Genomic DNA, 56,614 nt, shown 5'->3' with positions numbered 1-56,614 from the left:
GACCCCAACCCCCGCGGCGGCGGCCACCGTGCCCCAGACCCGCGCGCAGACCTCTCGCACCCGCGAGGGGTTTTTTCGTTTTCCGGCCCCACCTCCGCCGGAAGCGGACAGCGCGTGAGAATGGGGGCAAGTGGATCCAGACCTTCCGGAGCCACATCCGACAGGAGCCAACACAGTCATGACCACGGAGAACGCCGAGAGCGGGCGCCCCGGCGCCGGGCGCGTCGACGACAGCTTCCATGTCTTCGACACCACGCTGCGCGACGGAGCCCAGCGCGAGGGCATCAACCTGACGGTCGCGGACAAGCTGACCATCGCACGGCACCTCGACGACTTCGGCGTCGGCTTCATCGAGGGCGGCTGGCCCGGTGCCAACCCGCGCGACACCGAGTTCTTCGCGCGCGCACGCCAGGAGATCGCGTTCAAGAACGCGCAGCTCGTCGCCTTCGGCGCCACCCGCCGGGCCGGCGGCAGCGCCGCCGAGGACCCGCAGGTCAAGGCGCTGCTCGACTCCGGCGCCCCGGTGATCACCCTCGTCGCCAAGTCGCACGACCGGCACGTCGAGCTGGCGCTGCGCACCACCCTCGACGAGAACCTGGAGATGGTCCGCGACACCGTCGCCCACCTGCGCTCCCAGGGCCGCCGCGTCTTCGTCGACTGCGAGCACTTCTTCGACGGCTACAAGGAGAACCCCGGCTACGCCAAGGCCGTGGTGCGCACCGCGCACGAGGCCGGCGCCGACGTCGTGATCCTCTGCGACACCAACGGCGGCATGCTCCCCGCCCAGGTCCAGGCCGTCGTCTCCACCGTCCTCGCCGACACCGGGGCCCGCCTCGGCATCCACGCCCAGGACGACACCGGCTGCGCCGTGGCCAACACCCTCGCCGCCGTGGACGCCGGGGCCACCCACGTCCAGTGCACCGCCAACGGTTACGGCGAGCGGGTCGGCAACGCCAACCTCTTTCCGGTCGTCGCGGCCCTGGAGCTCAAGTACGGCAAGAAGGTGCTGCCCGAGGGCGCGCTCGCCGAGATGACCCGGATCTCGCACGCCATCGCCGAGGTCGTCAACCTCACCCCCTCCACCCACCAGCCGTACGTCGGCGTGTCCGCCTTCGCGCACAAGGCGGGCCTGCACGCCTCGGCCATCAAGGTGGACCCCGACCTCTACCAGCACATCGACCCCGAGCTGGTCGGCAACACCATGCGGATGCTGGTCTCCGACATGGCGGGCCGTGCCTCCATCGAGCTGAAGGGCAAGGAGCTCGGCGTCGACCTGGGCGGCGACCGCGCGCTGGTCTCCCGGGTCGTCGAGCGGGTCAAGGAGCGCGAGCTCCAGGGCTACACGTACGAGGCCGCCGACGCCTCCTTCGAGCTGCTGCTCCGCGAGGAGGCGGAGGGCCGCCCGCGCCGCTACTTCCGCACGGAGTCCTGGCGCGCGATCGTCGAGGACCGCCCGGACGGCACCCACGCCAACGAGGCCACCGTGAAGCTGTGGGCCAAGGGCGAGCGGATCGTCGCCACCGCCGAGGGCAACGGCCCCGTCAACGCCCTCGACCGGGCGATGCGGGTCGCGCTGGAGCGGATCTACCCGCAGCTCGCCAAGTTCGAGCTGGTCGACTACAAGGTCCGCATCCTCGAAGGCCGGCACGGCACCGAGTCCACGACCCGGGTCCTGGTCACCACCAGCGACGGCAACGGCGAGTGGGCGACCGTCGGCGTCGGCGAGAACGTCATCGCGGCCTCCTGGCAGGCCCTGGAGGACGCCTTCACGTACGGACTGCTGCGGGTGGGCATCGACCCGGCCGAGTAGGAGGGGCCGACTGTCCTTATATGTCTCGTTCTGCCCCATTCGGGGTAGCGTCAAGACATGAGGACCAGGCCGTTCCCCCTCGTGTCGGCGCTCGCCGGCCTCGCGCTGCTGCTGCTCCTGGTCCTGGCCCCGTCCGCGGGGGCCAGGGCCACGGGCCTGTCCGACGCGGCCGCGGCCCTGAAACAGGGTCCGGTCTACGTCGATCCCGGCGCCGCGGACCAGCTGTCGACGGCCGACGCGGCCGCCCTCGCCCAGAAGATCAGGGACGCGGACAAGCCGCTCTTCGTGGCCGTGCTGCCCGCGAGCGCGCAGTTCCCGCCGGAGAACCTGCTGCGCAACCTGCGCACCGAGACCGGTGTGACCGGGCTCTACGCCGTACGGCTGGGTGACGGGTTCAACGCCGCCGCGGACTCCTCGGTGATGTCCCGCGACGCCGTGGCCAACCTCGTGACGGCCGTACGCCAGCCCGGCGTGGACGCCGAGACCGAGCTGAACAACTTCGTCGACCAGGCGCTGCCCACCCTGCGCGGCTCCGCCCCCGCCTCCTGGGGCACGGCGGGCGAGGACTCCGGCGTGCCGGTGGCCGGTCTGGTCACCCTCGGCGCGGTCGTCGTGGCCGGCGGCGCCGGCGCCTACGCGGTCGTCCGGCAGAAGAGGCGCCGCAAGGAGGCCGAGGAGCGCGCCGCCCTCGACAAGCTGCGGGTCGTCGTGGACGAGGACATCACCGCCTTCGGCGAGGAGCTGGAACGGCTCGACTTCCACCCGGCCGAGGCCGGCGCCGACGACGCCATGCGCGGCGACTACGAGCGGGCCCTGGACGCGTACGACAAGGCCAAGTCCCTCATGGGCTCGGTCACCCGCCCGCACGAGGTGCGCGGGGTCACCCGGGCCCTGGAGGACGGCCGCTTCTCGCTCGCCGTCCTCGCCGCCCGCCGCGAGGGCCGGGCGCTGCCCGAGCGGCGCCCGCCGTGCTTCTTCGACCCGCGCCACGGCCCCGCCGCCGAGGACCGGACCTGGGCCCCGGCGGGCGGCTCGGCCCGCCAGGTGCCGGTCTGCGCCGCCGACGCGGCCCGCCTCGACGACGGACTCGACCCGCGGGCCCGCACCGTCGACACCGACGACGGCCGCCGCCCCTACTGGGAGGCCGGCCCCGCCTACGGCCCCTGGGCGGGCGGCTACTTCGGCGGCGGCATGCTCCCCGGCCTCCTGGTCGGCACCATGCTCGGCTCGATGCTCTCCACCCCGGCCTACGCGGGCGAGTACGGCGGCGGCGACTTCCAGGACTTCCAGGGCGGCGACTTCTCCGGCGCCGACTTCAGCAGCGGCGACTTCGGCTCGGGCGACTTCGGCGGCGGAGGCGGCTTCGACGGCGGCGGGGGCTTCGACGGAGGCGGCGGGTTCTGAGCCCGCCCCGGCCCGCGGAGGCCCGCCCCGCCCCGCCGAGGCCCGCCCCGGCCCGCGGAGGCCCGCGGGGCTCAGACCAGGGGCTTCACCGACATCAGCAGATGGCGATGGGTCCCGGCCCCGTCGTCGGTGGCATCGGTGATCAGCGCCCGCTGTCCGGGACCGAGCAGCCGCAGCCCGATCTCCGGCGCGTCGAACGAGCCCAGCGCGTCCAGCAGGTAGCCGGGGTTGAAGGCCACCGTCATCGCGTGGCCGCCCCTCAGGGCGGCGGGCAGCCGCTGTGAGGCCACGTCGTCCTCGTACCCCGCCTGGAGGTGGACCGTCGCACCGTCGAAGGCCAGCCGGACGGGGCTGTCGCCCTCCGCGACCACCGCCACCCGCTTCACCGCCTCGACCAGCGGGGCCCGCTCCATGACGGCCACCGCGTGCTCCCCGAGCGCGAAGAGCTTGTCGTGCCGGGGCAGCCGCCCGTCGATGAGCCGGGTGGTGGTCCGGCGCGCCAGGCTCTCGAAGCCGACGGAGCCGCCGTCGAGGGCCAGCCGGACCGTCCCCGCGCCCGCGTGCGAGCGGGCGATCTCGGTCAGCCGCCGGGCGGGCACCACCACGTCGACGGTGCCTTCGAAGGGGCCCTCCGGCCGCCACTGGAGGGTCCGCACCGCGTACCGGTAGCGGTCGGTCGCGGCCAGCGTCATCGTCGTGCCGTCCAGGCCGAGCCGTATCCCGGTGAGCACCGGCAGCGAGTCGTCACGGCCGGCCGCTACTGCCACGTGCCCGACGGCCGCCGCGAAGGCGTCCGCGTCCACCTCGCCGCGCCGCTCGGGCAGCGCCGGCCGGTCCGGGTAGTCGTCCAGGGGCAGCAGCGAGAGCCCGAAGCGGGCCTCGCCGCCGGTCACCGCGAGCCGGGCCCCGTCGGTCGCGCAGGCGACCGGGCCGTGCGGCAGCACCTTGCAGATGTCGAGCAGCCGCCGCCCGAGGACCAGCGCCCTGCCGTCCCGCAGGACGTCGGCGTCCACCTCGATCCGCGCCGAGGCCTCGTGGTCCAGGCCGGACACGGCGAGCCGGCCGTCCGCCGCCTCCAGGAGCAGGCCGCCGAGCACGGGTACGGGGGAGCGGGCGGGCAGCACGCGGGCGGCCCAGGCCACGGCCTCGGCCAACGCCCCGCTGTCGATACGGAATTCCATGCCGGCGACGCTAGCGACCACCACTGACAACCGCGGGGAATCCCGGCGGGCCCGTGATCGTTACGCCCTGTCGGAGGCATCGCGTGAAGACGAGGGGGGAGTGCGCGATGAGCGAGGTGCGGGGCACGGTGGCGCCCGGTTTCGAGTCCGTACGGGAGGAGTTCGCCGGGGTCGCCGCGGCCGAGGCGCGTGACGGCGGCGCCCAGCTCGTGGTCTACCACCGGGGCAGGCGCGTGGTCGACCTGTGGGGCGGTGACGGGGTCGAAGGCGACTCGCTGCTCGCGCTCTATTCCTCCGCCAAGGGCGCCACCGCGCTGGTCGCCGCGCTCCTCGTGCAGGACGGCGCGCTCGACCTCGACCGTGAAGTGGCCTTCTGGTGGCCCGAGTTCGCGGCTGAGGGCAAGGGCGGGGTCACCCTGCGGCAGTTGCTCGCCCACCGCTCCGGTGCGATCGGCACCGCCGACGGCTTCACGCCCGACGAGCTCGCCGACGACCGCCGGGTCGCCGCGCGGGTCGCCGCCCACCGGCCGTACTGGGAGCCGGACACGGGCCACGGCTACCACGCCCTGACCTTCGGCGCGCTGGTCGGTGAAGTGGTGCTGCGGGCCACCGGCCGGACGGTCCAGGAGCACCACGAGGAGCGGATCAGGGAGCCGTACGGGCTCGACTACCACCTCGGCCTGCCCGAGGAGCTCGAGTCCCGCTTCCGTCCGGCGCTTCCGGTGCTGCCCACGCCCGCCCAGCAGGCACTCCAGGCGGCGAACCCGGTCGCGCCCGACAGCCTCCTGGCCGTCGCGTTCGGCCTGCACGCCGAGCAGCCCTTCGACGCCGTGGCCTACGGGAACTCCCGGGCCGTGCACGCCGCGGCCCCGCTCTCCGGCGGTGGCGTGGGCAGCGCGCGCGGCTTGGCCCGGATGTACGCGGCGGTGGCGGGCGAGCTCGACGGCCGGCCGCCGCTGTTGAAGCCCGAAATCCTCGCCGAGGTCTCCCGGGTGCACTCCTCCGGCACGGACCTGGTGACCGGCGAGCGGAACGCCTTCGGCCTCGGATTCGTGCCGCTCGCCACCCGCCATCCCGAGCTCGGTCCGACCGCCGTCGGTCACAGCGGCGTCCCGGGCTCCCAGTCCTTCGCCGACCCGGGCCGCGGCCTCGCCTACAGCTACGCCCGTCGCCGCTTCGCCTTCGCCGCCGGTCCCGGCGCCCGGGAGAACGACCGGCTGATACGCGCGGTGGCGGCCGCCGCCGACCGGGCCGCGGCCTGAGGGGCCGGGCCGGGGTGCGCGTGGCCGGGGCCTGAGGAAACACCACCGCCCGGCAGCCCTGGGGGCTGCCGGGTCCGGAGTGGGTGCCGCGGAGGCCGTCGGGCTCAGGCGGCGTTCTTGATGGCGGAGATGTCGAAGTTCAGCTTCACCTTGTCGCTGACCATGACGCCGCCGGTCTCCAGGGCCGCGTTCCAGGTCAGGCCCCAGTCGGAGCGCAGGATCTCGGCGGAGCCCTCGAAGCCGACCCGCTCGTTGCCGTAGACGTCGGTCGCGGTGCCGTTGAACTCCAGGTCGATGGCGAGCGGCTTGGTGACGTCCTTGATCGTCAGGTCGCCCTTGACGCGGTACTTGTCGCCGCCGAGGTGCGCGGCCTCCGTGGAGCGGAAGGTCATCAGCGGGAAGGCGTCGGCGTCGAAGAAGTCGGCGCTGCGCAGGTGGTTGTCGCGGTCGCCGATGCCGGTGTCGATCGAGGCGATCCGGACGTCGATGGCGGCGCTGGAGGCGGCCGGGTCCGAGCCGTTCAGCTGCAGCGTGCCCTCGTGCTCGGCGAAGGTGCCGCGGACGTTGGTGACCATGGCGTGACGGACGGTGAAGCCGATGCTGCTGTGCGCCGGGTCGATGGTGTAGTCGCCGGTCAGGGCGGCCAGCGCCGGGTCGACGGGGAGGGTGGCGACGGCGGTGGCGGCGGACTCGGTGGTGTTCTTGCGGCCGAAGAGACCCATGACGTGCTCCTTGGGGACGGTGCGCGGGGGGCGCTGGTCGTGCATTCGTTGAACCTTCAACGACATCGACCATAGACCTATTCCGTTCAACTTTCAACATCTATGGAAAAGGTTCACCCGGACGGCGCCAGCCGGTCTCCCGCGCCCTCTGGCGGACGCGCGTAGAACTGCGGCACCATCTCCCTGCGCGACCAGCACCACCTGCACCGCCGTCCCCACCGCCACGGTCATCCGCAGGAGGCACCTGTGAAGCTCCGCTCCGTCCTCACCGCCCTCGCCCTCGTCCTCGGCGCCCTCTTCGCGCCGGGCTTCGGCGTCCTCTCCAGCGCCACCGACGCCCACGCCGTCACCAAGATCAGTCACGCCACCGCGACCTCGATGTTCCGCGAGGTCGGCATCACCTGGTCCTCGTCCGGCGGCTGCTCGGACCGCTACAACTCCACCTGCACGTCCTTCGAGCAGCTCAACCTCGCCACCGCGCAGGGAGCCCAGACCCTCAAGCGTGCCAGCGGCTGCGCCCTCAACATCACCGGCGGCACCGAGGTCGGCCACGCCAGCGGCACGTACTCGCACTGGAACGGCTACAAGCTCGACTACAGCAAGTACACCTGCGTCGGGAACTACATCAAGAACACCTTCACCTACATCGGCCTGCGCGGTGACGGCGCCCCGCAGTGGAAGTCCGGCTCCGGCAACATCTACGCCGACGAGGGCAACCACTGGGACGTCACCTACTACAACTGCGGTGGCTGCTGAGCGACTTGGACTAACCGCAGGAGGTTGTTGGACTGGAGGGCCCCTCGGGGCGCGATCTCGTTGACGGTGATCCGTCACGCGGGCCAACTAGTGCCCATGTCGCACCCCTACCCTCCCTCCGCCGCGCGGCGGCTGCGCACGGCCTGTGCGCTGGCCGCCGCCACCTCCGCCGTGCTCGCCCTGGCCGGCCCGGCCCGCGCCGGCGCCCCCGGCCCCGACCCCGCGACGCGAGCGGCCGCCGAAGCCGTCATCGGCTCCGACCGGCTCTCCGTCGCCGTCGCCGAGGACTTCCCCCGCGTCCTGTCGTACACCGACCGCGCCACCGGCGCCCGGCTCCTCGGCTCCACCGCCCCCGTCACCCAGGTCGTCCTCAACGGCACCGGCCACGCCGTCCGGACCGCGGCCGCCCCCGTCGTGACCGCCGACTCCGCCGCCTACACCCTCGTCTTCCCCGACCTGCCCGGGGTCGAGATCGACGCCCGCCTGAGCGTCAGCGGCCGGGCCACCATCTTCCGGGTGACCGCCGTCCGCGACACCGAGGCCTTCCGCGTCGGCACCATCGACATCCCCGGCCACGACCTGGTCTCCGTCGGCTCCGCCGAACCCGGCGCGGCCACCGCCTTCACCCGGCTCGACCCCGACTCCACCCGGACCGCCGACGTCTTCGCCCGGGTCACCGACGCCACCCCGGCCGACACCGCCGCCGTCGGCGCCAGCTACGCGATCGTCAACACCGGGCAGCTCGCCGCCGCCGTCGAGTCCAACTCCTCCTACGACAAGCCGTCCGGACCGAGCGCCCGCGACGGCGCGCGCTTCTGGCACCAGGCCCGCAAGGGCGGTGACGGGACCCGCGTCGGCGTCTGGTCCGGCCAGTGGACCTACCGCGGCGCCGGCGCGCCCGCCCCCGAGAGCGGCGACGACCTGCCCTGGGCCAAGGTCGTCGTCACGCCGGACGCCAACGCCGACGGCACCGTCGACTGGCAGGACGGCGCCGTCGCCTTCCGCACCATCGGCGTCAAGGCGCCCGGCAGCGAGCAGACCCCGGACCGGGTGATCGCCCACATCCCGTTCAACTTCGCCTCCAACGCCACCCACCCCTTCCTGCGCACCCTCGACGACGTCAAGCGGATCTCGCTCGCCACCGACGGACTCGGCCAGTTCGCGTTGCTCAAGGGGTACGGCTCCGAGGGCCACGACTCCGCCCACCCCGACTACGGCGGCAACTACAACAAGCGCGCCGGCGGCCTCGCCGACCTCAACACCCTGCTGCGCGAGGGAAGGAAGTGGGGCGCCGGCTTCGGCGTCCACGTCAACGCCACCGAGTCGTACCCCGAGGCGAAGAACTTCAGCGAGACACTGGTCGACAAGTCCAGGCCCGGCTGGAACTGGCTCAACCAGAGCTACTACATCGACCAGCGCCGCGACGTGAACAGCGGCGACCTCGCCCGCCGCTTCCAGCAGCTGCGCGACGAGACCGACCCCAACCTGTCGATGCTCTACATCGACGTCTACTACACGCACGGCTGGATCGCCGACAAGACGACGCGGGCCGTCCAGGCCCAGGGCTGGAACGTCGCCACCGAGTGGTCGGAGAAGTTCGAGCGCGCCTCCCTCTGGTCGCACTGGGCCAACGACCTCGACTACGGCGGCGCCACCAACAAGGGCCTCAACTCGCGGATCATCCGCTTCATCCGCAACGACGAGAAGGACGTCTGGAACGACCACCCGGTCCTCGGCCAGACCGCCCTCGTCGACTTCGAGGGCTGGACCGGCGAGACCGACCACACCGCGTTCACCGCCAACATCTGGCAGCGCAACCTGCCCGCCAAGTACCTCCAGCAGCAGAAGATCACCCGCTGGGACGGCGACGACATCACCTTCACCGGCGGTGTCCGCGGCACGCTCGAGAACGGCCGCCGCACCTTCTACGAGAACGGCCGCAAGGTCCTCGACGGCGACACCTACCTGCTGCCCTGGGCGGGCGCGGGCGGCGCGGACAAGCTGTACCACTACAACAAGACCGGCGGCCGGACCAGCTGGGAGGTGCGCGGCACCGGCTCGTACACCGTCTACGAGCTCACCGACAACGGCCGGGTGAAGACCGGCACCGTGCGGCCCGCCGGCGGCCGGATCACCCTCGACGCCGTCGCCGGACGGCCCTACGTCCTCTACCCGGACCGGGCACCCGAGCCGCCGAACCCGCACTGGGGCCAGGGCACCCCGGTCAAGGACCCCGGCTTCAACGACGCCGGCCTGAACTCCTGGACCAGGAGCGGCACCGTCACCCGCCACACCGACGACCAGGGCCGCAACAGCGCGAAGCTCTCGGGGTCCGCCACCGCCGCCGTCACCCAGCGGATCACCGGACTGAAGCCCGGCGCGCGCTACACCGCCTCCGCCCTCATCGAGGTCGAGCCCGGCCGGACCCGGCCCACCACCCTCCTCGCCGGCGGCCGTTCCGTCACCGTCGAGCGCTCCGCCCTCCGGGACCGGGTCGCCGCGTCCGACTGGAACGACACCTTCTTCCAGCGCGCCAAGGTCACCTTCACCGCCCCGGCCGGCGGCAGCACCCCGCTGACCGTCCGGGCCGCCGAGGGCTCCTCCGCCACCGTCCGGATCGACGACGTCCGGATCGTCGCCAACGACCCGGCGAGCAGGGCCGGAGCGCTGGTGTACGAGGACTTCGAGGCCGTCGACCAGGGCTGGGGCCCCTTCCTCAAGGGCGACGCGGGCGGCACCACCGACCCGCGCACCCACATCGCCCAGCTCCACGCCCCCTACACGCAGGCCGGCTGGAACGGCAAGGCGATCGACGACGTCCTCGACGGCGCCGAGTCCCTCAAGTCCCACGACGAGAACAGCGGCCTGGTCTACCGCACCGCGCCCTGGACCGTCCCCATGAAGGACGGCCACCGCTACCGGGTCGACTTCGCCTACCAGTCCAGCCACGCCGGCGCCTACGAGTGGGTCACCGGCTACGACCGCACCCACGGGAACGGCGCCCCCGTCGAGACCCGCCGCACCCCGATCGGACAGCAGCGGACCACCGGGCAGTTCACCGAGACGGTCACCGCGGGCTGCGGCGACACCTGGACCGGGCTGCGCAAGCGCGCCGACGCCCCCGACGGCGCCGACTTCGTGCTCGACCGCTTCACCGTCACCGACCTCGGCCCGGCCACCGAGCGCGCAGCCTGCGGCACCCTCGCCGTGACCGCGCCGGAGACCCTGGAGCCCGGCCGGGCCAACACCGTGACCGCCACCTTCGGCAACGACGAGACCGCCCAGGTCACCGGCGCGCGGGCCGCGCTCGCGCTGCCCGAGGGCTGGACCGCCGAGCCGGCCGGACCCGTCGGCCTCGACGCGGTCGCCCCCGGCGGCACCGCCACCGCCACCTGGCGGGTCACCCCGCCCGTGGACGCCGCCTACCGGCCGTACGAGCTGGGCGCCACCGTGACGTACGCCGTCGGCGGCGAGCCCCGTCAGCTCACCGCGGCGACCACCGTGCGCACCCTGCCCCCGCCGCCCACCGCCGACGCCTGGGCGAGCGACCTCGACTGGACCTCGGCGTCCAACGGCTGGGGCCCCGTGGAGAAGGACGGCTCCAACGGCGAGACGGGCACCGGGGACGGCGGCCCGCTGCGGATCGGGGGAGTGACCTACGCCAAGGGCCTCGGCACCCACGCGCCCGCGAAGATCCGCTACTACCTGGGCGGGCGCTGCACCTCCTTCACCGCCGAGGTCGGCGTGGACGACGTCCAGACCACCCGGGGCAGCGTCCGGTTCGGCGTCCTCGCCGACGGCACGGAGAAGGTGACGAGCCCGGTCCTCCGGGCCGCCGACGGCGCCTGGTCGCTCACCGCCGACGTCACCGGCGCCTCGTACGTCGAGCTCGTCGTGGGCGACGGCGGCGACGGGAACGGCAACGACCACGCGGACTGGGGCGACGCCCGCTTCCACTGCGGCACGCCGTCCTAGCGGGTCCCCCCTACCGCTGCGGCATGCTCGTGTAGAAAACCTACAATCAGCTGGGGTGTCTGGCTGTCGACTCGAGCTGGTGGGGCAGATGGTTCTGTCATGCCCCACCAGGATTCGACACGCGAGACTGTACGGAGTCGACGGCGGGGTTTTCTTGTGTGAGTTCGTAGGGTCGGTACATGACCGTTGTGGACCAGATCCCGAGCGAGCCCGCTGACGCCCGTGGCCGTGTGGCCGAGCTGCACGAGCTGCGCGAGCAGGCTCGGCGAGGCCCCAGTGACCGAGCGACCGAGGCCCAGCACGCCAAGGGCAAGCTGACCGCTCGCGAGCGCATCGAGCTGCTGCTCGACCCTGGTTCCTTCAGCGAGGTCGAGCAGCTGCGCCGGCACCGCGCGCAGGGCTTCGGCCTGGAGGCCAAGAAGCCGTACACCGACGGCGTCATCACCGGCTGGGGCACCGTCGAGGGCCGCACGGTCTTCGTCTACGCCCACGACTTCCGGATCTTCGGCGGCGCCCTGGGCGAGGCCCACGCCACCAAGATCCACAAGATCATGGACATGGCCATCGCGGCCGGTGCCCCGCTGGTCTCCCTGAACGACGGCGCCGGTGCCCGCATCCAGGAGGGCGTCTCCGCCCTCGCCGGCTACGGCGGCATCTTCCAGCGCAACACCAGGGCGTCCGGCGTCATCCCGCAGATCTCGGTGATGCTCGGCCCGTGCGCCGGCGGCGCGGCCTACAGCCCCGCGCTGACCGACTTCGTCTTCATGGTCCGCGAGACCTCGCAGATGTTCATCACCGGCCCGGACGTCGTCAAGGCGGTCACCGGCGAGGAGATCACCCAGAACGGCCTCGGCGGCGCCGACGTCCACGCCGAGACCTCCGGCGTCGCGCACTTCGCGTACGACGACGAGGAGACCTGCATCGCCGAGGTCCGCTACCTCCTGTCGATGCTCCCGCAGAACAACCGCGAGAACCCGCCGACCGTCTCCTCCGAGGACCCGGCCGACCGCCGCTCGGACGTGCTGCTCGACCTCGTGCCCGCCGACGGCAACCGCCCGTACGACATGCACAAGGTCATCGAGGAGCTCGTCGACGACGGCGACTACCTGGAGATCCACGAGCGCTGGGCCCGCAACATCATCTGCGCCCTCGCCCGCCTGGACGGCCAGGTCGTCGGCATCGTCGCCAACCAGCCGCAGACGCTGGCCGGCGTGCTCGACATCGAGGCCTCCGAGAAGGCCGCGCGCTTCGTCCAGATGTGCGACGCCTTCAACATCCCGATCATCACCCTTCTGGACGTACCCGGCTTCCTGCCGGGCGTCGACCAGGAGCACGGTGGAATCATCCGCCACGGCGCGAAGCTGCTGTACGCGTACTGCAACGCGACCGTGCCCCGGATCTCGCTGATCCTGCGCAAGGCGTACGGCGGCGCCTACATCGTCATGGACTCCCAGTCCATCGGAGCCGACCTGACCTACGCCTGGCCCACCAACGAAATCGCGGTGATGGGTGCCGAAGGCGCCGCCAACGTCATCTTCCGCAAGCAGATCGCGGACGCCGAGGACCCCGAGGCCATGCGCGCGCGCATGGTCAAGGAGTACAAGGCCGAGCTCATGCACCCGTACTACGCCGCGGAGCGCGGCCTGGTCGACGACGTCATCGACCCCGCCGAGACCCGCGAGGTGCTGATCAAGTCCCTCGCGATGCTCCGCACCAAGCACGCCGACCTGCCGTCCCGCAAGCACGGCAACCCGCCTCAGTAAGAGGAGCCCACCGAAGTGACCACGCCTGCCACAGCCAACCTTCTCCGCGTCGAGAAGGGCAACGCCGAGCCCGAGGAGCTGGCCGCGATCACCGCGGTCCTGCTCGCCCGCGCCGCCGCCCAGCCCAGCGAGCCCGCCCACCGCGGCCGTTCCACGGCCGGCTGGCGCCGCCTCGAGCGCGAGAACGGCTTCCGCGCGCCGCACAGCTGGCGCTGACGCCACGCACCGACGCCACCCACGGCACTGGTCGGCGGAGGGCCGGAACCCAACGGGAGGGGAGGTGACCCCACTCACCCCCCCCCCCCGTGCGTGTTGGGGGGGGGAGGAAAAACCCCCGTGTCTCCCCCCCCCCCCCCCGCGTCACGGGTCAGGAGACCAGCGCCCGTACCAGCGCGACGACGCCCCAGATCACCCCGACCACCGCGCCGAGCGCGACCGCGAGGAAGGCCACGCCCAGGGCGATGTCGGCCTTGGTGAGGGGCGGCGGCTTCTCCTGGGCGGCTGCCGCCTTGGAGGAACCGGCGGAGGCGGTCCCGGCCGGTTTCGCCGTCGAGGACGCCGTCGTCGTCTTGGACGTCGTCGTCTTCGGTTTCTTCGTCTTCGGCGTCGTCGTGTTCGACGTCGTGTTCGACGTCGTGCTCGCCGTCGGCTTGGCGGAGGACTTCGCGGACGCCTTGGGGGACGGCTTGGACGACGCACCGGACGCCGACGGCGGCGGGGACGCCGAGAACGCCGATGCCGATGAGGACGCGGACCGGGACGCCGACGCCGACGCCTGGCCCGACGAAGACGGCGAGCCCGAAGAAGACGACGAAGAGGCCGAGGCCGCCGATGCCGACGACGCCGACGAGGACGCCGAGGACGACGAGGACGCGGTGCGTGAGGGGCCGGCTCCCCGGCCGCCCCTTCCCGCCCCGGCCGGGCCCGGGACGAACGGGTCGTGGTGACCGTGCGCCGCGTGTGCGCACCACGGGCAGGACGTGAGGTGCCCGCCGTAGTGGTGGTCCGGCACCGCGCGGCACTCGACGACCGACTCCTTCGCGTCGTCGAGGGCCTGCAGCCACTCGGCCGACGAGGGCCGGCGGGCGGGCTCGCGCCAGCCCGGGCCGAAGGCCTGCCGGGCGAGCCGTACCACCTCGGGCGGCAGCATCCCGGGCGGCAGCTGCCGGCCCGGCACGCGCATCCGGTCCGGATGGACCAGGAAGGAGCTGCCCGCGAGGATGTTGTCCTTGCGGGTGGACTCGCCGGGGCCCTGCAGCGGAGTGCCGTCGTACGGGTGGTTCCCCGCGGTCAGCAGCTGGTAGACGAGGACCGCGAGCGCGAAGTCGTCCGAGTGCCGGGTGGGCGGCTCGCCCGAGTGCCGCTCGGGCCCCGCGCAGTCGTCCGTGAACACGTCGCTGCCGAAGAACTCGCCGGTCAGCGGGTCGGTGAAGGCGAAGGAGTCGCAGTCGAGCAGGGTGACGTAACCCCGCTGGTCGGCGACCGCGTTCGCGCTGGAGAGATCGCCCACCACGAAGCTCCGCTGGTGGAGCTGCGCCGTCATGTACGCGAGGTTCGACGCCACGCCCAGCAGGAACCGCCAGTGTGCCCGGCCCTCGTACCGGCGCAGCCGCTCGCGCTTCTGGAGCAGTCCGCTCAGCTGGACGTGCTCCGCCGGGTCCAGGAACGGCATGCCGTAGCCGACCGGCCGCCCGCCCGCCTCGATCAGCTGCACCGGCCAGACCAGCATGGGCGGCTGCCCGGGGGCGAGCCGCTCGCCGGCCAGCGGGTCGGCCCGCAGCATCGCGGTGAGCCGGCGCAACTGGGCCGCGTCGGGCGGCCGGTTGTAGATCTTGCCCGCCAGATCGGCCCGTTCCTCGAAGGCCCACACGCTGCCCTGGCCGCCGGTGCCGAGGGGCCGGGGTCTGCGGCTGATCCGGGTGCCGTCGCCGAGCGTCAGGTCGGCGTGGTCCGTGACGGGGTCGTCGCCGTCGTCGGACGGGCCGTCACGGGTGTCGTCAGTGGTCGTCATGTCGTATCGCCCACAGGAGAGTCTTGTCGTCCCCGGTCACTCGGGAGATCTGGTCGGAGGCGAGGAAGTCCTGGAGCCGGTGGTCCTCCTCGTCGTGGTCGTAGTCGGCCCTCCCGAGCCGGTCGAAGAGATGGCCGACGAACGCGTCGTGCGGCAGCGGATGCCCGCCGGGGGAGCGGCGCAGCAGGGCGTGGGTGAGCCCGTCCGTGGACAGCAGCACGCCGTCGATCCGGTCGTCGCGGACACAGTCCACCCGCAGCCGGCCGAGCGCCGTCGGCGAGCCGAGGAAGACCGTCTCGTTGGCGTACTCGCTGCCGGAGTGGGTCTGGGGCAGCAGGTGGTACGAGGCCGGGGCCGGGGAAGCCCCGGAACCCGTCCCTTCCGCCGGGGCGGCGGTCTCCGCCCGTACGAGCACCAGACCGTCGCCGACCGACACCTGACCGAGCCAGCCCTCGGCGGCCACCACCACGGTCAGGGTCGTGGCATACGGGCCCGGAGGCCCCGCGCACCAGTTCAGGAACTCGGCGCGGACCTCGCGGAACGCCTCGGTCATCAACTCCTTGCGCTCCCGCGGGTCGTCGCCGTGCCGCCACGGCGCGGCGACCGGAGCGAAGGCGTCGACCGCGAGCCGCACCGCCTCCCGCGCGCCCTCGCCCGAGAGCTCCGCGCTGCCCGCGCCGTCCGCCACCGCGAGCACCAGACCGCCGGGGGTCTCCCGGTGCAGCCACGCGTCCTGGCAGGGCTTGCTGTCCCGCAGGTGCCGGTAGCCGACCGCGCTGATCCCGTGCACCCGCCAGCGGCGGGCCGGCCGGCCCCGCGGCCTCACGCGGGGACCTGCCCGCCGCCGCGCCGGCGCTTGAGCCGGGCGAAGATCTCCTGGAACTCGGCCTCGTCGGCGCCGCCCTGGGTGGCGCGGGCGCTGTGCGACATCGCGGTGAGCAGCTCGGCGAACGGGAAGCCGTCCAGCCAGGCGTGATAGTGCGGCGCCAGCTCCTTGAGCACCTCCTCGGCCCCGGAGTGCCGCTCGCCGACGCCGACCGCGAAGAGCCGGAAGCGGCGCTCCTCCTCGGCCTTGCGCAGCTCCGGCAGCAGGTCGCGGTACGCGTGCGAGAACCGGCCCTGCTCGTCGCTCGGCGCGCCGTCCGTGACCACGCAGATCTGCGGGCGGTAGTACGTGAGGCCCTCCTCGCGCAGCCCCGCCTTGTAGTCGGCGACGACCTCCATGGCGAGCCGCAGCGCCCGGTCCATGAGCGTCACCCCATGGGCGCGCAGCTGCGGCGGCCGGAACTCGTGCGCCGGTACGAACGGGCTGTGCGGCCAGCGCGGGGCGACCGCGCCGAGCGGCGTGGCGCCCTGCCACACGGTGATGCCCTCGACGCCGCCGAAGGTGATGAGCGCGACGTCGACGGCGGCGCTGAGCGCGGTGTCCTCGGCGAGGCTCTCCGCCCAGGAGGCGAGGGCCTCGTTGAGCGCGTGGATGGCGTTGCTCTGGCTGAGGGAGGAGGAGGTGTCCAGACAGAGCAGCAGCGGCAGCCGCTGTGCGCTGTCGAACTCGAAGCCCATGTACGGCACGGGGAGGGGGGCTTCGTCAGGACTTGCGGTCGTGTACACGGCTACTCCGTCGAGCGAAGGATGGGGACGTGGTGCTGGTGAAGGCGCGGTGCGGTCAGTGGAGCGGACCGGCGATGAGCAGCGGCGGGTCGGTGTCCGGCGTCACGGTGACCTTGACCGGCTCGCCGGGCCGGGGATAGGAGTCGGCGGGGCCCCGCCAGCGGGCCCGGTACAGGCCGCCGTCCCACTCGACGTACCCCTCGGGCCGCAGCCAGGTCACGGCGGTGACGACGGCGCGGTAGCCGGTGCCGAGGGGCATCGTGTCGGACTCGCGCGCGGCCGCGGCCGCGGGCTCGACCGCCGGTCCGGGGTCCGGCGCCGTCCTGGCCCCGGGCCCCGCGGCCTCCGGCCCCGCGGCCTCGGGCTCGGGTCCGGGCGGGGCCTGGGCCTGCGGCCGTGCCGGCGGCTCGGGCCGGGCCGGCGGCCGGGCGGCCCGCGGAAGGGCCCGGGGTTCGGGTATCGGCTCCGGCAGGGCACGGCGGCGCGGTGCGGGCTCCTCGCCGCGGACGTACCAGCCGTGCGGCAGCTCGGGCGGCCGTGACTGCTCCGCCTCCGTCTCCGGGTCCGGCTCCGGGGCGGACGAGGCCGACGGAGCGGCCGGAGGCCGCCCGGTCCCGCCGTCCTCCGGGCGCGGGCCCGGCGCGGTCCTGAACGGCAGCAGGGCGGAGGCGGCGTCGATGGCGCTGCCGAGCAGACTGCGCCCGGTGGACACGGCCCACAGGACGTCGTCCTGGAGCCGGGGCGGCCTCCCGGGCCGGGTCCGCGGCCGCGGAACCCTGCGCGCCTCGGGCCCGCGCCCGGACGCCTCCGACCCGTACTCCGGTCCGTGGGTCTCCGGTCCGTGAGACCCCGACCCGTGCGACTCCGGTCCGTGCGGCTCCGCTCCCTGCGTCTCCGGCACGTACGACCCGGCTCCGGCCGACCCGGCTCCCGCCGACCCGGCTCCGGACGGCTCGTGCCCGTACGACTCCGGCCGGTCCGGCCCGGGCCGCTCCGAGCGGCGTCGTCCCGGCCCGCGTTCGCCGGACCGGAGCTCCTCCGCCCGCCGTTCGTCCGCCCGCCGTTCGTCCGCCCGCCGTTCGTCCGCCTGCCGTTCCTCCGCCCGCCGTTCGTCCGGGCGGCGTTCCCCCGAGCGGCGCCGCTCGGACCCGAGCTCCTCGGCCCGGCGCTTCTCCCGGCGCCGTTCCTCCCGGCGCCGTTCCTCGTGCCGCCGCGCCTCCTCCCGCCGTTCCTCTTCCCGCCGTCCCCCGGGTTCCTCGTACTCTCGCGAACCGGGGAACCACGAGCCCGTGCTCGCCCACAGCGCGACGAGCAGGGTCACCAGGGGCAGCACCGTGAAGGTGAGGATCCAGGCCGGCGAGTCCACGGGATCACTCCGGTCCGGCGAGGTCATCGGTGCTCCGCAGCACGAATCCGAGGTCGTGGCACTCCCGCAGCAGCCGGACCGAGCGGTCGAGCAGCGCGTCGAGGGTCGTGGCGAAGCCGGTGGCGGTCAGATGGCAGACCAGCGGCAGGGTGAGGACGGCGGACAGCAGCGGCTCGTCGCTCCGGGCGTCCCCGAGCACCGCCGTCGGGGTCACCTCGCGCGCGTTCCACGCGGTGGCGGCCGCCGCGGTCGGCGCGAGCCGGTCCGCCGGGACGAGCGTCCCGTCGGTCACGGCGACCACGAGCGAGCCGGCGGCCCGGCTGACGTCCACGGTGAGCCGGGGCCCGGACGGGCCGCCGGCCTTGGTCTCCAGGTACAGCGCGCCGTCCTCGGTGTGGACGGGCTCGCCGCGCCGGCGCGCCCACTCCCACATCAACGACTCCCAGCCGTCGAGGAGTTCGACCACGGGCTCATCGGGCATGCTGCAGAACCGCCTTCCGGATCAGCGGACGGGTGAGCCCCGACGCGAGCAGCCGGGCGGCGACCGGGCGCAGGGCGCAGCCCTCGCCGGCGGCCGGCGGCTCGGGCACATGGCAGTGGTGCGGGGGATCGGCCACGGGGACGGTGGGCTGGCGGGGCGGCCGGGCGGGCGGCCGTCCGGCGGCGGGCGGCGGCTTCAGGAGGGCGCCGAGATCCGCCATCAGGCTTTCGGGCAGCGGCCGTTCGGCCGGTGCGGGGGACAGACAGGCGCGGATGACGGAGGCGAGCGCGGGCGGCACGCCGGTGAGCCGCGGCGGCACGCCCTGGTAGATCCGCAGGGTGGCGGGCAGCCCGTGGCCGAAGGGCAGCAGTCCGGTCGCGGCGAACGCCAGCACCACCCCGAGGGCGAACACGTCGACGGCGGGCGTCGGTTCGCCGCCGCGCAGGCTCTCCGCCGGGACGAAACCGTGGGTGCCGGGTGGCGACTGGGGGTCCGTCAGGCCCTTGGTGGCGCTGTCGGAGCGGACGATGCCGAAGTCGATGATCCTGGGCTCGCCGTCCTCCAGGATGATGTTGCTCGGCTTGAGGTCCCGGTGGATGAGCCCGTGGGCGTGCACGCCGGCCAGTGCCTCGGCCAGCATCGCGCCGAGCTCGGCCACCCTCCGCTCGCCCAACGGGCCTCTCCTGCGGACGTGTTCGTCCAGGGTGGGTCCCTCCACGTAGCGGGAGGCGAGCCAGAAGGGCGGCGTGGCCGTCTGGGCGTCGTACAGCGGGAGCGTGTACGGGCTGCGCACGTCACGTAACGCCTCGACCTCGCGGTGGAACCGCACCCGCCCGGTGTGCGAGTGGGACAGCTCCGTGCTGATCACCTTGACGGCCAGCCGCAGTCCGGCGGGCGTGCGGCACAGGTAGACCTTGCCCATCCCGCCGTTGCCCAGCGTGCGTTCGACCGTGAAGCGCCCGATCCGGTGCGTACCGTCCAGCGAACCCATGTCTCCCCCCGAGGTCCCCGTACAACGTACTGGGACGCCGGAGGCGGCGGGGCCGGTTTCACGACGAAGGCCGCGTCCCCCTTCCGGGGAGACGCGGCCTCCGGGCGTGCGGCGGCGGGACGACTACCGCAGGCGGGCCATCAGGGCGTGCTCGACGAGGGTGATGAGCGCGCTCTTCGCGTCCGCGCGGTGGCGGGCGTCGGTGGTGATGATCGGGGTGTCGGGGCCGATCTGCAGGGCCTCGCGGACCTCGTCCGGGGTGTACGGCTGGTGCCCGTCGAAGCCGTTGAGGGCGATGACGAAGGGGAGGCCCGAGTTCTCGAAGTAGTCGACCGCGGGGAAGCAGTCGGCGAGGCGCCGGGTGTCCACGAGCACGACGGCGCCGATGGCGCCGCGGACCAGGTCGTCCCACATGAACCAGAAGCGGTCCTGACCGGGCGTACCGAACAGGTACAGGATCAGGTCCTGGTCCAGGGTGATGCGGCCGAAGTCCATGGCGACAGTCGTCGTCGTCTTGTCGCCCGTGTGGGTGAGGTCGTCGATGCCCGCGGAAGCGGACGTCATCACGGCCTCGGTTCGCAGCGGGTTGATCTCCGAGACCGCGCCGACGAACGTGGTCTTGCCCACGCCGAAGCCACCCGCCACCACGATCTTCGCGCTGGTGGTTGAACGGGCCGCGCCGCCGCTAGAGCTTGCGAAGTCCACTGAGCACCCTTTCGAGCAGTGTCACGTCTGGCTGACCGCCGGCGGCCTCGTCGCCGCCGGGCTGGTGGATGGCGACGAGTCCGGCCTCGGCCAGGTCGGCGACGAGAATCCGGGCAACGCCGAGGGGGATGGAGAGAAGGGCCGAGATCTCCGCGACCGACTTGATCTCGAAGCACAGCCGGCAGATCCGCTGGTGCTCGGGCAACTGGCCCTGCAGCCGCGCCGGATCGGCGGTCGTGCTGACCAGCGCCTCGATGGCGAGCTGGTAGCGCGGCCGGGTCCGGCCGCCGGTCATCGCGTACGGACGCACCAGCGGGTTGTTCCCGCCCGAGCCGCCCGCGCCGCCGGGACCGCCCCGGCGGGCGGCCGGAGCGGCGGGCGCGCCCGGCGCCCCGACGGGCGCGGGCTGGGACTGCGGCTGCTGGTAGGGCTGTGCCGTGCCCGGTCTGCTCGGCGTGGAGGGAAAGTTGTACCGGTTCTGCGCGGTGTCGCCGAGCGGCGCCTGATGCGCGTCAAAACCGTTGTAAGGGCTTGCGCCCGGGGGTGTACCCACGTCTCCTCCTCCGACTGCCTCGCGGCCCCATGTCCCTTGGAACCGCGCCACCGCACCCTACGGTGCGGTGACGAGAAACGCACTGTCTGTCTGTTAGTTGAGAAGACTTCCCTGAAGTTCCGCCCGGAGGTCGGGCGTCAGGACGCTTCCCGCGCGGTCGACGAGCAGTGCCATCTCGTAGCCCACGAGGCCGATGTCGGACTCCGGGTGGGCGAGCACGGCCAGCGAGGAGCCGTCCGAGATCGACATGATGAAGAGGAAGCCGCGCTCCATCTCCACGACCGTCTGGTTGACCGCGCCGCCCTCGAAGATCCGGGACGCGCCCGCGGTCAGCGAGGTCAGCCCGGACGCGACCGCCGCAAGCTGGTCGGCGCGGTCCCGGGGGAATCCCTCGGACATCGCCAGCAGGAGGCCGTCGGCGGAGACCACCACCGTGTGGGACACCCCGGGGGTGTTGTCCACGAAGTTGGTGATCAACCAGTTCAGATTCTGCGCCGCCTGGCTCATCGCGCTCACACTAACGCTCCTGGTTGTAGGTGTTGCCCGGGCCGAGGCCCGATCCGTTCGTGTCCGTTCCCACGCTGCGTCCCTGCTGGACACCGCGGCGCAGGTTGCTCAGCCTGCCCCGGACGTCCTCGGGTGCGCGGGAGACCTGGGGGCCGCCCTGCGGGGTCTGCTCCGCGGAGCCCTCGACCAGGTTGGCCTTGGGAACCCGTCGCGGAAGGCCGGAGGGGGTCACCCCGCCCGCCTTCGGGTCGCGGAGCTTCTCGGCCCGGGTCCAGCGCTCGTCGTTGGCGGAGCGCCATTCCCCGGAGCCGTCGGCTTCCGTGCCGGCCGGCCCAGCGGTCTGGGCCGGCGGCGCGGGCTGCGCCGCCTGCGGGCTCTGCGGCGCCTGCGGGGCGACGCTGCCGCGGCGGGGCAGACCGGCGTCGGTCAGCGCGTGGCCGGCGTCCGGGCTGGTACCCGGCGTGGCACCCGGACGGTCGAAGCCTACGCGGTCGCGGTCCTGTTCGGGAGCGGCCGGAGCAGATTCCGGTTCCGTTCCGAACGCCTGCCCGAAGCCCTCGCCGTAGCCGGTCTGCTGCTGCCACTCACCCTGGTGGGTCTGGGGTTCGTAGCCGTTGTCGTATGCCTGGTGGCCGTTCACGCCGCCGTCGTACGAGGCTTCCGCATACGCCTGGTCCCGGTAGGGGGCGGCGGGCTGCCCGTAGCCGTCGTAGCCCTGCTCGGCGTAGCCGTAGGCGTCCTGGCCGTGACCCTGCTGCGGGTCCTGCTGACCCTGCTGGGCGTAGTCCTGCGCGTAGTCCTGCTGGTACTCCTGCGCGTACTCGCCGGTGTACTCCGGTGCGTAGCCCTGCTCGCTCCCCTGGGGGGCGTACGTCTGCTGCGCGGGCTCGGCGGGCTCGCCCGCGGCGTCCTGGTACGGCGCGTGGTCGGGGCCCTGGTGGTGCACCTGGGCCTCCAGCGCCGCCCGGCGCTCCTCGCGCATCAGGGAGCGGTTCACCGGGTCGAGCTGGCGGTCGTCGCCCTGCTGCTCGTAGCGCGAGTCGTCGAAGCCGAGCTCGGCGGCGGTGCGCATCGGCTGCGCCTGCGGCTCGAAGGCGGAGAGCGACTGCTGCGGGATCATCTGCGAGACGGTGAAGTCGTCCTGCAGCGGCGCCTCGCCACCGCCACCGTGCGTGATCGCGTCCGGCAGCATGACCAGCGACGTGGTGCCGGCCTGCTCGCCCGACGGGCGCAGCTGGACGCGGACGCCGTGCCGGTCGGCCAGCCGGCCGACCACGAACAGGCCCATGCGCTGCGAGACGGCGGCGTCCACGGTCGGCGGGTTGGCCAGCTTGTGGTTGATGTCCGCGAAGTCCTCGGCGGTCAGGCCGATGCCCTTGTCGTGGATCTCGACCATGACGCGGCCGTCGGGGAGACGGGTCGCGGTGACGCGGACCTTGGTCTGCGGGGAGGAGAACGTGGTGGCGTTCTCCAGGAGCTCGGCGAGCAGGTGCACGAGGTCGGTCACGGCCTGGCCGTGGATGTCGGCCTCCGGCACGCCCTCGATGTCGATGCGCTCGTACTGCTCCACCTCGGAGGCGGCGGCGCGCATGACGTCGACCAGCGGGACCGGCTGGTCCCAGCGGCGGCCGGGCTCCTGGCCGGCGAGGACCAGGAGGTTTTCGCCGTTGCGGCGCATACGGGTGGCCAGGTGGTCCAGGCGGAAGAGGTTCTCCAGCTGGTCCGGGTCGGCCTCGTTGTTCTCCAGGTCGGTGATGAGGGTCAGCTGGCCCTCGATGAGCGACTGGTTGCGCTGCGAGAGGTTGGTGAAGATCGCGTTGATGTTGCCGCGGAGCAGGGCCTGCTCGGCGGCGAGCCGGACGGCCTCGCGGTGCACCTGGTCGAAGGCGCGGGCGACCTCGCCGATCTCGTCCGTGGAGTCGATCGGGATGGGCTGCACGCGGGTGTCGACCCGGCCGGGCTCGGTCCGGGAGAGCTGGTCGACCAGCATCGGCAGACGCTGCTCGGCGATGCCGAAGGCGGCGGTGCGCAGCTCGCGCATCGAGCGGCTCATCTGGCGGGCCATCAGACCGGCCAGGATGAAGGCGGCGAGCAGGGCGATGACGGTGATGCCACCGGTGACGTAGGCGTCCGTCTGGGCGTCCGAGGAGATCTCGGCGGCCTCGGTGGTGGCCTTGTCGACGAGCTCCTTCTCGACCTCGGTGTAGCCGTCGAACTTGGCGGTGGCGACGGCCATCCAGGTGTCGGCGGTGATGCCCTGCTTCTTCAGGTCCCCGATGGCGTCGGCGTCCTTGGCGGAGCCGATGGCCTGGGCGACGCCGGCGTAGACGGAGGTGTCCTTGCCGCTGCCCTTGGGCAGCTCGATGCCCAGCGCCGCCATCTTCTTGGAGCCTTCGGCGGCCTTGCCGGCCATGACCTGCTTGAGCCGCTCGACGTCGGCCTCGGTGCCGCCGGACTGGTACTCGCCGAGGGCGATCTGCTCCAGGTAGTTGTACGAGTTGAAGGCGACCGACTGCTGGGCGAAGACCTCGTCCTTCTGGCTGGGCCGGACGAGGAGCTGGGTGCCGATGGAGCGCTGGAGGGACTCGGCGGCCTTCGCCAGCTGGATCGCGTAGACGGTGCGGCCGTAGCTGGTGATGTTGCCGGTGCCCAGACCGAGCTCGTTGGAGAACTCCATCAGGTAGTGCTGGCACTCGGTGTAGCCGAGCTGGGTGTTCACCGGGTCGAGCGAGCGGGTGTAGGCGACCTTGCGCAGCTCCTGGAGGCGCGGCTCGGCGTCCCGGAAGAGCCGGAGACGGCGCTCGAGGCCCTGGCCGCTCGGCATGTTCTTGACGGCCTCGTCGAACTTGACCTTGGCGGCGTCGGTGGCGGCGTAGGCCTGGGTGACCTCGTCGCTCTGGCGGTCCTGGGCGGTCTTGGCCTTGAGCAGCGGTGCGGCGGTGAGGTCACGCTCGTTGAGCAGCGCCTGGCCGTAGTCCGAGGCGGCGCGCACGATGAGCGCCGTCTTCTCGGCGTCCTGCGCCTCCTGCCAGGTGTCGATGGCCCCCTTCACCTGGAAGCCGCCCATGACGAGGCCGACGAGCACGGGTATGAGGAGGATCGCGTTCAGCCTGGTGGGCACGCGCCAGTTGCGCGGGGACAGCTTGCTGGTGCTGCCCTTGCGGCTCGGAGCCGGCGGCGCCACGGGCTCGTCCACGGGCGACATCGGCCCGCGGGACGGCGGCGTGAAGTTGCCCCGCGTCTGCTGCTCCGCGGAGCTTTCCTTGCTTCGCCTCACTCGACCAACAACCTCTCGGCGCCGGCACCTACGTTGTGCCGGGTTTTTCGTTCAGGGCCGTACTACTCGGGAGTTCATGAATTCCAGCACGTGAAGGGGGTCCCCTCCAAACAGTGCGAAGCAGCCGGTTTTTACGCCCTACGGCAGAGATAAAACGGGCATAAAGAGCGAGCCCCGCCAAAAGGCGGAGCTCATGTGAGCGCAGCGGCACCAAGTGGATGCGTCGGGTGTCCGAGGCGTCCCAATTCTCTGTCGAAACGTTATGAACCGGTGGAACCGTTGGGGGCGGTCGTGTCGAACGACACAGACCGCCCCCAAAATCTCTACGACAACTGACGTATATCGACTTCTACTTGAGGTGTACTACTTCAGCCGCGCCATGAGGGCGTGCTCGACGAGGGTGATGAGCGCGCTCTTCGCGTCCGCGCGGTGGCGGGCGTCGGTGGTGATGATCGGCGTGTCCGGACCGATCTGGAGCGCCTCGCGCACCTCGTCCGGGGCGTACGGCTGGTGCCCGTCGAAACCGTTCAGGGCGATGACGAAGGGGAGGCCCGAGTTCTCGAAGTAGTCCACGGCCGGGAAGCAGTCGGCGAGCCGACGGGTGTCCACGAGCACGACGGCGCCGATGGCGCCGCGGACCAGGTCGTCCCACATGAACCAGAAGCGGTCCTGACCGGGCGTACCGAACAGGTACAGGATCAGGTCCTGGTCCAGGGTGATGCGGCCGAAGTCCATCGCCACCGTGGTGGTCGTCTTCCCACCGGTGTGCGTCAGGTCGTCGATGCCCGCGGAAGCGGACGTCATCACGGCCTCGGTACGCAGCGGGTTGATCTCGGAGACGGCGCCGACGAACGTGGTCTTGCCCACGCCGAAGCCACCCGCCACCACGATCTTCGCGCTGGTGGTCGAGCGGCTCTGGGGAACGGAACCGCTAGAGCTTGCGAAGTCCACTGAGCACCCTTTCGAGCAGTGTCACGTCCGGCGTGCCGCCGGCCTCTCCGTTGCCCGGCTGGTGGATGGCCACCATGCCGGCCTCGGCCAGGTCGGCCACGAGGATGCGGGCCACACCGAGCGGCATCGACAGGAGCGCCGACACCTCGGCCACCGACTTCACCTCACGGCAGAGGTGGCAGATGCGCTGGTGCTCCGGAAGCAGCGTGGCCAGGTGCGCCGGGTCGGCCGTGGTGCTGACCAGCGCCTCGATGGCGAGCTGGTAGCGCGGCCTGGTCCGGCCGCCGGTCATCGCATACGGACGTACCAGCGGCTGGTCGCCCTCAGCTCCGTAGCCGTCGTCTATCGACGCGCCGTACGGATCGTGAGAGGCGGGGGGCGGGGTCATGAATCCTCCGGGCGTGACAGCAGAACCTTCTGCCGTCTGATGGGGCCGGTGGGGGGCCGGGTGGGGCGGCCGGACGGTGAACGGGTCCAGGGCGGTGCGGAGGGGCGCACCGCCCCGGGCATGTCGTTGACGGGTGGGGATACGAGGACGGACAGGGAGAGAGGGGACGGTCGGAAGGCTGCCGGACGGAAGCCCGGCCCGGACCGGTGCGGCTAGCGGAGCAGGCTGCCCTGCAGCTCGGCACGCAGGTCCGGGGTGAGCACGCTGCCCGCACGGTCGACGAGCAGCGCCATCTCGTAGCCCACGAGGCCGATGTCGCACTCGGGGTGCGCGAGTACGGCCATCGAGGAACCGTCCGAGATCGACATGATGAAGAGGAAGCCGCGCTCCATCTCCACCACGGTCTGGGCGACGGGCCCGCCCTCGAAGATCCGGGACGCCCCCGCGGTCAGCGAGGTCAGCCCGGACGCGACCGCCGCAAGCTGGTCGGCGCGGTCGCGGGGGAACCCTTCGGACATGGCAAGGAGCAGTCCGTCGGCGGAGACCACAACCGTGTGGGACACCCCGGGGGTGTTGTCCACGAAGTTGGTGATCAACCAGTTCAGATTCTGCGCCGCCTGGCTCATCGCGCTCAACTAACGCTCCTGCTGGTGGGTCGGACCGAGATTGAAGGAACCCGTGGTGGAGTTGCCCGCCTGTCGGCCCTGCTGGATACCGCGGCGCAGATTCGTGAGCCGGCCGCGGACGTCGTCGGGTGCACGGGAGACCTGGGGGCCGGCCGTCTGGGCCTGCTCCTGGGCGGTCCCGGGCACGAGGTTGGCCCGCGGCACGCGCCGCGGGAGCCCGGAGGTGGTGACACCGCCGGCGGCGGGCTTGCGCACCCGCTCGGCCTGACGCACCAGCTCGTCGTTGGGCGAGGTCCGCCACGAGGCCTGGCCGTTGGGCCGGCCCGCCTCGGGACGCTGGTCGATCACGGGCGTCTGCATCGTCCGCTCGACGTCCGGCACGCCCTGGCCGGGGGCCTGGCGCTGCGCCTGCTGCTGCGGCGCGGCCGGAGCGGGCCCGCGGCCCTGGGCCGGCTGCTGCTGACCCGGGTACGGGCCGGCGTACTGCCCCTGCCCCTGAGCCTGGCCCTGGCCCTGCCCCTGGCCGTTCTGCTCCTGCTCCTGGCGGAACCAGTTGGTCTCCAGGGTGTCGTACAGCGGCGTACGGCCGTCACCTGCGTGCGACGCCGGCGGCAGGGCCTCCGGCTGACGCGGCTGCTGTAGCTGCGGCTGGCGGGGCTGCTGCGGCTGCTGCGGCTCGTTGCCGGTGCGCTGGCGCGGGGCGGGAGCCGGCGCCTGCGGGGCCTGCCGGGGCGCCTGGGCCTGCGGGACGAACGGCTGGTGGCCGAACTGCTGCTGGGGAGCCTGCTGCGGGGCCTGCTGGGGAGCCTGCTGCGGGGTCCCGAAGTCCGGGCGCGGGAACTGCGCCGTGGACGCCGGGTCCTGGGCACCGCCCTGGTAGCCCTGCGGGGTCTGGTGCGGGGCCTGCTGGGGCTCCTCGTGACCGCGCGGCGCGTCCAGCGGCGTCATGTCCTGCTGCGGCCTGCGGACCGGCTGCGCCGGGTCGTTGCCCCAGCTCGTGGCCTGCGGCCGGGCGGGCTGCTGCTGCGGGCTGCCGCCGGGCAGCTCGGCGCGCGGGTAGCCGTTCTGGACCGGGCGCGGCTCCTGCGGGGCCTGCGGCTGCGGAGACTGCGGGGCCTGCGGGCCGCGCGCGGCCTGGCTGTTCTGGCCGCCGCCCCACACGTCCGTACGGGACGGGATGGCGCTCTGCGCGCCGCCCACGAAACCGCCGGGCGCGCCGGCACCGGGGCGCTGCTGCTCCTGCGGCACGGGCGGCATCTGCTCGGTCTGCGGGCCCTGCGCCTGCGCCGGCGCGGGAGTCTGCGCGCTGCGCTCCTGGAAGAAGTTCTGGCCGCTCGGGCCGTTCTGGCCCTGCGGGCCGCCGTCACGGCCGGGCAGCGCCGTACGGCTCGCGGCCGCACCGAGCCGGCCGCCGGGCGCGGACGGGGCACCGCCCGGACGCCCGCCGGGAGCACCGGGGCCGCCGGCCGCGCCGGGACCGCCGGTGAGCCGGCCGGCCGGGGCGCCCTGGCCCTGCGGCACGGCGCCCTGGCCGCCCGCACCGGGCTTCGGCGCGGGCTTCTTGCCGCCGTGGGCGACGTCGACCGGGAGCATGACGAGCGCGGTGGTGCCGCCCGAGTCGGACGGACGCAGCTGGATCCGGATGCCGTGCCGCAGGGACAGGCGGCCGACCACGAACAGACCCATGCGGCGGGAGACCGAGACGTCCACGGTGGGCGGCGAGGCGAGCCGCTCGTTGATCGCGGCGAGGTCCTCGGGGGAGAGGCCGATGCCGGTGTCGTGGATCTCGACGAGCACACGGCCGTCGGGCAGGGCGTGACCGGTGACGCGGACCTTGGTCTGCGGCGAGGAGAACGAGGTGGCGTTCTCCAGGAGCTCGGCGAGCAGGTGCACGAGGTCGTTGACGACGCGGCCGGCGACCTCGGTCGCCGGGACCGCGGCCAGCTCGATGCGCTCGTACTGCTCCACCTCGGAGGCGGCGGCACGCAGGACGTCGACCAGCGGGACCGGGCGGGTCCAGCGGCGGCCGGGCTCCTCACCCGCGAGGACGAGGAGGTTCTCACCGTTACGGCGCATGCGCGTCGCGAGGTGGTCGAGCTTGAAGAGCGAGGACAGCTGGTCCGGGTCGGCCTCGCGGGACTCCAGCTCGGAGATGAGCGAGAGCTGACGCTGGATGAGGCCCTGGGAACGGCGCGAGAGGTTGGTGAACATCGCGTTGACGTTGCCCCGGAGGAGGGCCTGCTCGGCGGCGAGGCGGACCGCCTCGCGGTGCACGTCGTCGAAGGCCGCGGCCACCTGGCCGATCTCGTCGCGGGAGTGCACACCGACGGACTCGACGGAGGTGTCGACGTCCTGCGGGTCGGACTCGGAGAGCTGCTTGACCAGCTCGGGCAGGCGTTCCTGGGCGACCTTGGTCGCGGTGTCCTGAAGGCGGCGCAGCGACCGGATCATGGACCGGGCCACGACGAAGGCACCGACCAGCGAGACGCCGAGGACGAGGAGGATCAGGGCACCGTTGATGATGGCGTCGCGCTGCGACTCCTGGCGCAGCTCACGGGCCTTGGTCTCCATCTCGCCCAGCAGCGTGGCCTCGATGGTGTTCATGGCCCGGATCTTGGTGCCGTACTCGTCGGTGAAGTTGAGGTGACCGCGCTTGACGTCGGGCAGGCCGCGGTCCGACTTCAGCATCCGCTGGGCGTAGTTGTCGGCGGCCTCGATCGACGGGTTGCCGTTGGTCAGCGAGGCGGTGAGCTCCTCGGCGTCGCCGCCGGTCGACTCGTAGATCGACTTGAAGGACTTGAGCTCGACGGCCTCACTGGTGAGGGCGGCGTCGCCGTAGAGGCGGTCGCCCTGCTCGATCTTGGCCGGCTTGCTGTCGTTCGGGGGCAGCGCGGAGGCGATGATCGCCTGCTGGATGGAGGCGTACTCCTTGGCGGACGAGAACGCGGCGAGCGCGCGGGTCCGCTTGATCATCTCCGGGTTGCTGGTCGCCTGCGCCATGTCCTGGGACAGGCTGAGCAGCGAGCGGATGAGGCGGCTGTAGGCCTCGACCGTCACGGAGTGGGCGACGCCGTCCTCGTACGCGGTGGTGCGGATCGAACCGAGCTGGCTGACCTGCGAGGCGATCTGGCTGACGTTCTGCCGGATGCTGCGCAGCGACTCGTCGTCCTCGGTCGCCGGGATGTCGTTGGTCGCCTCGAGGAAGGCCTTGTAGGCGCGGTCGGTCGCCTTGCGCGGGTTGGAGACCTGGTAGTCGCTGACCGACTTCTTGTTCGCGAGCGGACCGGCGGAGAGGTCACGCTCGGTCTGCAGCGCCTCGGCGAAGTTGGTGGCCTCCTTGGTCAGCTTGGTGAGCAGCTGCATGTGATCCAGCTGCTCCATGTCCTTCAAGGACTCGCTGATGCGGATGCCGCCGAGGCTGGTCGCGGCGACCACGGGGAGGGTCAGCAGCGCGACGAGGCGGGTGGAGATGCGCCAGTTGCGCAGGGCTATTCGGGGCCCGACCTGGCTCTCGGACTGCAGCTTGGGCAGCGGGGCGTGCTCGGTCGCGGCGTCCGCGGCGGTACCGCGCGCGGCACCGTCAGCGCCTTCGCCCTTCCTGGGGTTCTGGGGCTGCGGGGCCGGGGAACCGTGCTGGGTCCCGGCACGCGGCTCCTGCTCCGCCGAAGCTTCTCCTCGGCCCTTGCGGGCCTGGGAGGAGCCCGTGCCATCCCTCTTGAAACGTCCCTGCACTAGCGTCGCAACCTCTGGACCAGGCGTCCTTCCGGGTGAACGGAGAGGACGGTGTCGGCGTCTGGGGGCGCAGGTGCGCCCCAGTGGTGGTCGTCGGTGACCGGCGCAGATCCCCCTTTCCCGCCACTCGGCCGGCGCTGCGTTGCGCCCCCTGCGCGCCGGCCTCAAGCCCGCGGCGGTGCGTGGAATTCCAGCACAGTGGCGGATCTCCAACAAGGGCCGTGGGGTGCGCCCCGAGGGGCATGACAACGCGTGAACGGTACGTCACCCCATGTAGAAGATGATCACGGAGGAATCGGGCGTATCGGCGCGAAGCGACGTAGGGGTGGGGGTGTCCCAGTCGCCATGATCAGGAGCGGAATGACGCGTTCAGTGGAGGAATGTCCGTTTCGGTTACCTCGGATGGCGGTGCGTAATGCCCGGTATGTTCCGCTCGTGGTGAGCAAACTCACACGTAGTTCGTTGAATCCGCCGGGGATTCGAAGGGAATTGCATGTTTAGCCTGACGCTTTACAGAATGGGTGCTGCAGCCCAACCGCTCCCAGACAAGGGTCCGACACCGCGATGAAGACGTTCGTGCTCCGCACCACGGCCAACCCCCGCCGCTCCACCCTCGCCCACCTCGAGGACGCGGCACAGCTCGGCCGCGGCGCCCAGCCCGAGTACGCCGCCGAGCTCCCGGGCGTCACGGCCAACCCGCGCCGCACGATCCTCATGACCGCCCCGGCGCCGTACCAGCCCGCCCGGTAAGTCGCCCGAGGCGCCCGCCCCTGCGCGTTAGCCTGGAGCGTCAGACTCCAGCCAGTAGCAAGTGAGGGGCGACAGCACTCGTGCGCATCGCCAGATTCTCCATCGACGGCAACGTCGCCTTCGGCGCGGTCGAGGGCGAGGGGACCGTCGAGTCCGGCGGCCTGGTCCTCGACATCATCAAGGGCATTCCGTACACCGACTTCGAGCTCAGCGGCACCAAGGTCCCGATGAGCAAGGTACGGCTCCTGCCGCCCGTGCTCCCCAACAAGGTCGTGGCCATCGGCCGCAACTACGCGGAGCACGCCAAGGAGCTCGGCAACGAGGTGCCCGAGGCGCCGGTGGCCTTCTTCAAGCCCACCACCTCGGTCATCGGCCCCGGTGACGCCATCGAGTACCCCTCCTTCTCCGACGAGCTGCACCACGAGGCCGAACTGGCCGTGGTCATCGGCCGTATGTGCCGCGAGGTGCCCCGCGAGCGCGTGAAGGACGTCGTCCTCGGCTACACCTGCGCCAACGACGTCACCGCCCGCGACGTCCAGAAGCGCGAGGCCCAGTGGGCCCGCGCCAAGGGCTTCGACACCTCCTGCCCGCTGGGCCCCTGGATCGAGACCGGCCTGAGCATCGCCGACGCGAGCGACCTGACCATCCAGGCGACGGTCAACGGCGAACAGCGACAGCTCGGCCGTACGAGCGACATGATCCGCTCCATCGAGGACCTGGTCGTCCACATCTCCGAGGCCATGACGCTGCTCCCGGGCGACGTCATCCTCACCGGCACCCCCGCCGGGGTCGGCCCCCTCAACGTCGGCGACGAGGTCGCCGTCACCATCGAAGGCATCGGCACTCTCACCAACAGGGTGATCAAGCGTGGCTAACGCGATCCGCGTCCGTTTCTGTCCGTCCCCGACCGGCAACCCCCACGTGGGCCTGGTCCGCACCGCCCTCTTCAACTGGGCCTTCGCCCGGCACAACCAGGGCACCATGGTCTTCCGCATCGAGGACACCGACGCGGCCCGCGACTCCGAGGAGTCGTACGAGCAGCTGCTCGACTCGCTGCGCTGGCTGGGCCTCGACTGGGACGAGGGCCCCGAGATCGGCGGCCCCCACGCGCCGTACCGGCAGTCCCAGCGGATGGACATCTACAAGGACGTCGCCGACAAGCTGCTCGCCGGCGGCTACGCGTACCACTGCTACTGCACCCAGACCGAGCTGGACGACCGCCGCGAGGCCGCCCGCGCCGCGGGCCGGCCCTCCGGCTACGACGGCCACTGCCGCGAGCTCACCGCCGAGCAGGTCGAGCTCTACAAGGCCGAGGGCCGCGAGGCCATCGTCCGCTTCCGGATGCCGGACGAGCCGATCACCTTCACCGACCTCGTCCGCGGCGAGCTCACCTTCACCCCGGAGAACGTCCCGGACTACGGCATCGTGCGCGCCAACGGCGCCCCGCTGTACACCCTGGTCAACCCGGTCGACGACGCCCTGATGGAGATCACCCACGTCCTGCGCGGCGAGGACCTGCTCTCCTCCACCCCGCGCCAGATCGCGCTCTACAAGGCGCTGATCGAGCTGGGCGTCGCCAAGGAGATCCCCGCCTTCGGCCACCTGCCGTACGTCATGGGCGAGGGCAACAAGAAGCTCTCCAAGCGCGACCCGCAGGCCTCCCTCAACCTCTACCGGGAGCGCGGCTTCCTCCCCGAGGGCCTGCTGAACTACCTGTCCCTCCTCGGCTGGTCGTTCTCGGCGGACCAGGACCTCTTCACCATCCCCGAGATGGTCGAGAAGTTCGACATCGCGGACGTCAACGCCAACCCGGCCCGCTTCGACCTCAAGAAGGCCGAGTCCATCAACGCGGACCACATCCGCATGCTGGACGTGAAGGACTTCGCCGCGGCCTGCGAGCCGTGGCTGCGGGCCCCGCACGCCAACTGGGCCCCGGAGGACTTCGACCGGGCCGCCTGGGAGGCCATCGCGCCCTACGCCCAGACCCGCCTGACCGTCCTGTCGGACATCACGGCCAACGTCGACTTCCTGTTCCTCAAGGAGCCGGTCTTCGACCAGCCCTCGTGGGACAAGGCGATGAAGGGCGAGCCCGCCGCCCTCCTCACCACCGCCCGCGAGAAGCTCGTGGCCGCCGACTGGAACGACCCCGAGTCCCTGAAGAACGCCGTCCTCGCCGCCGGCGAGGCCCACGGCCTCAAGCTCGGCAAGGCCCAGGCCCCGGTCCGCGTCGCCGTCACCGGCCGCACGGTCGGCCTGCCGCTCTTCGAGTCGCTCCAGATCCTCGGCCAGGAGAAGACCCTGGCCCGCATCGACGCGGCCCTGGCGAAGCTCGCCGGCTGATCCCTTTCGCGGTCGCCCTCGGGGGCGGCACCCGGACGCTCCGGGTGCCGCCCCCGAGGCGTCCTCGGACCTCGCCGTCAGGGCCGGCGCCGTCACGCACATCGGAAAGCCCTGACCGGCGGGGGTGCCGGGCGGTACCGTCGGTTGCATGACCATCCGCGCGGTGCTCTGGGACATCGACGACACGCTCTTCGACTACGCCCGCGCCGATCACGACGGCATGCGCGCGCACCTGACGGCCGAGGGCCTGGTGGACGGATACGACTCCGTCGACCAGGCCCTCGCGCGCTGGAAGGAGCTCACCGTGCTGCACTGGCGCCGGTTCGAGGCCGGCGGGGTGGACTTCCTGGAGCAGCGGCGGGAGCGGGTGCGTGACTTCCTCGGGCTCCCGGTGCTCACCGCCACCGAGGCCGACGACTGGTTCGAGCGGTACCTGGCCCACTACGAGGCCGCCTGGGAGCTGTTCCCCGACACCGTGCCCGTCCTCGACCTGCTGGCCCGTGACTACCGTCACGGCGTGCTGTCCAACTCCAGCATCCGCAACCAGGACCACAAGCTCCGTGCCCTCGGCGTACGGGACCGCTTCGAGGCCGTCGTGTGCGCCGCCGAGCTCGGCGTGGCCAAGCCGGCGGCCGAGGCCTTCCACGCGGCCTGCGCGGCCCTGGGGCTCGCGCCGGAGCAGGTGGCGTACGTCGGCGACCAGCCGGACATCGACGCGCGCGGGGCGGTCGAGGCGGGGCTGCTCGGGGTGTGGCTGGACCGCGCCGACAGCGGCGGCAGGCCCGAGCTGACCCGGATCACCGGCCTCCACCAGCTGCCCGGGGTGCTGCGTGGGGATACGCGTTTTGGAGCACCGTCCACCTTCGGGTAATGTTCTTCCTGCGCCGAGGGGAACGGGCCGAAAGGCCGGAAAGACCCGAAAGCGCAAGCCAGAGCAAGATCCTCTCCTCGGAGGGATCGCGCCCCGGTGGCCTATGGTGTAATTGGCAGCACGACTGATTCTGGTTCAGTTAGTCTTGGTTCGAGTCCAGGTAGGCCAGCTCGCAGAGCTCATCTGCAAACCGTGGATGGCATCCACAAAGCCCCCGTTGTGTAGCGGCCTAGCACGCCGCCCTCTCAAGGCGGTAGCGCCGGTTCGAATCCGGTCGGGGGTACAGATCCTTCCCGCGGGATCACTTGGGTAGCTCCCAGGTGAACCCGATGCAGGATCGCTAGGGCCCCCGTTGTGTAGCGGCCTAGCACGCCGCCCTCTCAAGGCGGTAGCGCCGGTTCGAATCCGGTCGGGGGTACCAACTGGTCTAAACCACCAGTGGCCTATGGTGTAATTGGCAGCACGACTGATTCTGGTTCAGTTAGTCTTGGTTCGAGTCCAGGTAGGCCAGCGGGTCCTCACGGATCTTGCCCCCGTTGTGTAGCGGCCTAGCACGCCGCCCTCTCAAGGCGGTAGCGCCGGTTCGAATCCGGTCGGGGGTACCAAACGAAGAAGCCCTTCCCTTCGGGGGAGGGCTTCTTCGCTGTTTCCGGCAGACCATGATCGTGACCTGTGCGCCGACATGATCGCGGACGTGATCACGGACACAACTCCGGCCCACCGCTGCGGCGTTGGAGCGGTGGGCCGGATACGTACAGGTGAAGAGTGGAACGGGATCAGCCGTTGCGGCGCAGGGCCTCGGTCAGACGCGCGGCCGCGTCGATGACCGCCTGGGCGTGCATACGGCCCGGGTGGCGGGTCAGGCGCTCGATCGGACCCGAGACCGACACGGCGGCCACCACGCGGTTCGAGGGGCCGCGTACGGGCGCGGAGACGGACGCGACGCCCGGCTCCCGCTCGCCGATCGACTGGGCCCAGCCGCGGCGCCGTACGCCCGACAGGGCCGTCGCCGTGAAGCGGGCGCCCTGAAGGCCGCGGTGCAGCCGCTCGGGCTCCTCCCAGGCCATGAGGATCTGCGCGGACGAGCCGGCCTTCATGGTCAGCGTGGAGCCGACCGGGACGGTGTCCCGGAGTCCGGACAGCCGCTCGGCCGCCGCCACGCAGATGCGCATGTCGCCCTGGCGCCGGTAGAGCTGGGCGCTCTCGCCCGTCACGTCGCGCAGATGCGTCAGCACCGGCCCGGCGGTCGCGAGCAGACGGTCCTCGCCGGCCGCGGCGGCGAGCTCCGCCAGCCGCGGTCCGAGGATGAACCGGCCCTGCATGTCGCGGGCCACCATCCGGTGGTGTTCCAAGGCCACGGCCAGTCGGTGGGCCGTGGGTCGTGCGAGTCCCGTCGCCGCGACCAGTCCTGCGAGGGTGGCCGGACCGGACTCCAGGGCGCTCAGGACAAGGGCTGCCTTGTCGAGAACGCCTACGCCGCTAGAGTTGTCCATGCAACGATATTCGCGTCTCACTCTGTGAAACGCAAGTTCAATTTTTCTCGGAACCTGTGACTCTGGTGAGGCGGCCGCACAACGGCCCGCGAAACGGGTCTCTAGTGGTGCCGGCGCAGCCGCCGGCCGGAGGGAAAGCGATGGGTAGGACACTCGCGGAGAAGGTCTGGGACGACCACGTCGTCCGGCGCGCCGAGGGCGAGCCCGACCTCCTCTTCATCGATCTGCACCTGCTGCACGAGGTGACCAGCCCCCAGGCCTTCGACGGCCTCCGCCAGAACGGCCGGCAGGTGCGGCGCCTCGACCTCACCATCGCCACCGAGGACCACAACACCCCGACCCTCGACATCGACAAGCCGATCGCCGACCCGGTCTCCCGCGCACAGTTGGAGACCCTGCGGAAGAACTGCGCCGAGTTCGGCGTCCGGCTGCACCCGCTGGGCGACGTCGAGCAGGGCGTCGTCCACGTCGTGGGACCGCAGCTGGGACTGACCCAGCCCGGCATGACCGTGGTCTGCGGTGACTCGCACACCTCTACGCACGGCGCCTTCGGCGGTCTGGCGTTCGGCATCGGCACCAGCCAGGTCGAGCACGTCCTGGCCACCCAGACGCTGCCCATGGCCCGTCCGAAGACCATGGCCATCACGGTGAACGGCGAGCTGCCCGAGGACGTCACCGCCAAGGACCTGATCCTCGCGATCATCGCGAAGATCGGCACCGGCGGCGGCCAGGGCTACGTCCTGGAGTACCGCGGTTCCGCCATCGAGAAGCTCTCGATGGAGGCCCGGATGACCATCTGCAACATGTCGATCGAGGCCGGTGCCCGCGCGGGCATGATCGCCCCCGACGAGACCACCTTCGCCTACCTCAAGGGCCGTGCCCACGCCCCCGAGGGCGAGGACTGGGACGCCGCCGTGGCGTACTGGAAGACGCTGAAGTCCGACGAGGACGCGGTCTTCGACGCCGAGGTCGTCATCGAGGCCGCCGAGCTGGCGCCGTTCGTCACCTGGGGCACCAACCCCGGTCAGGGCGCGCCGCTTTCGGCGAACGTCCCCGACCCGGCTTCGTACGAAGACGCTTCGGAGCGCCTGGCCGCCGAAAAGGCCCTGGAGTACATGGGGTTGACCGCCGGACAGCCGCTGCGCGACATCAAGGTCGACACCGTCTTCGTAGGTTCCTGCACCAACGGCCGCATCGAGGACCTGCGCAACGCGGCTGCCCTGCTGGAGGGCCGCAAGGTCGCCGACGGCGTCCGCATGCTGGTCGTCCCCGGCTCGGTCCGGGTCGCCCTGCAGGCCGTCGAGGAGGGCCTGGACAAGGTCTTCAAGGAGGCCGGCGCCGAATGGCGGCACGCGGGCTGCTCGATGTGTCTGGGCATGAACCCCGACCAACTGGCCCCCGGTGAGCGTTCCGCGTCCACCTCCAACCGCAACTTCGAGGGCCGGCAGGGCAAGGGCGGCCGCACCCACCTGGTCTCCCCCCAGGTCGCCGCCGCCACCGCCGTCCTGGGCCACCTGGCCTCCCCGGCCGATCTGTCCGACGTCGCCACCACCGCGGGGGTCTGAGGAACCATGGAAGCTTTCACCACGCACACCGGCCGCGCCGTCCCGCTGCGCCGCAGCAACGTCGACACCGACCAGATCATCCCGGCGCACTGGCTCAAGAAGGTCACCCGCGACGGCTTCGAGGACGGCCTGTTCGAGGCCTGGCGCAAGGACGAGCAGTTCGTCCTCAACCGCCCCGAGCGGCAGGGCGCCACCGTCCTGGTCGCGGGTCCGGACTTCGGCACCGGCTCCTCCCGTGAGCACGCCGTCTGGGCGCTGCAGAACTACGGCTTCAAGGCCGTGATCTCCTCCCGCTTCGCCGACATCTTCCGCGGCAACTCGCTGAAGAACGGCCTGCTGACCGTCGTCCTGCCGCAGGAGACCGTCGACGCGCTGTGGGAGCTGACCGAGGCCGACCCGGCCGTCGAGGTCACCGTGGACCTGGAGGCCCGCAAGGTCCTCGCGCCCGGGATCGACGCCGACTTCGAGCTCGACGAGAACGCCCGCTGGCGGCTGCTGAACGGTCTGGACGACATCAGCCTCACCCTTCAGAACGAAGCGGACATCGCGGCCTACGAGGCGGCGAGGCCCTCCTTCAAGCCCCGTACAATTGCCGTCTGAGCAGCGCTTTTCCAGTACTGCGCCCTCCACCGTCCGGTGGGGGGCGCAGTCGCTTGTTGAGACCCCGTCGGGCGACAACTCGCCCTAGATGGCACAATCGGTGCATGGAACGCGACAGCCAACTCGAGCTCTACGAGGCAGTCGCCGCCCGATTGAAGGAAGCGCACACAAGGGTGCGCGAACTGCAAGTCCCGGAGGGCGTAAGGATGGCGCTGTCCCGGAAGCTGCTGGTCGTCACGGCCGCGGCGAAGCACGATCTCGCGGACGCGGCAACGCGTCTGGACCGGTTGATGAAGGACCTCGACGAGGGCCGATTCCCTGAAGACGACTGACACCAGGAACTCCGCAACGGCACTTCCGCGTTGCGGCACTAGGGTGATTAGCCCGTTTCGTGTTTGATTTGCGGTATATACATGCCTAACGTGCGAAAAAGCTTGAACACTTTCGTTCCGGCAATGTCTCCGAAGGGGAAGACGTGAACAAGGCGCAGCTCGTAGAAGCGATTGCCGACAAGATGGGCGGTCGCCAGCAGGCGGCCGACGCCGTCGACCACGTGCTCGACGCCATCGTGCGCGCCGTGGTCGGCGGGGACCGGGTCTCGGTCACCGGCTTCGGCTCGTTCGAGAAGGTCGACCGTCCGGCCCGCTACGCCCGCAACCCGCAGACGGGTGAGCGGGTCCGGGTCAAGAAGACCTCGGTTCCGCGCTTCCGTGCGGGTCAGGGCTTCAAGGACCTGGTCAGCGGCTCGAAGAAGCTCCCCAAGGGAGGCGAGGTCTCCGTCAAGAAGGCCCCCAAGGGCAGCCTCACCGGTGGCGCCTCCGCCACCGTGAAGAAGGCGGCCGCCAAGAAGGCCACCACCGCCAAGAAGGCCGCCGCGAAGAAGGCGACCCCGGCGAAGAAGACGACCACCGCCGCCGCGAAGAAGACCACCACGGCCGCGAAGAAGACCACCACGGCCGCCAAGAAGACCACCCCGGCGGCGAAGAAGACCACCGCGGCCGCGAAGAAGGCGACCCCGGCGAAGAAGACCACGGCCGCGGCCAAGAAGACCACCGCCAAGAAGACCGCGCCGGCGAAGAAGGCCACCGCGAAGAAGGCGCCCGCCAAGAAGACGACGGCGCGCAAGACCACCGCGAAGAAGACCGCCGCGAAGAAGTAACACGGCAGGTGCTCACACGCCGGGCCGGGGTCCCCCCCGGGGGAGCCCGGCCCGCGGCGCGTTCCGCCCCGAAAGGCGCTGCTAGAAGGTCTGCAGCGTCACCAGCGTGATCCGTAGGGACGCGCCCTCGCCCTCCGTCTCGATCCGCACCCGCTGCCCCGGACGCAGCAGCCGCAGCCCGCCCGCGTCGAAGGCCTCGGCCCCGAAGTCCACCGGGGTGCCGTCGTCGAGCAGCACACTGCCGCTGCGGGTCTCGGAGTCGTACGTGTACGCGGTCGCCTGCATGGCCGCAGCCTATCCGGCCGCGCGCACCCAGCGGGCAGCCGTCCGCGGCCCCACGCCCAGCGCCACCGCGGCCGCCAGGTCCTCCCCGGTGTCCACGTCCCGGCGCACGGAATCCACTCCCGCCAGCCGGATTTCCACCGCGCCCGAGGACAAATGCCGACGGCGGGAAGCCCCTCCGAAAGCCGGTTCCAATTCCACCCCCGGACCCGCCGAGAGGAATGTCGTACCTATTTCGGCGGCATCCGCCAGAAAAGCCCGCCGGAATTGCCCCGCCACGGCCAGGACCCGGGCCAGCTCGGCCGGCCGCAGCGCCGGAAGGTCCGCGTTGAGGGCCGCCACCCGCGCCCCGGGCCGTACCGCCCGCACCGCGCGGGCCCCGTGCGCCAGCGCCCCGTTGAGCCCCGCGCCCGGCACGTCGGGCACGATCCGGGCGCCCAGGGCGCCGAGCGCGGCACCCGCCGCCGGATCGTCCGTGACGACCGCCACATCCCGCACCGCCGGGCAGGTCAGCGCCGCCGCCACGGTGTCCTCGGCGAAGGCCAGCGCGAGCCGGGGCCGCAGCCCCGCGCCCACCGCCGCACCCAGCCTGCTCTTGGCCAGGGCCAGCGGTTTCAGGGGCACCACCAGGGACCAGCCGTCGGCAGCGTTGTCACCGGCGTCGCCGGCGGCGTAGGTCTTCATCGCGCTCCATTCTGTCCCGCCCCCGCGAAGCGCCGGAGCCCCGGGGCGTACGGTGTCCTCGACAGGCCAGGAGCATGGGGCGACACTTGACCCCTTGCGCAGTCCGGAGAAAGGTGCACGAGTGTCCCGCCGCAGAATCGGCTTCTGGTACCGCCTGGCGGCGGTCATCGCCAAACCCCCGCTGGTGGTGCTGTTCAAGCGGGACTGGCGCGGAGCGGAGCACATCCCGGCCGAGGGCGGCTTCATCACCGCGGTGAACCACAACTCGTACCTGGACCCGCTGTCCTACGCGCACTACCAGTACAACACCGGGCGCGTGCCCCGCTTCCTCGCCAAGGCCGGCCTCTTCAAGGGCTCGTTCGTCGGCATGATGCTGCGCAACACGGGCCAGATCCCGGTCTACCGCGAGACCACCAACGCCCTCGACGCCTTCCGGGCCGCCGTCGACGCCATCGAGCGCGGCGAGTGCGTCGCCTTCTACCCCGAGGGCACCCTCACCCGCGACCCCGAGATGTGGCCCATGGCCGGCAAGACCGGCGCCGCCCGGGTCGCCCTGCTCACCAAGGTCCCGGTCATCCCGGTCGCCCAGTGGGGCGCCAACCTCGCGATGCCGCCGTACGCCAAGGAGAACAAGCTCCGGCTGCTGCCCCGCAAGACGCTCGTCGTACAGGCCGGTCCGCCGGTCGACCTCTCCCGCTTCTACGACCTCGAGCCCACGCCCGACGTGCTGCGCGAGGCCACCGAGGAGATCATGGCGGCCATCACCCGGATCCTGGAGGAGATCCGCGGCGAGCAGGCCCCCGCCGAGCCGTACGACCACAGGAAGGCCCGGCTGCAGCAGCGCCGCAAGGCCGCGGAGGAAGGCAAGAAGTGACCAAGGCAGCCGTCTTCGGCAACGGATCCTGGGGCACCGCCTTCGCCATGGTGCTCGCCGACGCGGGCTGCGAGGTGAGCCTCTGGGGCCGCCGCGCCGAACTCGCCGAGGCCATCAACAGCACCGGCACCAACCCCGACTACCTCCCCGGCGTCGAACTCCCCAAGGGCATCACGGCCACCGCGGACCCGGCCGAGGCCGCCCGCGGCGCCGACTTCACCGTCCTCGTCGTGCCCTCCCAGACCCTGCGCGCCAACCTCGCCGCGTGGGCCCCGGACCTGGCGCCCGGCACCGTCCTCGTCTCGCTGATGAAGGGCATCGAACTCGGCACCGCCAAGCGGATGAGCGAGGTCGTCCAGGAGGTCGCCGAGGTGCCGGCCGAGCGCGTCGCCGTGCTCACCGGACCCAACCTGGCCAAGGAGATCGCCGCCCGGCAGCCCGCCGCCGCCGTCGTCGCCTGCGCCGACGAGACCGTCGCCCAGCGGCTCCAGACCGCCTGCATGACCCCGTACTTCCGCCCGTACACCAACACCGACGTCGTCGGCTGCGAACTCGGCGGAGCGGTCAAGAACGTCATCGGCCTGGCCGTCGGCATCGCCGACGGCATGGGCCTCGGTGACAACTCCAAGGCCACGCTCATCACCCGCGGCCTCGCCGAGACCACCCGGCTCGGCCTCGCCATGGGCGCCGACCCGCTCACCTTCTCCGGCCTCGCGGGCCTCGGCGACCTGGTCGCCACCTGCTCCTCGCCGCTCTCCCGGAACCACACCTTCGGCACCAACCTGGGCCGCGGGATGACCCTCCAGGAGACCATCGCGGCGACCAAGCAGACCGCCGAGGGCGTCAAGTCCTGCGAGTCCGTGCTCGATCTGGCCCGCCGCCACGGCGTCGACATGCCCATCACCGAGACCGTCGTCTCGATCGTCCACGAGGGCAAGCCGCCGGTCGTCGCCCTCAAGGAGCTGATGTCGCGCAGCGCCAAGGCGGAGCGCCGCTGAGCCGGACGCGCGAAGCGGAAGCGGGGCGCTCAGGAGTTCGGACGCCGCAAGGTACGCTCAACGCGATATGAGCGAGAACACCCAGAGCCCCCGCAAGCCGCGCGTGGCCGTCGTCTTCGGCGGACGCAGCTCCGAGCACGCCATCTCCGTCGTCACCGCCGGTGCCGTCCTGCGCGCCATCGACCGGGACAAGTACGACGTGCTGCCCATCGGCATCACCCGGGAGGGGCGCTGGGCGCTGACCGCCGACGCCCCCGAGCGGATGGCGATCACCGAGCGCGCCCTCCCGGACGTCGCCGAGCTCGCCGAGTCCGAGACCGGCGGCGTCGTCCTGCCCGTCGACCCGGCCAGCCGCGAGGTCGTCCTCAACGAGCCCGGCTCCCTGCCGCGGGCCCTCGGCGAGGTCGACGTCGTCTTCCCGATGCTGCACGGCCCGTACGGCGAGGACGGCACCCTCCAGGGCCTCCTTGAGCTCTCCGGCATCCCGTACGTCGGCGCGGGCGTCCTCGCCTCCGCCGTCGGCCAGGACAAGGAGTACATGAAGCGGGTCTTCGTCTCCTTCGGCCTGCCGGTCGGCCCGTACGAGGTCATCCGGCCGCGTGAGTGGGAGCAGAATCCGGCCGCGGCCCGCAAGAAGATCGTGGAGTTCGCCGCCGACCACGGCTGGCCGCTCTTCGTGAAGCCGGCCCGCGGCGGCTCCTCCGTCGGCATCACCAAGGTCGACGACCTCTCCGGCCTCGACGAGGCGATCGAGGAGGCCCGCCGCTACGACCCGAAGATCATCGTGGAGGCGCTGGTGCGCGGCCGCGAGATCGAGTGCGGCGTCCTGGAGTTCGAGGACGGCCCGCGCGCCAGCGTGCCCGCCGAGATCCCGCCGGTCACCGACCACGACTTCTACGACTTCGAGGCGAAGTACATCGACTCGGCCTCCGGCCTGGTGCCCGCGCCGATCGGCGACGAGGCCACCGCCGAGGTCCGGCGGCTCGCCGTCGCCGCCTACGAGGCCGTCTCCTGCGAGGGCCTGGTGCGCGCCGACTTCTTCCTCACCGAGGACGGCGACTTCGTCATCAACGAGATCAACACCATGCCCGGCTTCACGCCCATCTCCATGTACCCGCGGATGTGGCAGGAGAGCGGCGTCAGCTACCCGGAGCTCGTCGACCGGCTCATCCAGGCCGCGCTGAACCGCTCCACCGGCCTGCGCTGATCAGGACCCCCGGGTCACAGACTCGGGGGGACGGCCTTCTTCACGGGGGCGGCGAGATCCACGAGCGGGCCCATGTCATGCGCGTACCGCTCGTCCAGCGACACCTCCACGTACGTCCTGCGGTACGTGGTGGTGAAGCGGGGTCCGTCGCCCTCGCGCTGCTCGACCAGCCAGCCGACGCCGTCGGCCTCGACGCCCTGCGCCTGCGGATCGTTCATCTTTTCGGGCCGGGGCACGCCGCAGCGCAGTACGATCGCCGCATCCCCCCACGCGGCGGTCAGTTCGGACTCCGGCTCGGTGCCGGTCCGCTCCAGACCCGCCACGGTGCCGGGCAGCTCCTTCGCGAGGGCACGGCAGAGGGCGGCCTCGGCCGCCGGAGGGCTGGGAACCGGCACCGGCGTCTCCGAGGCGGAACAGCCGGTGGCGGCCAGCAGCAGCACGGCCGCGGCGGCGGAAGCGGGCAGGCCGAAGGGCCGGTGGGAAGACGTCACCGGCCAAGGGTAGACGGGGGCTAGATATGCACGACCGGGCAGGTGAGGGTGCGCGTGATTCCTTCCACTTGCTGGACCTTGGCGACCACCATGCGGCCCAGCGCGTCGACGGTGTCGGCCTCCGCGCGCACGATGACGTCGTACGGACCCGTCACGTCCTCCGCCTGGATCACCCCCGCGATCTTTGCGATGGTCTCGGCGACGGTCGACGCCTTGCCCACCTCGGTCTGAATAAGGATGTACGCCTGTACCACGGAACCTCCAGGGCGGCCACGAGGATCTTGTGGGAGAAAGAGACGCCACGGTACCGCGTCGCCGCGGGCCGCGGGGAGACCTCCGGGTTCGGAGGCGCACGCGGGGTGGCGCACGCACATGAGAAGTTGACGGTCTACTTGACGGTATCCGGCACGGTGACGGCCCGCGACCCGCACGGCGAGGAGCGGCGGAGCGGCGCGGCGGCCGGCACGACGACACGAGGTGAATCGCGGTGAAGGGCACAGTCGGAGAGCTCGGCGAGTTCGGGCTCATCAGGGAGCTCACCTCCCGGCTCACCTCCACGCCCGCGGTGCGGATCGGGCCCGGCGACGACGCCGCGGTCGTCTCCGCCCCCGACCGGCGCGTGGTGGCCAGCACGGACATCCTGCTCGAAGGACGTCACTTCCGCCGCGACTGGTCGACGGCCTACGACGTCGGCCGCAAGGCCGCCGCCCAGAACCTCGCCGACATCGCCGCCATGGGCGCCGTGCCCACCGCGCTCCTGCTCGGCCTCGTCGTACCCGCCGAGCTCCCCGTCACCTGGCCCACCGAACTCATGGACGGACTGCGCGACGAATGTCAGGTCGCCGGCGCCGCGGTGGTCGGCGGCGACGTGGTCCGCGGCGACACGATCACCGTCTCCATCACCGCCCTCGGCGACCTGCGCAACCACGACCCGGTCACCCGCGGCGGAGCCCAGCCCGGAGACGTCGTCGCCTACACCGGCTGGCTCGGCTGGTCCGCCGCCGGCTACGCGGTGCTCTCCCGCGGCTTCCGCTCCCCGCGCGCCTTCGTCGAGGCCCACCGCCGCCCCGAGCCGCCGTACCACGCGGGCCCCGCGGCGGCCGGCCTCGGCGCCACCGCCATGTGCGACGTCAGCGACGGCCTGATCGCCGACCTCGGACACATCGCCGAGGCCAGCAAGGTCCGCATCGACCTGCGCTCCGGCCTCATCGACATCCCCAGCCAGATGAACGACATCGGCCAGGCCGTCGGCGTCGACCCGCTCCAGTGGGTGCTCACCGGGGGAGAGGACCACGCGATCGTCGCCACCTTCCCGCCGGACGTGAAGCTCCCCGCCCGCTGGAAGGTCATCGGCGAGGTCCTCAACCCCTCCGCACTGCCCCAGGTGACCGTCGACGGCGCGCCCTGGCACAGCAAGGGCGGCTGGGACCACTTCGGCGGCGCCGAATGACCTCCCGGCCGCCCCTGGTCCTCACCGTCGCCGGATCCGACTCCGGCGGCGGCGCCGGCATCCAGGCCGACCTCAAGACCATGCTCGCGCTCGGCGTCCACGGCATGAGCGTGATCACCGCCGTCACCGCCCAGAACTCGCTGGGCGTCCAGGGCGCCTGGGAACTGCCCGAGGAGGCCGTACGGGCCCAGTACCGGGCCGTCGTCGACGACATCGGCGTCCAGGCGGTCAAGACCGGCATGCTGGCCTCCGCCGTGCTGGTGGAGACGGTCGCCGAACTCCTCGCCGGGACGGCCGGGGCCACGGGCGTGCCCGTCGTGGTGGACCCGGTGGGCGTCTCCAAGCACGGGGACCCGCTGCTCGCGGCCTCCGCGCTCGACGCCGTCCGCACGAAGCTGCTCCCCGTCGCGACCGTCGCCACCCCGAACCTGGACGAGGTGGCGCAGCTCACCGGCCTCGCCGTCGAGGACGAGGCCGGGATGCGGCGGGCGGCCGAGGCGATCCTGGCGTACGGGCCGCGCTGGGCGCTGATCAAGGGCGGACACCTCGCGGCCTCGGCCGAGGAGGCCGTGGACCTGCTGACGGACGGCTCGGAGGAACTGTGGCTGCGCGCCCCGCGCCACGACAACCGGCACACCCACGGGACGGGCTGCACGCTCGCCTCGGCGGTGGCGTCGGGGCTCGCGAAGGGGCTGACGGTGCCGGAGGCCGTACGGCAGGCGAAGACCTATGTGACGGGAGCGATCGCCGCCGGCTTCGCGCTGGGCGGGGGCATCGGCCCGGTGGACCACGCCTGGCGCCTGCGCTGAGGCGTCCCCGGGACATGGCCCCGGGCATGGCAAAAGGCCGGTTCACCGAGGTGAACCGGCCTTTCAAGGCAACCGCAGGGCTGCGCTACGACGAAACGTCGGCGGGGCTGTCCCCGCTTGACGCGGGGGAGCACCAATTAGCGCGAGACCTTGCCGGCCTTGATGCACGAGGTGCAGACGTTGAGCCGCTTCGGCGTCCGACCGACCACGGCACGCACACGCTGGATGTTCGGGTTCCAGCGACGAGACGTACGGCGGTGCGAGTGCGAAATGTTGTTGCCGAAGCCCGGCCCCTTGCCGCAGACGTCGCAGTTGGCAGCCACGGGTCACTCCAAAGACTTCAGATTTACAGTGAAATCCGGCGCACCGGATCGGATCAGGGATCTGAAGTGGCTTGCCGGGGGAATGGCCCGACTGTGCCGGGCAACCGAAGCAGCATACAACGACTGCTTCCGTGGAACGAAACTACCACGGTCCGCCGGGCCCCCGCCCCGGGCTCCGGACGGACGCGGGTCTACCCTGCGGTGAACCCACCGCGAAGCACAGGAGGACCACCCGTTGCCGCGAGCACCGCAGACCCTCGACGCCGAAGCGGTCCGATCCTGGTGCGCAGGGGCGCTGGCGGCGCTCGGCAGGGAGCGCGAGGAGATCGACGCCATCAACGTCTATCCCGTCGCGGACGGCGACACCGGGACCAACCTGTACCTGACCGTCGAGTCCGCGGCCCGGGCCGCCGACGAGGCCTTCGCCGAGGGAGCCCCGGAGGCCCCCGACGTGGCGGAGATCATACGGGCGATGGCCCACGGCGCGCTGATCGGCGCCCGCGGCAACTCCGGCACCATCCTCTCCCAGCTGCTCCGCGGCATGTCCGCGGTCCTCGCCGAGGGCGGCGACGGCGACCACCTCGCCCGCGCCCTCGCGAGCGCCGCCGAGGCGGCCCGCCGGGCCGTCGCCCACCCCGTCGAGGGCACCCTCCTCACCGTCGCCGACGCGGCGGCCGCCGCCTGCGCGGCCGGCGGGGAACTCGTGACGGTGGCCAGGAGGGCCTACGAGGGGGCGAGGACGGCCCTGGAGCACACCCCCGGGCAACTGGACGTACTGCGCCGCGCGGGCGTCGTGGACGCCGGAGGACGCGGTCTGGTCGCGGTGCTCGGCGCGCTCGTGGAGGCCCTGACCGGCGAGGCGCCGACACCCTTCGCCGAACCCGCGCACGGACCGGTCGTCCTCGGCGACTGCCTCTCCGGCGCGGGCCCCGCCTACGAGGTCATCTACCTTCTTGAGGCCGAGGACGCCGCCGTGGACACCCTGAAGCGCCGCCTCGACGACCTGGGGGACTCCCTGGTCGTCGTCGGCGGCGACGGGCTGTGGAACGTCCACGTCCACGTCGACGACGCCGGCGCGGCGGTCGAGGCCGGCGTCGAGGCGGGACGCCCGTACCGCATCCGCGTCACCCACTTCGAGGCCCGCCCGGAACCCGCCGGGCGCGCGGTCGTCGCCGTCCTGCCCGGCGACGGCCTCGCCGGACTGTGCGCCGAGGCCGGCGCGACCACCCTGGTCGCCCGCCCCGGCGAGACGCCGACCGGCACCGACCTCGCCGAGGCGATCCGCCGGGCCCACGCCCGCGAGGTCGTCCTGCTGCCCAACGACACCGAGCTGCGGCAGATCGCCGCCGCGGCCGCCGAACAGGTCAGGGCCGAGGGCATCCGGGTCGCCCTCATCCCCACCCGCGCCGCCGTCCAGGGCATCGCCGCCCTCGCCGTCCACGAACCCGACCGCCGCTTCGACGAGGACGTCGTCGCCATGACGGCCGCGGCCGGCGCCACCCGCTACGCCGAACTCGCCGTCGCCGAACGCCAGTCCTTCACCTCGGCCGGCGTCTGCCAGGCCGGCGACGTCCTCGGCCTCATCGAGGGCGACGTCGCCGTCATCGGCCAGGACCTCACCGTCACCGCCGTCACGGTCCTCGACCGCATGCTCTCCGCGGGCGGCGAGCTGGTCACCCTCGTCATCGCCGACGACACGCCCGCCGGCCTCGCCGCGACCCTCGAACAGCACGTCCGCACCACGTACTTGGCCGTCGACACCACCGTCTACCACGCGGGCGAGGGCGCGCCGCCGCTGCTCGTCGGCGTCGAGTAGCCCGGGCGGCCGCGAGGATCGCCGTCGCGGCGGCGCGACGGGTGTCAGTCCCGTGGTGTGCAATGGATCGCGTGCCTGCGCTCGACGAACCACTCAAGAAGCTGCTCGGCGCCGCCACCGCCAAGGTGACGGCCGAGGCTGTGCCTGCCCGGGGGACGACCCCCGGACCCCCGGCGGTGAGGGCTGCCCGGGTGCGGGCCCGAAGGAGCCGTCATGCAGCTCGCTGACCCGCTCAAGAACCTGCTCGGCGCCGCCACCGCCAAGGTCATGGCCGAGCACATGGACCTGCACACGGTCGGCGACCTGCTCCACCACTACCCCCGGCGGTACGCCGAGCGCGGCGAGCTGACCGCGCTGGCCGACCTGCCGCTGGACGAGCACGTCACCGTCGTCGCCCAGGTCGCCGACGCGCGCGTGCACACCTTCAACAAGGGCGGGCGCGGCAAGGGCCAGCGCCTGGAGGTCACCATCACCGACGGCAGCGGCCGGATGCAGCTGGTGTTCTTCGGCCGCACCGTCCACTTCCACCAGAAGGAACTGCTGCCCGGCCGGCGCGCCATGTTCGCCGGCAAGGTCGGCGTCTTCAACCGCCGCCTCCAGCTCGCCCACCCCGAGTACAAGCTGCTCGACGCCGACAGCGGCACCGAGACCGTCAAGGCCTTCGCGAGCGAGCTGCTGCCCATCTACCCGGCGTGCAAGCAGCTGGAGTCCTGGACCATCGAGCAGTCCGTCGGCATCGCCCTCGACTCCATGGCCGCCACCGGCTGGGAGGGCCTCGTCGACCCGCTGCCGCCGGCCCTCCGCGAGGGCCGCGGCCTCACCGACCTGCCCGACGCGCTCACCCGCATCCACCGGCCCCGCACCAAGGCCGACATCGCCGCCGCCCGCGACCGCCTCAAGTGGGACGAGGCCTTCGTCCTCCAGGTCGCGCTCGCGCGCCGCCGCCACGCCGAGACCCAGCTCCCCGCCGTCGCCCGCCGCCCGGCCCCCGACGGCCTGCTCACCGCCTTCGACGCCAGGCTCCCCTTCACCCTCACCGAGGGCCAGCAGAAGGTCTCCCGGGAGATCTTCGACGACCTCGCCACCGACCACCCCATGCACCGCCTCCTCCAGGGCGAGGTCGGTTCCGGAAAGACCATGGTGGCCCTGCGCGCCATGCTCGCCGTCGTCGACGCCGGAGGGCAGGCCGCCATGCTCGCGCCCACCGAGGTCCTCGCGCAGCAGCACCACCGCTCGGTGACCGAGATGATGGGGGAGCTCGCCGAGGGGGGAATGCTCGGCGGGGCCGAGCACGCCACCAAGGTCGTGCTGCTCACCGGTTCCATGGGCGCCGCGGCCCGGCGGCAGGCGCTGCTCGACCTGGTCACCGGTGAGGCCGGGATCGTCATCGGCACGCACGCGCTCATCGAGGACAAGGTGCAGTTCCACGACCTCGGTCTGGTCGTGGTCGACGAGCAGCACCGCTTCGGCGTGGAACAGCGCGACGCCCTCCGCGGCAAGGGGAAGCAGCCGCCGCACCTGCTCGTCATGACGGCCACGCCCATTCCCCGCACCGTCGCGATGACCGTCTTCGGCGACCTGGAGACCTCCGTCCTCGACCAGCTGCCCGCCGGCCGGTCCCCGATCGCCAGCCACGTCGTGCCCGCCGCCGACAAGCCGCACTTCCTGGCCCGTGCCTGGGAGCGGGTCCGCGAGGAGGTCGAGGCCGGGCACCAGGCGTACGTGGTGTGCCCGCGCATCGGCGACGAGGAGGACCAGAAGTCCCGGAAGAAGGCGAGTCCCGAGGACGAGGCCGAGAAGCGTCCGCCGCTCGCCGTCCTCGACGTCGCCGAGCAGCTGCGGGCCGGTCCGCTCGCCGGGCTGCGCGTCGAGGTGCTGCACGGCCGGATGCACCCCGACGACAAGGACGACGTGATGCGCCGCTTCGCCGCCGGCGAGGCCGACGTCCTGGTCGCCACCACCGTCATCGAGGTCGGCGTGAACGTGCCCAACGCCACCGCCATGGTGATCATGGACGCCGACCGCTTCGGCGTCTCCCAGCTGCACCAGCTGCGCGGCCGCGTCGGCCGGGGCTCCGCCCCCGGTCTCTGCTTGCTCGTCTCCGAGATGCCCGAGGCCAGCTCCGCGCGGCAGCGGCTGAACGCCGTCGCGTCCACCCTCGACGGCTTCGAGCTCTCCCGGATCGACCTCGAACAGCGCCGCGAGGGCGACGTCCTCGGCCAGGCCCAGTCCGGCGTCCGCTCCTCGCTGCGGGTGCTCGCCGTCATCGAGGACGAGGAGGTCATCGCCGCCGCCCGCGAGGAGGCCACCGCCCTCGTCCTCGCCGACCCCGGCCTCACCGGCCACCCCGCGCTGCGCACCGCGCTCGACGCGCTCCTCGACAAGGACCGGGAGGAGTACCTGGAGAAGGGCTGACCGCCGCACGGCCGTCTCCCTCCCGCCCGCGCCGCCCTAAGCTATTGCCTACGCAACGGCTTATGGATGACGAGGACCCCAGATGACCCGCGTGATCGCCGGCACCGCCGGCGGACGCCGACTCGCGGTGCCCCCGGGCACCGGTACCCGGCCCACCTCCGACCGGGCGAGGGAAGGTCTCTTCTCCACCTGGGAGTCCTTCCACGGCCTCGCCGGCGCCCGCGTCGCCGATCTCTACGCGGGCTCCGGAGCCGTCGGCCTGGAGGCGCTGTCCCGCGGCGCCTCCCACGCCCTGCTCGTCGAGGCCGACCAGCGCGCCGCGCGCACCGTGCGCGAGAACATCCGCTCGCTGGGGCTGGCGGGCGCCGAGTTCCGTACGGGCAGAGCGGAACAGATCGTGTCGGGACCGGCGCCGGCCGAGCCGTACGACCTGGTCTTCCTCGACCCGCCGTACGCGGTCGCCGACGACGATCTTCGGGAGATCCTCCTCACAATGCGCTCGGGGGGCTGGATCGCCGAGGATGCCCTCGTCACCGTGGAGCGCAGCACCCGCGGCGGCGAGTTCGGCTGGCCGGACGGCTTCGCACCCCTGCGGGCCCGTCGCTACGGCGAAGGCACGTTTTGGTACGGTCGCGCCGCCTCTACGTGCGAAGACGCACGATGACCGGACCGGAGAGCGAGGGAACCAAGTTGCGCCGCGCCGTCTGTCCCGGGTCGTTCGACCCGATCACCAATGGACACCTCGACATCATCGCCCGCGCCTCCAAGCTGTACGACGTCGTGCACGTCGCGGTGATGATCAACCAGTCGAAGAAGGGCCTGTTCACGGTCGACGAGCGGATCGAGCTGATCCGCGAGGTCACCGCCGACTTCGGGAACGTCGAGGTCGAGTCCTTCCACGGCCTGCTCGTCGACTTCTGCAAGCAGCGCGACATCCCCGCCATCGTCAAGGGACTGCGGGCCGTCAGCGACTTCGACTACGAGCTGCAGATGGCCCAGATGAACAACGGCCTCTCGGGCGTGGAGACGCTGTTCGTGCCCACCAACCCGACGTACAGCTTCCTGTCGTCCTCCCTGGTCAAGGAGGTCGCGGCCTGGGGCGGCGACGTCTCCCACCTGGTGCCGCCCGCGGTGCTCTCCCGGCTCACCGAGCGGCTCGCCGAGAACCGCTCGGGGCAGTGACCGCCGGCCACCGCCGCTGACGCTCCGTCACCTGGTCCCGGACAGGGGCCGACTGGCCTTACAGTCGTCCCGTCCGTCTCCATCCAGCTGTAGAGAGTGGCGAGCACCGGTGGACGTGCAGAAGAAGCTCGACGAGATCGTCGCGACGGTCCGGAGCGCCCGCTCCATGCCCATGTCGGCGTCCTGCGTGGTCAACCGTGCCGAGCTGCTCGCGCTGCTCGAAGAGGTCCGCGAGGCCCTGCCGGGCTCCCTCGCCCAGGCGCAGGAGCTGCTCGGCGGGCGCGAGCAGATGGTCGAGCAGGCCCGCAGGGAGGCCGAGCGGATCATCGAGGCCGCCCACGCCGAGCGCGGTTCGCTGATCTCCGACACCCAGGTGGCCCGCCAGTCGCAGGACGAGGCCGAGCGGATCCTGGGCGAGGCCCGCCGCGAGGCCGAGGAGATCCGGGCCGAGGCCGACGACTACGTCGACTCCAAGCTCGCCAACTTCGAGGTCGTCCTCAACAAGACCATCGCCTCCGTCGACCGCGGCCGCGAGAAGCTCCTCGGCCGGGGCCCCGGCGTCGACGCGGAGGGCTACGCCGACGAGGACGCCCCCGAGTACAGCGCGGACCCGCAGACCCTGATCCAGCGGGCCGACTCCTACGTGGACGCCAAGCTGGGCGCCTTCGAGGCCGTCCTCAGCAAGACGCTGGAGGCGGTCGGCCGCGGCCGGCAGAAGCTGCACGGCCGGATCGCCAGCGACGCCCTGGGCGAGCACATGGCCGCACAGGACGCGGCGGGCAACCCGCTGCACACCAGCGACGCCGACTACCTGGCCGGCCTCGCGGAACTGGCCGACCCGGAGCCGGCCGCCGAGCCCCAGCCGGTGCAGATCCCGGCGCAGCAGGTCCAGCCAGACCCGTACGGGTACCAGCAGCAGCCCGTCCAGGACCCGTACGGCTACCAGCAGCCGGTCCAGGACCCGTATGCCGGTGCGGGCACCGGCTCCGCCGGAGCGGCCTACGCCGCGCCCTACGCCGCGCAGCAGGCCGACCCCTACGCGTACCAGCAGCAGTACGGCTACGAGCAGCCGCAGGCGCAGCCCCACGTCCAGCAGCAGCCGCCGTCCGCGGCGCTGGACGAGACCAGCTTCTTCGACACGAGCATGATCGACCTGGAGCAGCTGCGCCGCTACGAGCAGGGTCACTGACCCGGATTGGGCCCTGAGCGAAGCGTCCAGTATTCTGGCTGTTCGGTCGCGCGTATGTCCGCGATCAGTGCTGCCCGCGCAAGGCAGCCCCTCACGTTGTGAACGATCCGAAAGCAGGAAGAACCCTGAGCACGCGCCTTGACCATCGCAACCCCCTCGTGTTCGACACGCACGAGCTGGGGCGGCGTCCTGGTGCCATGCAGCGGCTCTCCCGCACGGTCGACGCCCCCGGTGACCTGGGGATCGCGGGGGTCATCGCGGTGCCCGAGGGCGCCCCGGTGGAGATCGAGCTCCGTCTCGAGTCGGTCATGGAAGGGGTGCTTGTCACAGGCACCGCCCGTGCATCGGCCGAGGGGGAGTGCGTAAGGTGTCTGGAGCCCGTCGAGCTGGAGCTCGACGCGGACTTCCAGGAGATGTTCTCGTACCCCGACTCCGACGACCGGGGCCGCGTCAAGGCGGCCGCGGACGACGAAGCCGAGGACGACGAGGACATGATCCCCCTCGAGGACGGCATGTTCGACCTCGAGCCCGTGCTGCGCGATGCGGTGGTGCTCGCACTGCCCATGCAGCCGGTGTGCCGGGAGGACTGTGCAGGTCTGTGTTCCGAGTGCGGAATCAACCTGAACGACAACCCGGACCACCACCATGACGCCGTCGACATGCGTTGGGCGGCACTGCAGGGACTCGCCGGTTCACTGGGAGCCGACGAGAAGGACAACATGAGCGATGCCGCATCCGGTGTCGACGAGAAGCAGGAGAAGTAGCCGTGGCTGTTCCGAAGCGGAAGATGTCGCGCAGCAACACGCGCCACCGCCGGTCGCAGTGGAAGGCTGCGGTCACCCCCCTGGTTTCGTGTGAGCGGTGCCAGGAGCCGAAGCAGCAGCACATCGCGTGCCCGAGCTGCGGCACCTACAACAAGCGCCAGGTCCTCTCCGTCTGAGGGGCCGGTGAGAGGCACGATGTCTGACCACGTCAATTCGGCCTCGTCCCACACGCTTCTGGAAGGGCGGCTCGGGTATCAGCTCGAGTCCGCCCTTCTGGTGCGTGCGCTCACCCACCGTTCGTACGCGTACGAGAACGGCGGTCTGCCCACCAACGAGCGGCTGGAGTTCCTCGGGGACTCGGTGCTCGGCCTGGTGGTCACGGACACGCTGTACCGCACCCACCCCGACCTGCCCGAAGGCCAGCTGGCCAAGCTGCGGGCCGCGGTGGTCAACTCGCGTGCGCTGGCGGACGTGGGCCGCGGCCTCGACCTTGGCTCGTTCATCCGGCTCGGCCGGGGCGAGGAAGGCACGGGCGGCCGGGACAAGGCGTCCATCCTCGCCGACACCCTCGAAGCGGTGATCGGCGCGGTCTATCTCGACAAGGGCCTCGACGCGGCGTCCGAGCTGGTGCACCGGCTCTTCGACCCGCTGATCGAGAAGTCCTCGAACCTCGGCGCCGGCCTGGACTGGAAGACCAGCCTCCAGGAGCTGACCGCGGCCGAGGGGCTCGGCGTTCCGGAGTACCTCGTCAGCGAGGAGGGGCCGGACCACGAGAAGACCTTCACTGCTGCTGCCCGCGTCGGTGGTGTCTCGTACGGCACCGGCACCGGCCGCAGCAAGAAGGAGGCGGAGCAGCAGGCGGCGGAGTCCGCGTGGCGCGAGATCCGCGCCGCCGCGGACGAGCGTGCGGCGGCGGCGGCGAAGGCCGCGGCCGAGGCCGAGAACGCCTCCGACGAGCAGGCCACGGCCTGACCCCTTCGTTCCATCCTTCGTTTTCCGACGCTGCCCCCGCCCCCTGTCCAGGGGACGGGGGCAGCGTCGTGTCAGGGCGGTTGTAGGCTGCGGGCATCAGCCGAAGAGAGCCGTCCGGAGGAGTCCCGTGCCCGAGTTGCCCGAGGTCGAGGTCGTACGACGCGGTCTTGAGCGGTGGGTCGCGGGCCGGACCGTCACGGAGGTGGAGGTGCTGCACCCGCGGGCCGTGCGGCGCCATCCGGAGGGTGCCGCGGACTTCGCCGCACGGCTGAAGGGACAGCGCTTCGGGATCGCCCGGCGGCGCGGCAAGTACCTGTGGCTGCCGCTCGAGGGCGGTGAGGCGTCCGTGCTCGGCCACCTCGGGATGAGCGGCCAGCTGCTCGTGCAGCCCGAGGACGCGGCGGACGAGAAGCACCTGCGGATCCGGATCCGCTTCGCCCCGTCCGGCGGCGACCTCGCCGCGGGCGTGGCCGGGACCGAGCTGCGCTTCGTCGACCAGCGGACCTTCGGCGGCCTCTCGCTGCACGACACCGCCCCGGACAGTGCCGACGGGCTCCCGGACGTCATCGCGCACATCGCGCGCGACCCGCTGGACCCCGCCTTCGACGACGCGGCCTTCGCCACCGCGCTGCGGCTGCGGCGCACCACGGTCAAGCGGGCGCTGCTCGACCAGTCGCTGATCAGCGGGGTCGGCAACATCTACGCGGACGAGGCGCTGTGGCGGTCGAAGCTGCACTACGAGCGGCCGACGGCGACGATCACCCGGCCGCGGGCGGCCGAGCTGCTCGGGCACGTCAGGGACGTGATGAACGCGGCACTCGCGGCCGGCGGCACGAGTTTCGACAGCCTGTACGTGAACGTGAACGGCGAGTCGGGCTACTTCGACCGGTCCCTGGACGCGTACGGGCGGGAAGGCGAGCCGTGCCGGCGGTGCGGCACTCCGATGCGCCGGCGCCCGTGGATGAACCGCTCCAGCTACTTCTGCCCGCGCTGCCAGCGCCCGCCGCGCGTCACGCTCTGATGCGCGCGGGGTGACCGGCGCTACGGCGCGGCCGTCGCCGGCTGCCCGTTGTCGTAGCTCTCGCGGGCGGCGAGCACCTCGTCCATCCGGCCTTCGACCAGGTGGATCAGGCCGAGCAGCTGGTCTGCGACCTCGCGGCCGAGCGGCGTGAGGCGGTAGTCGACCCGCGGGGGATTGGTGGGCTGGGCGTCACGGTGGACGAGGCCGTCGCGTTCGAGCGCGTGCAGCGTCTGGGACAGCATCTTCTCGCTCACGCCGTCGACCCTGCGCCGCAGCTCGTTGAAGCGGAACGTGCCCTCGTGGAGCGCGCCCAGGATCAGGCTGCCCCAGCGGCCGGTCACGTGCTCCAGGGTGCCGCGCGAGGGGCAGGACTTCGCGAACACGTCGTAGGCGAGGTCGTCAGTCATGCACCTACCATACGCGCGCGCAGCGCTGTGCGCCAGGAAGCGCTAACTCCTCTATTGCGCTTTCCAAAAGTTAGTGCTCTACTTCCTGTCGTTCCCCTGCCGTCCTTCACGCCTTTCGCCGAGGAGTCCCTCCATGACCACCCCCGTCGTCTCCATCGCCTACCACTCCGGTTTCGGCCACACCGCCGTCCTCGCCGAGGCGGTCCGTGCCGGTGCCGCCGAGGCCGGCGCCACCGTCCACCTGATCAGGGTCGACGAGATCACCGACGCGCAGTGGGAGCTCCTCGACGGCTCCGACGCGATCGTCTTCGGCTCGCCGACCTACATGGGCACCGCGTCCGGCGCGTTCCACCAGTTCGCCGAGGCCTCCTCGAAGCGCTGGTTCGCCGACGCCTGGCAGGACAAGCTGGCCGCCGGATTCACCAACTCCGGCTCGAAGAGCGGCGACAAGCTGCACACCCTGCAGTTCTTCCAGACCCTCGCCGGCCAGCACGGCATGACCTGGGTCAACCTCGGTCTCAAGCCCGGCTGGAACACCAGCGAGGCCTCCGAGAACGACATCAACCGCCTCGGCTTCTTCTCCGGCGCCGCCGCCCAGACCCACAACGACCTGGGCCCCGAGGGCGTCCACAAGGCCGACATCGCCACCGCCGAGCACCTCGGCCGCCGTGTCGCCACCACGGCCCGCACCTTCGTGCTCGGCAAGGCCGCGGCCTGACCGGCCCGACCAGGGTCCACACGCGGAAGGGGCCCGGCACCGTTTCGGTGGCGGGGGCCCTTCGCCCACGGGTGAGGGCGGGGGGGAGCGGGGTCCGAAAACAAAAGCCCTGGTTCCCCACCGACCACCATCCCCTAAGTTGGAACCCCCCCCCCACACCCT

At 72.0% G+C, this 56,614-nt stretch carries 53 protein-coding genes and 5 tRNA genes; 35 read left to right on the top strand and 23 right to left on the bottom strand.

The features are described from left to right. The first annotated feature begins 178 nt into the window (after positions 1–178). Positions 179–1,810 carry a citramalate synthase gene (cimA, locus tag ACFWJO_RS09585; protein ID WP_386864165.1) on the top strand — a complete coding sequence of 544 codons (1,632 nt, stop codon included), beginning with the start codon at positions 179–181 and terminating at the stop codon, positions 1,808–1,810. Positions 1,811–1,867: 57 nt separating this feature from the next. After that, positions 1,868–3,214 (top strand): hypothetical protein, encoded by a 1,347-nt coding sequence (locus ACFWJO_RS09580; protein ID WP_386864164.1) that lies wholly within the window; start codon positions 1,868–1,870, stop codon positions 3,212–3,214. 71 nt (positions 3,215–3,285) lie between these two features. Here the strand turns inward: ACFWJO_RS09580 and dnaN are convergent, their stop codons facing one another. Beyond that, entirely contained in the window at positions 3,286–4,395 is a 1,110-nt protein-coding gene (gene dnaN, locus ACFWJO_RS09575) for a DNA polymerase III subunit beta (protein ID WP_386864163.1), read from the bottom strand. A 107-nt stretch (positions 4,396–4,502) separates the two neighbouring features. Here dnaN and ACFWJO_RS09570 point away from each other — a divergent pair, with 107 nt between their 5' ends. Next, on the top strand, positions 4,503–5,657 hold the full coding sequence (locus ACFWJO_RS09570; RefSeq protein ID WP_386864162.1) for a serine hydrolase domain-containing protein: 1,155 nt from the start codon (positions 4,503–4,505) through the stop codon (positions 5,655–5,657). 104 nt (positions 5,658–5,761) lie between these two features. On the opposite strand, the gene ACFWJO_RS09565 is transcribed toward ACFWJO_RS09570, so the two are convergent. Further along, positions 5,762–6,379 (bottom strand): YceI family protein, encoded by a 618-nt coding sequence (locus ACFWJO_RS09565; RefSeq protein ID WP_386864217.1) that lies wholly within the window; start codon positions 6,377–6,379, stop codon positions 5,762–5,764. Positions 6,380–6,625: 246 nt separating this feature from the next. Between ACFWJO_RS09565 and ACFWJO_RS09560 the strand changes: the two genes are divergently transcribed. The 4 genes from ACFWJO_RS09560 to ACFWJO_RS09545 all read left to right on the top strand — a co-directional run bounded on the left by ACFWJO_RS09560 (position 6,626) and on the right by ACFWJO_RS09545 (position 13,089). Further along, positions 6,626–7,135, top strand: coding sequence for a hypothetical protein (locus tag ACFWJO_RS09560; protein WP_386864161.1), 510 nt, complete (start codon positions 6,626–6,628; stop codon positions 7,133–7,135). 96 nt (positions 7,136–7,231) lie between these two features. Next, complete coding sequence (locus tag ACFWJO_RS09555) at positions 7,232–11,110, top strand: endo-alpha-N-acetylgalactosaminidase family protein (RefSeq protein WP_386864160.1); 3,879 nt, start codon at positions 7,232–7,234, stop codon at positions 11,108–11,110. A 179-nt stretch (positions 11,111–11,289) separates the two neighbouring features. After that, positions 11,290–12,873 carry an acyl-CoA carboxylase subunit beta gene (locus ACFWJO_RS09550; protein ID WP_386864159.1) on the top strand — a complete coding sequence of 528 codons (1,584 nt, stop codon included), beginning with the start codon at positions 11,290–11,292 and terminating at the stop codon, positions 12,871–12,873. 15 nt (positions 12,874–12,888) lie between these two features. Beyond that, positions 12,889–13,089: an acyl-CoA carboxylase subunit epsilon gene (locus ACFWJO_RS09545; protein ID WP_386864158.1), complete on the top strand. Its 201-nt coding sequence runs from the start codon at positions 12,889–12,891 to the stop codon at positions 13,087–13,089. A gap of 151 nt (positions 13,090–13,240) precedes the next feature. On the opposite strand, the gene ACFWJO_RS09540 is transcribed toward ACFWJO_RS09545, so the two are convergent. The 14 genes from ACFWJO_RS09540 to ACFWJO_RS09475 all read right to left on the bottom strand — a co-directional run bounded on the left by ACFWJO_RS09540 (position 13,241) and on the right by ACFWJO_RS09475 (position 30,072). Next, on the bottom strand, positions 13,241–14,884 hold the full coding sequence (locus ACFWJO_RS09540) for a hypothetical protein (protein ID WP_386864157.1): 1,644 nt from the start codon (positions 14,882–14,884) through the stop codon (positions 13,241–13,243). After that, positions 14,871–15,710, bottom strand: a complete 840-nt coding sequence (locus tag ACFWJO_RS09535) for a PP2C family serine/threonine-protein phosphatase (RefSeq protein WP_386864156.1) — start codon at positions 15,708–15,710, stop codon at positions 14,871–14,873. Before ACFWJO_RS09535 ends, ACFWJO_RS09540 begins: the two co-directional genes overlap by 14 nt. Further along, on the bottom strand, positions 15,707–16,495 hold the full coding sequence (locus ACFWJO_RS09530; RefSeq protein WP_386864155.1) for a hypothetical protein: 789 nt from the start codon (positions 16,493–16,495) through the stop codon (positions 15,707–15,709). The genes ACFWJO_RS09535 and ACFWJO_RS09530 overlap by 4 nt, the downstream gene beginning before the upstream one ends. Before the next feature lie 55 nt (positions 16,496–16,550). Beyond that, the gene (locus ACFWJO_RS09525) at positions 16,551–17,888 is read right to left on the bottom strand and encodes a hypothetical protein (RefSeq protein WP_386864154.1); all 1,338 of its coding nucleotides are present in this window, start codon (positions 17,886–17,888) and stop codon (positions 16,551–16,553) included. Further along, on the bottom strand, positions 17,866–18,342 hold the full coding sequence (locus ACFWJO_RS09520; protein WP_386864153.1) for a hypothetical protein: 477 nt from the start codon (positions 18,340–18,342) through the stop codon (positions 17,866–17,868). The genes ACFWJO_RS09525 and ACFWJO_RS09520 overlap by 23 nt, the downstream gene beginning before the upstream one ends. After that, on the bottom strand, positions 18,332–19,333 hold the full coding sequence (locus tag ACFWJO_RS09515; RefSeq protein WP_386864152.1) for a serine/threonine-protein kinase: 1,002 nt from the start codon (positions 19,331–19,333) through the stop codon (positions 18,332–18,334). The genes ACFWJO_RS09520 and ACFWJO_RS09515 overlap by 11 nt, the downstream gene beginning before the upstream one ends. A 123-nt stretch (positions 19,334–19,456) precedes the next feature. Then, on the bottom strand, positions 19,457–20,038 hold the full coding sequence (locus ACFWJO_RS09510; protein ID WP_069978110.1) for an ATP/GTP-binding protein: 582 nt from the start codon (positions 20,036–20,038) through the stop codon (positions 19,457–19,459). Then, on the bottom strand, positions 20,019–20,591 hold the full coding sequence (locus tag ACFWJO_RS09505) for a DUF742 domain-containing protein (RefSeq protein WP_386864151.1): 573 nt from the start codon (positions 20,589–20,591) through the stop codon (positions 20,019–20,021). Before ACFWJO_RS09505 ends, ACFWJO_RS09510 begins: the two co-directional genes overlap by 20 nt. Before the next feature lie 93 nt (positions 20,592–20,684). Then, the gene (locus tag ACFWJO_RS09500; protein ID WP_128978734.1) at positions 20,685–21,098 is read right to left on the bottom strand and encodes a roadblock/LC7 domain-containing protein; all 414 of its coding nucleotides are present in this window, start codon (positions 21,096–21,098) and stop codon (positions 20,685–20,687) included. A 10-nt stretch (positions 21,099–21,108) separates the two neighbouring features. Beyond that, a complete protein-coding gene (locus ACFWJO_RS09495; RefSeq protein ID WP_386864150.1) occupies positions 21,109–24,375 on the bottom strand; it encodes a nitrate- and nitrite sensing domain-containing protein in 3,267 nt (1,088 codons plus the stop codon). Positions 24,376–24,738: 363 nt separating this feature from the next. Then, positions 24,739–25,326, bottom strand: coding sequence for an ATP/GTP-binding protein (locus tag ACFWJO_RS09490; protein WP_386864149.1), 588 nt, complete (start codon positions 25,324–25,326; stop codon positions 24,739–24,741). Then, positions 25,307–25,714: a DUF742 domain-containing protein gene (locus tag ACFWJO_RS09485; RefSeq protein WP_128978535.1), complete on the bottom strand. Its 408-nt coding sequence runs from the start codon at positions 25,712–25,714 to the stop codon at positions 25,307–25,309. Before ACFWJO_RS09485 ends, ACFWJO_RS09490 begins: the two co-directional genes overlap by 20 nt. Positions 25,715–25,926: 212 nt before the next feature. Then, a complete protein-coding gene (locus tag ACFWJO_RS09480) occupies positions 25,927–26,340 on the bottom strand; it encodes a roadblock/LC7 domain-containing protein (RefSeq protein WP_128978732.1) in 414 nt (137 codons plus the stop codon). A gap of 9 nt (positions 26,341–26,349) precedes the next feature. Further along, on the bottom strand, positions 26,350–30,072 hold the full coding sequence (locus ACFWJO_RS09475; protein ID WP_386864148.1) for a nitrate- and nitrite sensing domain-containing protein: 3,723 nt from the start codon (positions 30,070–30,072) through the stop codon (positions 26,350–26,352). A gap of 564 nt (positions 30,073–30,636) precedes the next feature. On the opposite strand from ACFWJO_RS09475, the gene ACFWJO_RS09470 reads away from it, so the two are divergent. The 9 genes from ACFWJO_RS09470 (at position 30,637) to ACFWJO_RS09430 (ending at position 34,638) form a co-directional block, all read left to right on the top strand. Next, positions 30,637–30,822, top strand: coding sequence for a hypothetical protein (locus tag ACFWJO_RS09470; RefSeq protein WP_386864147.1), 186 nt, complete (start codon positions 30,637–30,639; stop codon positions 30,820–30,822). 80 nt (positions 30,823–30,902) lie between these two features. Next, complete coding sequence (locus ACFWJO_RS09465; RefSeq protein ID WP_384416962.1) at positions 30,903–31,697, top strand: fumarylacetoacetate hydrolase family protein; 795 nt, start codon at positions 30,903–30,905, stop codon at positions 31,695–31,697. Beyond that, positions 31,690–33,162, top strand: a complete 1,473-nt coding sequence (gene gltX / locus ACFWJO_RS09460) for a glutamate--tRNA ligase (protein ID WP_386864146.1) — start codon at positions 31,690–31,692, stop codon at positions 33,160–33,162. Before ACFWJO_RS09465 ends, gltX begins: the two co-directional genes overlap by 8 nt. A gap of 148 nt (positions 33,163–33,310) precedes the next feature. Further along, positions 33,311–34,033, top strand: coding sequence for an HAD family hydrolase (locus ACFWJO_RS09455; RefSeq protein ID WP_386864145.1), 723 nt, complete (start codon positions 33,311–33,313; stop codon positions 34,031–34,033). A gap of 97 nt (positions 34,034–34,130) precedes the next feature. Further along, positions 34,131–34,202: transfer RNA gene (locus ACFWJO_RS09450), tRNA-Gln, on the top strand. Between the two features lie 41 nt (positions 34,203–34,243). Continuing rightward, positions 34,244–34,316, top strand: a tRNA-Glu gene (locus ACFWJO_RS09445). Between the two features lie 62 nt (positions 34,317–34,378). Further along, positions 34,379–34,454 (top strand) — tRNA-Glu (locus ACFWJO_RS09440). Between the two features lie 18 nt (positions 34,455–34,472). After that, a tRNA-Gln gene (locus ACFWJO_RS09435) sits at positions 34,473–34,544 on the top strand. A gap of 18 nt (positions 34,545–34,562) precedes the next feature. Then, a tRNA-Glu gene (locus ACFWJO_RS09430) sits at positions 34,563–34,638 on the top strand. A gap of 171 nt (positions 34,639–34,809) precedes the next feature. Here ACFWJO_RS09430 and ndgR read toward each other — a convergent pair. Next, a complete protein-coding gene (ndgR, locus tag ACFWJO_RS09425) occupies positions 34,810–35,526 on the bottom strand; it encodes an IclR family transcriptional regulator NdgR (RefSeq protein WP_128977462.1) in 717 nt (238 codons plus the stop codon). Between the two features lie 140 nt (positions 35,527–35,666). Here ndgR and leuC point away from each other — a divergent pair, with 140 nt between their 5' ends. From leuC to ACFWJO_RS09405, 4 genes are all read left to right on the top strand, one after another. Continuing rightward, complete coding sequence (gene leuC, locus ACFWJO_RS09420) at positions 35,667–37,091, top strand: 3-isopropylmalate dehydratase large subunit (RefSeq protein WP_386864144.1); 1,425 nt, start codon at positions 35,667–35,669, stop codon at positions 37,089–37,091. Positions 37,092–37,097: 6 nt separating this feature from the next. Next, positions 37,098–37,691, top strand: a complete 594-nt coding sequence (gene leuD / locus ACFWJO_RS09415; protein ID WP_386864143.1) for a 3-isopropylmalate dehydratase small subunit — start codon at positions 37,098–37,100, stop codon at positions 37,689–37,691. Between the two features lie 104 nt (positions 37,692–37,795). After that, entirely contained in the window at positions 37,796–38,023 is a 228-nt protein-coding gene (locus ACFWJO_RS09410; protein ID WP_260227783.1) for a hypothetical protein, read from the top strand. 143 nt (positions 38,024–38,166) lie between these two features. Further along, a complete protein-coding gene (locus tag ACFWJO_RS09405; RefSeq protein ID WP_386864142.1) occupies positions 38,167–38,850 on the top strand; it encodes an HU family DNA-binding protein in 684 nt (227 codons plus the stop codon). An 81-nt stretch (positions 38,851–38,931) separates the two neighbouring features. Here ACFWJO_RS09405 and ACFWJO_RS09400 read toward each other — a convergent pair whose 3' ends face one another. Next, positions 38,932–39,135 (bottom strand): hypothetical protein, encoded by a 204-nt coding sequence (locus tag ACFWJO_RS09400; protein WP_386864141.1) that lies wholly within the window; start codon positions 39,133–39,135, stop codon positions 38,932–38,934. A 9-nt stretch (positions 39,136–39,144) separates the two neighbouring features. Next, the gene (gene cofC / locus ACFWJO_RS09395; protein ID WP_386864140.1) at positions 39,145–39,816 is read right to left on the bottom strand and encodes a 2-phospho-L-lactate guanylyltransferase; all 672 of its coding nucleotides are present in this window, start codon (positions 39,814–39,816) and stop codon (positions 39,145–39,147) included. Between the two features lie 121 nt (positions 39,817–39,937). Between cofC and ACFWJO_RS09390 the strand changes: the two genes are divergently transcribed. The 3 genes from ACFWJO_RS09390 to ACFWJO_RS09380 all read left to right on the top strand — a co-directional run bounded on the left by ACFWJO_RS09390 (position 39,938) and on the right by ACFWJO_RS09380 (position 42,895). After that, complete coding sequence (locus ACFWJO_RS09390) at positions 39,938–40,690, top strand: lysophospholipid acyltransferase family protein (protein ID WP_386864139.1); 753 nt, start codon at positions 39,938–39,940, stop codon at positions 40,688–40,690. After that, positions 40,687–41,688: an NAD(P)H-dependent glycerol-3-phosphate dehydrogenase gene (locus ACFWJO_RS09385; protein WP_386864138.1), complete on the top strand. Its 1,002-nt coding sequence runs from the start codon at positions 40,687–40,689 to the stop codon at positions 41,686–41,688. Before ACFWJO_RS09390 ends, ACFWJO_RS09385 begins: the two co-directional genes overlap by 4 nt. 67 nt (positions 41,689–41,755) lie before the next feature. Further along, on the top strand, positions 41,756–42,895 hold the full coding sequence (locus tag ACFWJO_RS09380; RefSeq protein WP_386864137.1) for a D-alanine--D-alanine ligase family protein: 1,140 nt from the start codon (positions 41,756–41,758) through the stop codon (positions 42,893–42,895). A gap of 14 nt (positions 42,896–42,909) precedes the next feature. On the opposite strand, the gene ACFWJO_RS09375 is transcribed toward ACFWJO_RS09380, so the two are convergent. After that, positions 42,910–43,386, bottom strand: a complete 477-nt coding sequence (locus ACFWJO_RS09375) for a DUF3515 domain-containing protein (protein WP_384417001.1) — start codon at positions 43,384–43,386, stop codon at positions 42,910–42,912. Positions 43,387–43,406: 20 nt separating this feature from the next. Further along, positions 43,407–43,640, bottom strand: coding sequence for an Lrp/AsnC ligand binding domain-containing protein (locus tag ACFWJO_RS09370; RefSeq protein WP_384417004.1), 234 nt, complete (start codon positions 43,638–43,640; stop codon positions 43,407–43,409). 233 nt (positions 43,641–43,873) lie between these two features. Between ACFWJO_RS09370 and ACFWJO_RS09365 the strand changes: the two genes are divergently transcribed. Both ACFWJO_RS09365 and thiD read left to right on the top strand, forming a co-directional pair. Further along, positions 43,874–44,836 (top strand): thiamine-phosphate kinase, encoded by a 963-nt coding sequence (locus tag ACFWJO_RS09365; protein WP_384417007.1) that lies wholly within the window; start codon positions 43,874–43,876, stop codon positions 44,834–44,836. Further along, positions 44,833–45,645 carry a bifunctional hydroxymethylpyrimidine kinase/phosphomethylpyrimidine kinase gene (gene thiD, locus ACFWJO_RS09360; protein WP_386864136.1) on the top strand — a complete coding sequence of 271 codons (813 nt, stop codon included), beginning with the start codon at positions 44,833–44,835 and terminating at the stop codon, positions 45,643–45,645. Before ACFWJO_RS09365 ends, thiD begins: the two co-directional genes overlap by 4 nt. A gap of 137 nt (positions 45,646–45,782) precedes the next feature. Here the strand turns inward: thiD and rpmB are convergent, their stop codons facing one another. Beyond that, positions 45,783–45,968, bottom strand: coding sequence for a 50S ribosomal protein L28 (gene rpmB / locus ACFWJO_RS09355; protein WP_003957616.1), 186 nt, complete (start codon positions 45,966–45,968; stop codon positions 45,783–45,785). A gap of 235 nt (positions 45,969–46,203) precedes the next feature. Between rpmB and ACFWJO_RS09350 the strand changes: the two genes are divergently transcribed. The 9 genes from ACFWJO_RS09350 to mutM all read left to right on the top strand — a co-directional run bounded on the left by ACFWJO_RS09350 (position 46,204) and on the right by mutM (position 55,327). Then, complete coding sequence (locus ACFWJO_RS09350) at positions 46,204–47,784, top strand: DAK2 domain-containing protein (RefSeq protein ID WP_386864135.1); 1,581 nt, start codon at positions 46,204–46,206, stop codon at positions 47,782–47,784. Between the two features lie 213 nt (positions 47,785–47,997). Beyond that, positions 47,998–50,199: an ATP-dependent DNA helicase RecG gene (gene recG / locus ACFWJO_RS09345; RefSeq protein WP_386864134.1), complete on the top strand. Its 2,202-nt coding sequence runs from the start codon at positions 47,998–48,000 to the stop codon at positions 50,197–50,199. An 82-nt stretch (positions 50,200–50,281) separates the two neighbouring features. Beyond that, a complete protein-coding gene (rsmD, locus tag ACFWJO_RS09340; protein ID WP_386864133.1) occupies positions 50,282–50,863 on the top strand; it encodes a 16S rRNA (guanine(966)-N(2))-methyltransferase RsmD in 582 nt (193 codons plus the stop codon). Between the two features lie 26 nt (positions 50,864–50,889). Further along, positions 50,890–51,381, top strand: a complete 492-nt coding sequence (coaD, locus tag ACFWJO_RS09335) for a pantetheine-phosphate adenylyltransferase (RefSeq protein ID WP_384417042.1) — start codon at positions 50,890–50,892, stop codon at positions 51,379–51,381. A gap of 109 nt (positions 51,382–51,490) precedes the next feature. Next, complete coding sequence (locus tag ACFWJO_RS09330; RefSeq protein WP_386864132.1) at positions 51,491–52,570, top strand: cell division initiation protein; 1,080 nt, start codon at positions 51,491–51,493, stop codon at positions 52,568–52,570. Between the two features lie 158 nt (positions 52,571–52,728). After that, positions 52,729–53,334, top strand: a complete 606-nt coding sequence (locus ACFWJO_RS09325) for a YceD family protein (protein WP_386864216.1) — start codon at positions 52,729–52,731, stop codon at positions 53,332–53,334. 2 nt (positions 53,335–53,336) lie between these two features. After that, positions 53,337–53,510 carry a 50S ribosomal protein L32 gene (gene rpmF / locus ACFWJO_RS09320; RefSeq protein ID WP_030195083.1) on the top strand — a complete coding sequence of 58 codons (174 nt, stop codon included), beginning with the start codon at positions 53,337–53,339 and terminating at the stop codon, positions 53,508–53,510. A gap of 19 nt (positions 53,511–53,529) precedes the next feature. After that, on the top strand, positions 53,530–54,306 hold the full coding sequence (rnc, locus tag ACFWJO_RS09315; protein WP_386864131.1) for a ribonuclease III: 777 nt from the start codon (positions 53,530–53,532) through the stop codon (positions 54,304–54,306). A gap of 127 nt (positions 54,307–54,433) precedes the next feature. Next, entirely contained in the window at positions 54,434–55,327 is an 894-nt protein-coding gene (gene mutM / locus ACFWJO_RS09310) for a bifunctional DNA-formamidopyrimidine glycosylase/DNA-(apurinic or apyrimidinic site) lyase (RefSeq protein WP_386864130.1), read from the top strand. A 20-nt stretch (positions 55,328–55,347) separates the two neighbouring features. On the opposite strand, the gene ACFWJO_RS09305 is transcribed toward mutM, so the two are convergent. Next, the gene (locus ACFWJO_RS09305; protein ID WP_386864129.1) at positions 55,348–55,734 is read right to left on the bottom strand and encodes a winged helix-turn-helix transcriptional regulator; all 387 of its coding nucleotides are present in this window, start codon (positions 55,732–55,734) and stop codon (positions 55,348–55,350) included. A 133-nt stretch (positions 55,735–55,867) separates the two neighbouring features. Between ACFWJO_RS09305 and ACFWJO_RS09300 the strand changes: the two genes are divergently transcribed. Then, positions 55,868–56,452 (top strand): flavodoxin family protein, encoded by a 585-nt coding sequence (locus ACFWJO_RS09300; RefSeq protein WP_386864128.1) that lies wholly within the window; start codon positions 55,868–55,870, stop codon positions 56,450–56,452. Positions 56,453–56,614: the final 162 nt, after the last annotated feature.

The organism is Streptomyces sp. NPDC127092 (assembly GCF_042722475.1).
In the GTDB taxonomy this organism is placed as follows: Bacteria; Actinomycetota; Actinomycetes; order Streptomycetales; family Streptomycetaceae; genus Streptomyces.
Note: the sequence above shows the minus strand (reverse complement) of the source record. Positions and strands in the feature narration are given on the sequence as shown.

What these genes read in the sequence shown, in the direction of transcription:
- cimA (WP_386864165.1), top strand. Translation starts at nt 179, where the DNA reads ATGACCACGGAGAACGCCGAGAGCGGGCGCCCCGGCGCCGGGCGCGTC.
- ACFWJO_RS09580 (WP_386864164.1), top strand. Translation starts at nt 1,868, where the DNA reads ATGAGGACCAGGCCGTTCCCCCTCGTGTCGGCGCTCGCCGGCCTCGCG.
- dnaN (WP_386864163.1), bottom strand. Translation starts at nt 4,395, where the DNA reads ATGGAATTCCGTATCGACAGCGGGGCGTTGGCCGAGGCCGTGGCCTGG.
- ACFWJO_RS09570 (WP_386864162.1), top strand. Translation starts at nt 4,503, where the DNA reads ATGAGCGAGGTGCGGGGCACGGTGGCGCCCGGTTTCGAGTCCGTACGG.
- ACFWJO_RS09565 (WP_386864217.1), bottom strand. Translation starts at nt 6,379, where the DNA reads ATGGGTCTCTTCGGCCGCAAGAACACCACCGAGTCCGCCGCCACCGCC.
- ACFWJO_RS09555 (WP_386864160.1), top strand. Translation starts at nt 7,232, where the DNA reads ATGTCGCACCCCTACCCTCCCTCCGCCGCGCGGCGGCTGCGCACGGCC.
- ACFWJO_RS09550 (WP_386864159.1), top strand. Translation starts at nt 11,290, where the DNA reads ATGACCGTTGTGGACCAGATCCCGAGCGAGCCCGCTGACGCCCGTGGC.
- ACFWJO_RS09540 (WP_386864157.1), bottom strand. Translation starts at nt 14,884, where the DNA reads ATGACGACCACTGACGACACCCGTGACGGCCCGTCCGACGACGGCGAC.
- ACFWJO_RS09525 (WP_386864154.1), bottom strand. Translation starts at nt 17,888, where the DNA reads ATGACCTCGCCGGACCGGAGTGATCCCGTGGACTCGCCGGCCTGGATC.
- ACFWJO_RS09520 (WP_386864153.1), bottom strand. Translation starts at nt 18,342, where the DNA reads ATGCCCGATGAGCCCGTGGTCGAACTCCTCGACGGCTGGGAGTCGTTG.
- ACFWJO_RS09515 (WP_386864152.1), bottom strand. Translation starts at nt 19,333, where the DNA reads ATGGGTTCGCTGGACGGTACGCACCGGATCGGGCGCTTCACGGTCGAA.
- ACFWJO_RS09500 (WP_128978734.1), bottom strand. Translation starts at nt 21,098, where the DNA reads ATGAGCCAGGCGGCGCAGAATCTGAACTGGTTGATCACCAACTTCGTG.
- ACFWJO_RS09485 (WP_128978535.1), bottom strand. Translation starts at nt 25,714, where the DNA reads ATGACCCCGCCCCCCGCCTCTCACGATCCGTACGGCGCGTCGATAGAC.
- ACFWJO_RS09480 (WP_128978732.1), bottom strand. Translation starts at nt 26,340, where the DNA reads ATGAGCCAGGCGGCGCAGAATCTGAACTGGTTGATCACCAACTTCGTG.
- ACFWJO_RS09470 (WP_386864147.1), top strand. Translation starts at nt 30,637, where the DNA reads ATGAAGACGTTCGTGCTCCGCACCACGGCCAACCCCCGCCGCTCCACC.
- ACFWJO_RS09455 (WP_386864145.1), top strand. Translation starts at nt 33,311, where the DNA reads ATGACCATCCGCGCGGTGCTCTGGGACATCGACGACACGCTCTTCGAC.
- ndgR (WP_128977462.1), bottom strand. Translation starts at nt 35,526, where the DNA reads ATGGACAACTCTAGCGGCGTAGGCGTTCTCGACAAGGCAGCCCTTGTC.
- leuC (WP_386864144.1), top strand. Translation starts at nt 35,667, where the DNA reads ATGGGTAGGACACTCGCGGAGAAGGTCTGGGACGACCACGTCGTCCGG.
- leuD (WP_386864143.1), top strand. Translation starts at nt 37,098, where the DNA reads ATGGAAGCTTTCACCACGCACACCGGCCGCGCCGTCCCGCTGCGCCGC.
- ACFWJO_RS09410 (WP_260227783.1), top strand. Translation starts at nt 37,796, where the DNA reads ATGGAACGCGACAGCCAACTCGAGCTCTACGAGGCAGTCGCCGCCCGA.
- ACFWJO_RS09400 (WP_386864141.1), bottom strand. Translation starts at nt 39,135, where the DNA reads ATGCAGGCGACCGCGTACACGTACGACTCCGAGACCCGCAGCGGCAGT.
- cofC (WP_386864140.1), bottom strand. Translation starts at nt 39,816, where the DNA reads ATGAAGACCTACGCCGCCGGCGACGCCGGTGACAACGCTGCCGACGGC.
- ACFWJO_RS09380 (WP_386864137.1), top strand. Translation starts at nt 41,756, where the DNA reads ATGAGCGAGAACACCCAGAGCCCCCGCAAGCCGCGCGTGGCCGTCGTC.
- thiD (WP_386864136.1), top strand. Translation starts at nt 44,833, where the DNA reads ATGACCTCCCGGCCGCCCCTGGTCCTCACCGTCGCCGGATCCGACTCC.
- recG (WP_386864134.1), top strand. Translation starts at nt 47,998, where the DNA reads ATGCAGCTCGCTGACCCGCTCAAGAACCTGCTCGGCGCCGCCACCGCC.
- rsmD (WP_386864133.1), top strand. Translation starts at nt 50,282, where the DNA reads ATGACCCGCGTGATCGCCGGCACCGCCGGCGGACGCCGACTCGCGGTG.
- rnc (WP_386864131.1), top strand. Translation starts at nt 53,530, where the DNA reads ATGTCTGACCACGTCAATTCGGCCTCGTCCCACACGCTTCTGGAAGGG.
- ACFWJO_RS09305 (WP_386864129.1), bottom strand. Translation starts at nt 55,734, where the DNA reads ATGACTGACGACCTCGCCTACGACGTGTTCGCGAAGTCCTGCCCCTCG.
- ACFWJO_RS09300 (WP_386864128.1), top strand. Translation starts at nt 55,868, where the DNA reads ATGACCACCCCCGTCGTCTCCATCGCCTACCACTCCGGTTTCGGCCAC.